Annotated in this window: 55 protein-coding genes (2 of these 55 running past the window's edge); 32 read left to right on the top strand and 23 right to left on the bottom strand. The window is 54.7% G+C overall.

The genetic code is table 11. The features are described 5' to 3' along the window. On the bottom strand, window positions 1-221 hold the beginning of the coding sequence (pdxH, locus tag BUC32_RS04425) for a pyridoxamine 5'-phosphate oxidase (RefSeq protein ID WP_073249814.1). Its footprint begins 385 nt before the window's first position; the window shows 221 of its 606 coding nt (coding positions 1-221); the start codon lies at window positions 219-221; its stop codon lies beyond the left edge, outside the window. Window positions 222-315: 94 nt separating this feature from the next. Here pdxH and fabI point away from each other — a divergent pair, with 94 nt between their 5' ends. From fabI to BUC32_RS04390, 7 genes are all read left to right on the top strand, one after another. Next, window positions 316-1,134, top strand: a complete 819-nt coding sequence (fabI, locus tag BUC32_RS04420) for an enoyl-ACP reductase FabI (RefSeq protein WP_073249812.1) — start codon at window positions 316-318, stop codon at window positions 1,132-1,134. Between the two features lie 60 nt (window positions 1,135-1,194). After that, window positions 1,195-1,758 (top strand): LysE family translocator, encoded by a 564-nt coding sequence (locus BUC32_RS04415; RefSeq protein ID WP_073249810.1) that lies wholly within the window; start codon window positions 1,195-1,197, stop codon window positions 1,756-1,758. A 22-nt stretch (window positions 1,759-1,780) separates the two neighbouring features. Further along, the gene (gene gpt, locus BUC32_RS04410; protein ID WP_073249808.1) at window positions 1,781-2,284 is read left to right on the top strand and encodes a xanthine phosphoribosyltransferase; all 504 of its coding nucleotides are present in this window, start codon (window positions 1,781-1,783) and stop codon (window positions 2,282-2,284) included. Window positions 2,285-2,414: 130 nt separating this feature from the next. Then, a complete protein-coding gene (locus BUC32_RS04405) occupies window positions 2,415-3,590 on the top strand; it encodes an aminotransferase (RefSeq protein ID WP_073249887.1) in 1,176 nt (391 codons plus the stop codon). A gap of 90 nt (window positions 3,591-3,680) precedes the next feature. Further along, the gene (locus tag BUC32_RS04400; protein ID WP_073249806.1) at window positions 3,681-5,525 is read left to right on the top strand and encodes a SurA N-terminal domain-containing protein; all 1,845 of its coding nucleotides are present in this window, start codon (window positions 3,681-3,683) and stop codon (window positions 5,523-5,525) included. A gap of 41 nt (window positions 5,526-5,566) precedes the next feature. Further along, window positions 5,567-7,078, top strand: a complete 1,512-nt coding sequence (gene trpE, locus BUC32_RS04395) for an anthranilate synthase component I (protein ID WP_073249804.1) — start codon at window positions 5,567-5,569, stop codon at window positions 7,076-7,078. Window positions 7,079-7,118: 40 nt separating this feature from the next. Further along, on the top strand, window positions 7,119-7,826 hold the full coding sequence (locus tag BUC32_RS04390) for a BUD32 family EKC/KEOPS complex subunit (RefSeq protein WP_073249802.1): 708 nt from the start codon (window positions 7,119-7,121) through the stop codon (window positions 7,824-7,826). Between the two features lie 24 nt (window positions 7,827-7,850). Here the strand turns inward: BUC32_RS04390 and BUC32_RS04385 are convergent, their stop codons facing one another. Beyond that, a complete protein-coding gene (locus tag BUC32_RS04385) occupies window positions 7,851-8,651 on the bottom strand; it encodes an alpha/beta fold hydrolase (RefSeq protein ID WP_073249884.1) in 801 nt (266 codons plus the stop codon). A gap of 28 nt (window positions 8,652-8,679) precedes the next feature. Continuing rightward, window positions 8,680-10,083 carry a divergent polysaccharide deacetylase family protein gene (locus BUC32_RS04380; RefSeq protein WP_139280629.1) on the bottom strand — a complete coding sequence of 468 codons (1,404 nt, stop codon included), beginning with the start codon at window positions 10,081-10,083 and terminating at the stop codon, window positions 8,680-8,682. Window positions 10,084-10,254: 171 nt separating this feature from the next. On the opposite strand from BUC32_RS04380, the gene BUC32_RS04375 reads away from it, so the two are divergent. From BUC32_RS04375 to lexA, 7 genes are all read left to right on the top strand, one after another. Then, window positions 10,255-10,848, top strand: coding sequence for an aminodeoxychorismate/anthranilate synthase component II (locus tag BUC32_RS04375; protein WP_073249800.1), 594 nt, complete (start codon window positions 10,255-10,257; stop codon window positions 10,846-10,848). Then, window positions 10,845-11,867 (top strand): anthranilate phosphoribosyltransferase, encoded by a 1,023-nt coding sequence (gene trpD, locus BUC32_RS04370; protein WP_073249798.1) that lies wholly within the window; start codon window positions 10,845-10,847, stop codon window positions 11,865-11,867. Before BUC32_RS04375 ends, trpD begins: the two co-directional genes overlap by 4 nt. 21 nt (window positions 11,868-11,888) lie before the next feature. After that, a complete protein-coding gene (locus tag BUC32_RS04365; protein ID WP_073249796.1) occupies window positions 11,889-12,554 on the top strand; it encodes a uracil-DNA glycosylase in 666 nt (221 codons plus the stop codon). Beyond that, complete coding sequence (trpC, locus tag BUC32_RS04360; protein ID WP_073249794.1) at window positions 12,551-13,363, top strand: indole-3-glycerol phosphate synthase TrpC; 813 nt, start codon at window positions 12,551-12,553, stop codon at window positions 13,361-13,363. The genes BUC32_RS04365 and trpC overlap by 4 nt, the downstream gene beginning before the upstream one ends. Beyond that, window positions 13,363-13,851 carry a cyclic pyranopterin monophosphate synthase MoaC gene (gene moaC / locus BUC32_RS04355; protein ID WP_073249792.1) on the top strand — a complete coding sequence of 163 codons (489 nt, stop codon included), beginning with the start codon at window positions 13,363-13,365 and terminating at the stop codon, window positions 13,849-13,851. Before trpC ends, moaC begins: the two co-directional genes overlap by 1 nt. Then, a complete protein-coding gene (locus BUC32_RS04350; protein ID WP_073249790.1) occupies window positions 13,848-15,023 on the top strand; it encodes a molybdopterin molybdotransferase MoeA in 1,176 nt (391 codons plus the stop codon). The genes moaC and BUC32_RS04350 overlap by 4 nt, the downstream gene beginning before the upstream one ends. A 110-nt stretch (window positions 15,024-15,133) precedes the next feature. Further along, window positions 15,134-15,862, top strand: coding sequence for a transcriptional repressor LexA (gene lexA, locus BUC32_RS04345; protein ID WP_073249788.1), 729 nt, complete (start codon window positions 15,134-15,136; stop codon window positions 15,860-15,862). Here the strand turns inward: lexA and BUC32_RS04340 are convergent. Further along, the gene (locus BUC32_RS04340; protein ID WP_073249786.1) at window positions 15,856-17,895 is read right to left on the bottom strand and encodes a ComEC/Rec2 family competence protein; all 2,040 of its coding nucleotides are present in this window, start codon (window positions 17,893-17,895) and stop codon (window positions 15,856-15,858) included. The two genes, lexA and BUC32_RS04340, sit on opposite strands and share 7 nt — an antisense overlap. Before the next feature lie 153 nt (window positions 17,896-18,048). Here BUC32_RS04340 and gltX point away from each other — a divergent pair, with 153 nt between their 5' ends. The 3 genes from gltX to BUC32_RS04325 all read left to right on the top strand — a co-directional run bounded on the left by gltX (window position 18,049) and on the right by BUC32_RS04325 (window position 21,841). Then, window positions 18,049-19,473 carry a glutamate--tRNA ligase gene (gene gltX / locus BUC32_RS04335; protein ID WP_073249784.1) on the top strand — a complete coding sequence of 475 codons (1,425 nt, stop codon included), beginning with the start codon at window positions 18,049-18,051 and terminating at the stop codon, window positions 19,471-19,473. Window positions 19,474-19,549: 76 nt separating this feature from the next. After that, window positions 19,550-20,845, top strand: a complete 1,296-nt coding sequence (gltA, locus tag BUC32_RS04330) for a citrate synthase (RefSeq protein WP_073249782.1) — start codon at window positions 19,550-19,552, stop codon at window positions 20,843-20,845. A gap of 195 nt (window positions 20,846-21,040) precedes the next feature. Then, the gene (locus BUC32_RS04325) at window positions 21,041-21,841 is read left to right on the top strand and encodes a calcium-binding protein (RefSeq protein ID WP_073249780.1); all 801 of its coding nucleotides are present in this window, start codon (window positions 21,041-21,043) and stop codon (window positions 21,839-21,841) included. A 10-nt stretch (window positions 21,842-21,851) separates the two neighbouring features. Here BUC32_RS04325 and BUC32_RS04320 read toward each other — a convergent pair whose 3' ends face one another. The 10 genes from BUC32_RS04320 to BUC32_RS04275 all read right to left on the bottom strand — a co-directional run bounded on the left by BUC32_RS04320 (window position 21,852) and on the right by BUC32_RS04275 (window position 33,296). After that, entirely contained in the window at window positions 21,852-22,628 is a 777-nt protein-coding gene (locus tag BUC32_RS04320; RefSeq protein ID WP_073249778.1) for an enoyl-CoA hydratase-related protein, read from the bottom strand. A 71-nt stretch (window positions 22,629-22,699) separates the two neighbouring features. After that, entirely contained in the window at window positions 22,700-23,152 is a 453-nt protein-coding gene (locus tag BUC32_RS04315) for a cytochrome c-type biogenesis protein (protein WP_175556896.1), read from the bottom strand. After that, a complete protein-coding gene (locus BUC32_RS04310; RefSeq protein ID WP_073249774.1) occupies window positions 23,152-25,125 on the bottom strand; it encodes a heme lyase CcmF/NrfE family subunit in 1,974 nt (657 codons plus the stop codon). The genes BUC32_RS04315 and BUC32_RS04310 overlap by 1 nt, the downstream gene beginning before the upstream one ends. Before the next feature lie 73 nt (window positions 25,126-25,198). Continuing rightward, window positions 25,199-25,714, bottom strand: a complete 516-nt coding sequence (locus BUC32_RS04305; protein WP_073249772.1) for a holin family protein — start codon at window positions 25,712-25,714, stop codon at window positions 25,199-25,201. Next, window positions 25,705-26,316, bottom strand: coding sequence for a holin-associated N-acetylmuramidase (locus BUC32_RS04300; RefSeq protein ID WP_073249770.1), 612 nt, complete (start codon window positions 26,314-26,316; stop codon window positions 25,705-25,707). Before BUC32_RS04300 ends, BUC32_RS04305 begins: the two co-directional genes overlap by 10 nt. Window positions 26,317-26,458: 142 nt before the next feature. After that, window positions 26,459-26,902, bottom strand: a complete 444-nt coding sequence (gene ccmE, locus BUC32_RS04295; RefSeq protein WP_073249768.1) for a cytochrome c maturation protein CcmE — start codon at window positions 26,900-26,902, stop codon at window positions 26,459-26,461. 20 nt (window positions 26,903-26,922) lie between these two features. Further along, window positions 26,923-27,957 (bottom strand): N-acetyl-gamma-glutamyl-phosphate reductase, encoded by a 1,035-nt coding sequence (argC, locus tag BUC32_RS04290; RefSeq protein ID WP_073249766.1) that lies wholly within the window; start codon window positions 27,955-27,957, stop codon window positions 26,923-26,925. A 107-nt stretch (window positions 27,958-28,064) separates the two neighbouring features. Then, entirely contained in the window at window positions 28,065-28,877 is an 813-nt protein-coding gene (murI, locus tag BUC32_RS04285) for a glutamate racemase (RefSeq protein ID WP_073249764.1), read from the bottom strand. A 21-nt stretch (window positions 28,878-28,898) separates the two neighbouring features. After that, window positions 28,899-29,777, bottom strand: a complete 879-nt coding sequence (locus BUC32_RS04280; protein WP_073249762.1) for a lysophospholipid acyltransferase family protein — start codon at window positions 29,775-29,777, stop codon at window positions 28,899-28,901. A gap of 99 nt (window positions 29,778-29,876) precedes the next feature. Beyond that, window positions 29,877-33,296: an indolepyruvate ferredoxin oxidoreductase family protein gene (locus BUC32_RS04275; RefSeq protein ID WP_073249760.1), complete on the bottom strand. Its 3,420-nt coding sequence runs from the start codon at window positions 33,294-33,296 to the stop codon at window positions 29,877-29,879. 170 nt (window positions 33,297-33,466) lie between these two features. Between BUC32_RS04275 and BUC32_RS04270 the strand changes: the two genes are divergently transcribed. The 8 genes from BUC32_RS04270 (at window position 33,467) to grxD (ending at window position 42,602) form a co-directional block, all read left to right on the top strand. After that, the gene (locus BUC32_RS04270) at window positions 33,467-34,384 is read left to right on the top strand and encodes a LysR family transcriptional regulator (protein ID WP_073249758.1); all 918 of its coding nucleotides are present in this window, start codon (window positions 33,467-33,469) and stop codon (window positions 34,382-34,384) included. Window positions 34,385-34,653: 269 nt separating this feature from the next. Beyond that, a complete protein-coding gene (locus BUC32_RS04265) occupies window positions 34,654-36,957 on the top strand; it encodes a mechanosensitive ion channel family protein (RefSeq protein WP_073249880.1) in 2,304 nt (767 codons plus the stop codon). Between the two features lie 13 nt (window positions 36,958-36,970). After that, on the top strand, window positions 36,971-38,176 hold the full coding sequence (locus tag BUC32_RS04260) for a BamA/TamA family outer membrane protein (RefSeq protein ID WP_139280628.1): 1,206 nt from the start codon (window positions 36,971-36,973) through the stop codon (window positions 38,174-38,176). An 83-nt stretch (window positions 38,177-38,259) separates the two neighbouring features. Beyond that, window positions 38,260-40,425 carry a phosphoribosylformylglycinamidine synthase subunit PurL gene (purL, locus tag BUC32_RS04255; RefSeq protein ID WP_073249756.1) on the top strand — a complete coding sequence of 722 codons (2,166 nt, stop codon included), beginning with the start codon at window positions 38,260-38,262 and terminating at the stop codon, window positions 40,423-40,425. Between the two features lie 145 nt (window positions 40,426-40,570). Continuing rightward, window positions 40,571-41,227: an ureidoglycolate lyase gene (locus tag BUC32_RS04250; protein WP_073249755.1), complete on the top strand. Its 657-nt coding sequence runs from the start codon at window positions 40,571-40,573 to the stop codon at window positions 41,225-41,227. Then, complete coding sequence (locus BUC32_RS04245) at window positions 41,224-41,718, top strand: GNAT family N-acetyltransferase (protein ID WP_073249754.1); 495 nt, start codon at window positions 41,224-41,226, stop codon at window positions 41,716-41,718. The genes BUC32_RS04250 and BUC32_RS04245 overlap by 4 nt, the downstream gene beginning before the upstream one ends. 64 nt (window positions 41,719-41,782) lie before the next feature. Next, the gene (locus BUC32_RS04240; protein WP_073249753.1) at window positions 41,783-42,013 is read left to right on the top strand and encodes a BolA/IbaG family iron-sulfur metabolism protein; all 231 of its coding nucleotides are present in this window, start codon (window positions 41,783-41,785) and stop codon (window positions 42,011-42,013) included. 226 nt (window positions 42,014-42,239) lie between these two features. Continuing rightward, window positions 42,240-42,602, top strand: a complete 363-nt coding sequence (grxD, locus tag BUC32_RS04230) for a Grx4 family monothiol glutaredoxin (RefSeq protein WP_073249749.1) — start codon at window positions 42,240-42,242, stop codon at window positions 42,600-42,602. An 82-nt stretch (window positions 42,603-42,684) separates the two neighbouring features. On the opposite strand, the gene BUC32_RS04225 is transcribed toward grxD, so the two are convergent. Both BUC32_RS04225 and BUC32_RS04220 read right to left on the bottom strand, forming a co-directional pair. Continuing rightward, the gene (locus tag BUC32_RS04225; RefSeq protein WP_073249747.1) at window positions 42,685-43,068 is read right to left on the bottom strand and encodes a cell division protein ZapA; all 384 of its coding nucleotides are present in this window, start codon (window positions 43,066-43,068) and stop codon (window positions 42,685-42,687) included. Beyond that, complete coding sequence (locus BUC32_RS04220; protein WP_073249745.1) at window positions 43,068-43,733, bottom strand: hypothetical protein; 666 nt, start codon at window positions 43,731-43,733, stop codon at window positions 43,068-43,070. The genes BUC32_RS04225 and BUC32_RS04220 overlap by 1 nt, the downstream gene beginning before the upstream one ends. Window positions 43,734-43,975: 242 nt before the next feature. On the opposite strand from BUC32_RS04220, the gene tkt reads away from it, so the two are divergent. Then, window positions 43,976-45,994 (top strand): transketolase, encoded by a 2,019-nt coding sequence (gene tkt, locus BUC32_RS04215; RefSeq protein ID WP_073249878.1) that lies wholly within the window; start codon window positions 43,976-43,978, stop codon window positions 45,992-45,994. Between the two features lie 77 nt (window positions 45,995-46,071). Here tkt and BUC32_RS04210 read toward each other — a convergent pair whose 3' ends face one another. The 6 genes from BUC32_RS04210 to BUC32_RS04185 all read right to left on the bottom strand — a co-directional run bounded on the left by BUC32_RS04210 (window position 46,072) and on the right by BUC32_RS04185 (window position 51,224). Then, window positions 46,072-46,893: an FkbM family methyltransferase gene (locus BUC32_RS04210; protein WP_073249743.1), complete on the bottom strand. Its 822-nt coding sequence runs from the start codon at window positions 46,891-46,893 to the stop codon at window positions 46,072-46,074. Between the two features lie 37 nt (window positions 46,894-46,930). Next, the gene (locus BUC32_RS04205; protein ID WP_073249741.1) at window positions 46,931-47,893 is read right to left on the bottom strand and encodes a DUF808 domain-containing protein; all 963 of its coding nucleotides are present in this window, start codon (window positions 47,891-47,893) and stop codon (window positions 46,931-46,933) included. A gap of 132 nt (window positions 47,894-48,025) precedes the next feature. Then, window positions 48,026-48,517, bottom strand: a complete 492-nt coding sequence (gene coaD / locus BUC32_RS04200; RefSeq protein ID WP_073249739.1) for a pantetheine-phosphate adenylyltransferase — start codon at window positions 48,515-48,517, stop codon at window positions 48,026-48,028. 129 nt (window positions 48,518-48,646) lie between these two features. Continuing rightward, window positions 48,647-49,687, bottom strand: a complete 1,041-nt coding sequence (locus BUC32_RS04195; protein ID WP_083599241.1) for an alpha/beta fold hydrolase — start codon at window positions 49,685-49,687, stop codon at window positions 48,647-48,649. A gap of 146 nt (window positions 49,688-49,833) precedes the next feature. Then, window positions 49,834-50,268: a CBS domain-containing protein gene (locus tag BUC32_RS04190; protein ID WP_073249737.1), complete on the bottom strand. Its 435-nt coding sequence runs from the start codon at window positions 50,266-50,268 to the stop codon at window positions 49,834-49,836. Window positions 50,269-50,327: 59 nt separating this feature from the next. Then, entirely contained in the window at window positions 50,328-51,224 is an 897-nt protein-coding gene (locus BUC32_RS04185; RefSeq protein ID WP_073249735.1) for a LysR family transcriptional regulator, read from the bottom strand. A gap of 105 nt (window positions 51,225-51,329) precedes the next feature. On the opposite strand from BUC32_RS04185, the gene BUC32_RS04180 reads away from it, so the two are divergent. Both BUC32_RS04180 and BUC32_RS04175 read left to right on the top strand, forming a co-directional pair. Beyond that, window positions 51,330-52,829 carry a CoA-acylating methylmalonate-semialdehyde dehydrogenase gene (locus BUC32_RS04180; protein WP_073249733.1) on the top strand — a complete coding sequence of 500 codons (1,500 nt, stop codon included), beginning with the start codon at window positions 51,330-51,332 and terminating at the stop codon, window positions 52,827-52,829. Between the two features lie 81 nt (window positions 52,830-52,910). Beyond that, complete coding sequence (locus BUC32_RS04175) at window positions 52,911-53,327, top strand: hypothetical protein (protein ID WP_073249731.1); 417 nt, start codon at window positions 52,911-52,913, stop codon at window positions 53,325-53,327. A gap of 84 nt (window positions 53,328-53,411) precedes the next feature. Here BUC32_RS04175 and BUC32_RS04170 read toward each other — a convergent pair whose 3' ends face one another. Then, window positions 53,412-53,858, bottom strand: coding sequence for a DsrE family protein (locus BUC32_RS04170; protein ID WP_073249874.1), 447 nt, complete (start codon window positions 53,856-53,858; stop codon window positions 53,412-53,414). A gap of 176 nt (window positions 53,859-54,034) precedes the next feature. Between BUC32_RS04170 and BUC32_RS04165 the strand changes: the two genes are divergently transcribed. The 4 genes from BUC32_RS04165 to mmsB all read left to right on the top strand — a co-directional run. After that, a complete protein-coding gene (locus BUC32_RS04165; RefSeq protein WP_073249729.1) occupies window positions 54,035-55,168 on the top strand; it encodes a carboxylate-amine ligase in 1,134 nt (377 codons plus the stop codon). A gap of 112 nt (window positions 55,169-55,280) precedes the next feature. After that, window positions 55,281-56,426, top strand: coding sequence for an acyl-CoA dehydrogenase family protein (locus tag BUC32_RS04160; RefSeq protein ID WP_073249727.1), 1,146 nt, complete (start codon window positions 55,281-55,283; stop codon window positions 56,424-56,426). A 19-nt stretch (window positions 56,427-56,445) separates the two neighbouring features. After that, window positions 56,446-57,486 carry an enoyl-CoA hydratase/isomerase family protein gene (locus BUC32_RS04155; protein ID WP_073249725.1) on the top strand — a complete coding sequence of 347 codons (1,041 nt, stop codon included), beginning with the start codon at window positions 56,446-56,448 and terminating at the stop codon, window positions 57,484-57,486. A gap of 3 nt (window positions 57,487-57,489) precedes the next feature. Then, window positions 57,490-57,671, top strand: the beginning of a protein-coding gene (mmsB, locus tag BUC32_RS04150) for a 3-hydroxyisobutyrate dehydrogenase (protein WP_073249722.1). 691 nt of this gene lie beyond the right edge of the window; only the first 182 of its 873 coding nucleotides appear in the window; the start codon lies at window positions 57,490-57,492; the stop codon falls past the right edge of the window.

Raw genomic sequence — 57,671 nt, 5'->3', positions numbered from 1 at the left:
TCCTGAGCCTTGGCGCTGCCGTAATTGGTGTAAAACACGAAAGCATCTGGCGCTATTTCCTTCAGTAAAACCATCCGCGCATTTGGCAGACCGTCTGCATCGACGGTCGACAAGGCAATCGCATTGGGATCATTGACTTCGCTTGCCTCAGCTTCGGTCAACCAGTTTTGTGCAATTTTGAATGGGTCATCACCCGCAAAGATTCCGGTTCTGTCTGACATGGCTCTCCCCTTCCGCAGCGGCAAGCTGCACTTGATGCGTCGTCTGGGATCGCCTAAACGTCCCTTTAATTGAATTGGGACGGAGTGGACGGGAATGTCAAACAATCTGATGGCGGGCAAGCGCGGCCTGATTATGGGTCTTGCCAACGATAAATCGATTGCCTGGGGAATTGCTAAGGCCTGCGCCGACGCGGGTGCGGAAATGGCGTTCTCATTTATGGGCGATGCCTTCAAGAAACGTGTTGAACCATTGGCCGCGCAGCTTGGGGTCGAAACCCTGTTTGATTGTGATGTGTCCGACCCGGCGTCGATTGATGCGGCATTTGCCGACATCGAGGCCAAATGGGGAAAGATTGACTTTTTGGTCCACGCCATTGGCTTCTCCGACAAAAACGAATTACGCGGTCGTTATGTGGATACGTCCAAAGACAACTTCCTGATGACCATGGATATTTCGGTTTATTCCTTCACCGCCGTGGCCGCACGTGCGGAGAAGATCATGAACGAAGGTGGCTCGATGCTGACGCTCACCTACTATGGCGCCGAACAAGTGATGCCGCATTACAATGTGATGGGTGTCGCCAAGGCAGCACTTGAAGCCTCCGTAAAGTATCTGGCCGAGGATCTGGGTAAGGACGGGATTCGCGTCAATGCAATTTCGGCAGGTCCGATCAAAACGCTGGCGGCCAGCGGCATCGGCGACTTCCGCTATATTTTGAAATGGAACGAGCTGAACTCTCCACTGCGCCGCAATGTGACGATTGATGATGTCGGCAAATCGGCACTGTACTTGTTGTCCGATCTTGGCAGCGGTGTGACCGGTGAGAACCTGCACGTCGACGCCGGGTATCACGTGGTTGGCATGAAGGCCGTCGACGCACCGGATATCGACGCCGCCACAGGCCGCAAATAGAGCTGCAATGACTTTCGCGCCGCCTTCCTGTCCATTCTGGCAATCCACCTGGCCGCCGCAATGAGCCCAGGACCGTCATTTGTTGTGTCGGTGCGCGTGGCCGCATCGGATGGTTTTCGGGCAGCGGCAGGTCTGGCTCTTGGCTTTGGTCTTGGGGCCGCGTTCTGGGCGGCAGCAGCCATCACCGGCCTTGCGTTGGTCTTCCAATTGCTGCCCAGCCTGCTTTTGGTCCTTAAGATTGCTGGCACCGGTTTTCTGTTCTGGATTGCGTTGCGGATGTGGCGTCAGGCCTCGCAACCTATTGTCACAACTGATGACAGCCGCGAGTCTATGGGATTTGTCGCGTCTTTGCGGTTGGGAGTTTTTACGGCAGCTTCCAATGCCAAAACAGCGGTATTCTTCGGCGCGATCTTTGCTGGTCTAATTCCGCAAGACACCTCAGCCTTGTGGATGTGCGCCATCGTTTCCGCGGTTTTCGTCAATGAAACTGTTTGGTATGTCTTTGTGGCCCGCGCGTTTTCCTTGCCGGGAGCCCGCGCCGGGTATATCCGGCTCAAATCAACGATCGACCGGGCCTTTGGCGGATTGATCGCGCTATTCGAATTGAAAATCGCTCTGAGCTGAGCGCCAGAGCAGGAGAAAAATAATGAGCGAACGTCTTCCACACGAAAAAGGGTTTCACATCAGCTGGGATCAAATCCACCGCGACAGCCGCGCTTTGGCCTGGCGTTTGGATGGTCAGGGTCCGGATGATGGGGCCTGGAAGGCCGTGGTTGCGATCACCCGAGGCGGCATGGCCCCTGCGATGATCCTGAGCCGTGAGTTGGATATTCGCACCGTCGATACAATCAGCGTCATGTCCTATCACCACCAAGATCGGGGTGAAGCTCAGGTGTTGAAATCTCCTGACAAAGAACTGATGGGCGATGGCGATGGCATTTTGATCATCGATGATCTGGTGGATTCGGGGAAAACGCTGGATCTGGTACGCAAACTGTACCCAAAAGCGCATTTCGCAACGGTTTATGCTAAACCCAAAGGTCGCCCGATGGTGGATACTTTCATTACCGAAGTGAGCCAGGACACCTGGATTTTCTTCCCATGGGATATGGCATTGCAATATGTTGAGCCCTACCGCGGCACTGACTAAGGCTTTTGCCTTTTGAAGGGCTGATGCCTCCGGCGGGAGTATTTTTGGCAAGATGAAGTCCTGGGTGGATTGCCCTATTCATGAGCGACCCCTAGGGTCGCTCATGTTGTACGACACATCGGAGATACCTATGTCCCTGCCCCGCACTGCCACGACCTTTGCTCCGCCAGTAATGGAGGCGTATCGCTGGCGGCAGGGTGTGGAATTTACAGACGAACACCCGCTGATCAATGTCAGTCAGGCAGCTCCGGTCGATCCCCCGCCTGAAGCCTTGCGCCAGCATATTGCAGAGGTCGCATTGCATGTGCCCGAAGCGCATCTTTATGGCCCGGTGTTTGGGATGTCTGAATTGCGGGCCGAAGTGGCCGCGCAGTTTTCTGCGGCGTATGGTGGAAAGATCTCGGATACTCAGGTTGCTATCACGTCCGGGTGTAATCAGGCGTTTTGCGCCGCCATGATGTCTCTGGCCGGTGAAGGAGATGAGGTTATTCTTCCAACGCCTTGGTATTTCAATCATAAAATGTGGCTTGATATGCAAGGTATTAAGACCGTTGCTTTGTCCACGGGGGCAGATTTGCTACCAGATCCCGAGATCGCCGAGGCGCTGATTACTGAAAAGACCCGGGCCGTTGTGTTGGTGACTCCAAACAATCCCGGCGGCGTTGAATATTCGGCAGAGCTGGTCAGGGCCTTTGCTGATCTGGCAGCGCGGCGCGACCTGCAATTGATTGTGGACGAAACCTATCGTGATTTCGATTCTCGAACCGGCGCGCCACATGCTCTGTTTGAAAACCCGGATTGGGCGGATCATCTGATCCAACTTTATTCGTTTTCCAAGGCCTATCGTCTGACTGGTCACAGGGTTGGCGCCATGATCGCCAGCGAGGCACGCCTCTCAGAGGTCGAAAAGTTTCTCGACACTGTCACTATTTGCCCCAACCAACTAGGCCAACACGCAGCCCTTTGGGGCATGCGCAATCTAGGTCAATGGCTGGCTGGAGAACGGGCAGAGATTCTGGATCGACGCGCAGCGATTACGGATCACATGCCCCTGATTGCAGATCAGGGATGGCAAGTGATGGGCGTTGGTGCCTATTTCGCCTATTTGCGGCATCCGTTTGATATGGCGTCAGATGATCTGGCGCGGGCTTTGGTGCAAAAGGCGCATGTGCTGACCCTGCCCGGCACGATGTTCAATCCTGAAAACAGCCAAGAAGGCCGGCAACAGATGCGCATTGCTTTTGCCAATGTGGACCGACAGGGCATAGAAGCGTTGTTTCATCGTCTGAAAAGCTTTGAAATATAGGCCTGTATCCGGCCGCCCCCTTGCCCCTCTGGGACTGGCATCGTAGACAACCAAAATCACCGGGAATGACCGCCAAGGCAGGGAGCCAACATGTCCAAAGGTAGCGCATCGAAAACACTGGTCTGGATTCTTATGGCCATGCTCATTTTTGGGCTGGGAGGCTTTGGTATTACCAATCTTTCCGGCGGCGCGGTGCGTAGCGTCGGCACTGTTGGTGACAAAGAAATAGACATCAACGAATACGCACGCGCGCTTCAGCAGGAAATGAATGCGCTGGATGCGCAAACGGGTCGCGCAGTCAGCTTTGGCGAAGCGCAAGCTGCTGGGATCGATCGCGGCGTTTTGAACCGGCTGATCGCGACCCGTGCAATGGACGCAGAGACCACCCGCATGGGGATTTCCATCGGGGATGAGAACCTGCGTGAAGAACTGCTGCAAATTCGGGAATTTCAAAACGCCGACGGTTCGTTTGACCGGGCGGCGTACAGCTATGCGCTGGAGCAAACCCGCATGTCTGAGGCCCAGTTTGAGGCGTCTATTCGAGAAGATGCTGCCCGGACATTGCTACAGGCGGCCATCGTATCCGGTGTGATCATGAACGAAACCTACGGCGATGTTTTGCTAAACTTCGTCGGAGAGCAGCGTACAATCGAGATTGCGCGTCTGGACGAAGACGTTTTGACCTTTCCGGTGACTGAGGCAACCGAAGCTGATCTCAAAGCGTTCTACGACGCCAATATTGATCAGTTTACAGTGCCTGCACAGCGTCAGATCACTTATGCATGGCTGTCGCCTGCCATGTTGATCGACAGTGTCGACGTAGACGAAGCTGCGCTGAAAGACCTGTATACCGAGCGTGACGCTGAGTTTAACCGCCCCGAACGCCGTCTTGTTGAGCGTCTGGCTTTTGCGGATATGGCAAGTGCTGAAGCGGCCAAAACCCGTCTGGACAACGAAGAAGTATCCTTTGAAACACTGGTCCTTGACCGGGGTCTGAACATGGTGGACGTGGATATGGGTGATGTCAGCGCAGCCGAACTTGGCGACGCTGGCCCAGCCGTATTTGCAGCCGTCGTCGGGTCTTTGACAGGTCCAGTACAGTCTGACCTTGGCCCGGCCCTATTTCGCATTAACGGAGTGTTGCCTGCGGCTTCGACCTCATTTGAAGATGCCTTGCCTCAGCTGCGCGAAGAGCTGGCCGCTGAACGTGCCCGCCGTGTGATTGACGCACAAGTGGGTGATGTGGATGATCTGTTGGCTGCGGGTGCGACGCTGGAAGAACTGGCAGATGAAACAGAAATGGAACTGGGCCAGGTTGGCTGGCATGCGGGCGTGAGCGATGGTATTTCCGGTTACGAAACCTTCCGCGCCCTTGCCGCGGTTGTGACCAAAGAGGATTTCCCACAGATCGACACGCTGGCAGATGGTGGCATGTTCGCGCTGCGCCTTGATGATGAGACGCCTGCCGCTCCGGCGCCATTTGCCGAAGTCAAAGACGACGTGGCAACCGCATGGCGCAGAGCTGAGGTGGTCGCGCGACTGCAGGAAATGGCTGACGGTTTGGTGCCTCTGCTTGAGGGCGAGGTAGAATTCGCAGCTTTCGGACTTGAGGCGACAGTCCAGCCCAACCTTTTGCGTAGTGGCTTTGTGGCCGACACTCCGGAAGGGTTTGTTCAAAGTGTTTTCGAAATGGAACTGGGTGCGGTCTCTTCTGCGGCGACAGAAAATGGTCTGCTTATTGTACGACTGATTGAAATCGTGAAACCTGATCCCAATGCGCCGGAAGTTTCCAATTTGCTGGCGTCGGTGTTGGATCAGGGGGCTGCTGGATTGTCACAGGATATCTTCGAAGCTTATGCGCAAAACATCCAGTTCGAACAGGGTGTCACGCTGAACCAACCGGCGCTGAACGCAGTTCACGCGCAGTTTCAATAAAGCCGGCCTACCTGCCGGCTGATAACGCAAGGGCCTGATCCGTGGAATTGACCCCGTCACTAGACGAATTTGCCAGCGCCTATGAGGGCGGACGCAATCAGGTTGTGTTTGCCCGACTGGCGGCCGATCTGGATACGCCCGTTTCCTTGATGCTCAAGCTGACTGGAGCCCAAAAAGACGCCTTTATGCTGGAATCGGTCACCGGTGGAGAAGTGCGCGGGCGCTATTCAATTATCGGAATGAAGCCGGACCTGATCTGGCAAACCCACGGTTCTACGGCACGCATCAACCGGGATGCCCGCTTTGATTCAGATGCCTTTGTCGATCAGGACGCCGACCCGCTGACCGCCCTGCGCGCCATCATTGAAGAAAGCCACATCGATCTGCCAGAAGATCTTCCTCAGGCATCAGCCGGGCTGTTTGGGTATCTCGGCTATGACATGATCCGTCTGGTCGAAAATCTTCCGAATGTGAACCCGGACCCATTGGGATTGCCGGACGCCTGTATGCTGCGTCCTTCGGTGGTGGCAGTGCTGGATGGTGTCAAAGGTGAAGTGACTGTTGTGAGCCCAGCGTGGGTCAGTGATGGTCAATCGGCGCGTGCCGCCTATGCACAGGCCGCAGAACGCGTCATGGACGCGGTGCGCGATTTGGAACGCGCGATGCCGCAAGCCGCTCGCGATCTGGGCGATGCGCATGAGATTGCACCACCGGTGTCGAACTTCACCAAAGATGGCTATATGGCCGCCGTCGAAAAGGCCAAAGACTATATTCGCGCGGGCGACATATTTCAGGTCGTGCCCGCACAACGCTGGACACAAGACTTTCGCCAGCCACCATTTGCGCTTTATCGTTCGCTACGACGTACCAACCCTTCGCCATTCATGTTCTATTTCAACTTTGGCGGCTTTCAGGTGGTTGGTGCCAGCCCGGAAATTCTGGTGCGTGTTTTTGGCGATGAAGTCACCATCCGTCCCATTGCGGGCACTCGCCCACGCGGTGCGACACCGGAAGAAGACAACGCGTTGGAAGCAGATCTGCTGGCCGACAAGAAAGAGTTGGCAGAACATCTGATGCTTCTGGATCTGGGACGCAACGATACCGGCCGTGTTTCAAAGATTGGCACTGTGCGGCCCACTGAAAAATTCATCATCGAGCGTTACAGTCACGTGATGCATATCGTGTCCAATGTTGTGGGTGAATTGCACGACGACAAAGACGCGCTGGATGCGTTTTTTGCGGGCATGCCCGCAGGCACCGTATCCGGGGCACCCAAGGTCCGCGCAATGGAAATCATTGACGAGCTGGAACCGGAAAAACGCGGGCTTTATGGCGGTGGTGTTGGGTATTTTAGCTCGGGCGGTGATATGGATATCTGTATCGCCCTGCGCACGGCCATTGTGAAAGACGAAAAGCTTTATATTCAGGCAGGAGGCGGTGTTGTCTATGACAGCGACCCCGAGGCCGAGTACATGGAAACCGTGCATAAATCCAACGCGATCCGTCGCGCAGCGGCCGATGCGGCGCGCTTTACAGGCAGCGGAAACTCTTAAATGCGCCTGCTCTCGTCGCGCCATATGTGAGCTGCTCAGGATGGATACCTCACATCACCCAGCGAAACCGCGTATTGAGCGCGTTGAGATTGATGGTCAGGCCGGTTGGCTGAAACGTCCGGAAACCCTGAGTCGACGGATGCGTCTACAAAAAGGCGACTCGACTGCGGCGTTTCAAAAGGAAAAGGAAGCTTACAGAAGGTTTAGTACGCTTGGCCTGCCGGTTCCCAGTCTGCTCGCCGAAGGCGAGGATTTTTTCGTCACGGCAGAGTCTGGTACCATTCTTGTCAGCATACTGCGAGACTTTGGCGCAGAGAGCACGCAATTTCAGACAGCCGTAGGATGCGCCGCCGAAGCGCTCGCTCAGTTTCATGTGATGGGGTTTTCGCACGGTCGCCCTGCCCTAAAGGATATCTGCTGGGATCAGACAAAAATCACATTCATCGACCTCGAGCGTGTTGATCCCAGCCGAGACAACAAAAAGGGTTACGCTCTGGATGTTTTGGTGTTTTTTTTCAGCCTGATCGCAGAAACCGGTGGTACTGGCCCCGTCGTTCAGGCGGCGAAACAACGATATCAGAACAAAGACACTCTCGGGATATGGCAGGAAGCCCAGCGGCAGACTGGAAAGTTGCGCGTACTGGCATTTGTCCTCGCGCCTTTGATCTGGCTGCTACGTGGCAAGCGGGAATTTGGGGCGATTGGCCCGTTTTTGAAATTCTTTTCGAAACAGCAGACACCCAGCTAAACCACTTGTTCTATCTGGTCAGCGTCAGACTTTTTGCAAAAACTCATCGATCGCAGTGTTCACTAGCACGGGTTGCTCGATCGTAGCACTGTGGCCGGCACGTGGCACATAAATCAGGCGGGACCCATTTATCGCCCTGTGGATCCGCTCGGCTTTGGCTGGCACCGTGGCCACGTCTTCTTCGCCGACGATTACCAAAGTAGGCAGTACGATCTCGTCCAGCTCATCATAAATAGGAAGACGATTGACCACCCCCATGACGGCACGGGTGATGCCGATCCTGTTGTTGCCCACGATCGCCTTTTTCCACTTCGCTTTTTCCGCATCGCGTGTGGCGTCATTCAAAAACGACTGACTGAACATGATCGGCATCACCTGATTGATCACTGCCCAAAGCCCGATCCAGCGGGCGACAAAATTCAGTTTCTTGTATTTGCCATGGTTTTCCTCGGGTTCCGGATCCGCCGAGGTTTCCAAAAGGATTAGCGATTTCAACAGATCAGGGCGACGTGCCGCAAGGCGCATGCCAACGAAACCACCCATAGACAGGCCCACAAAATGACAAGGACCAACACCCAGTTTCTCGATCAAGGCGCTGGCATCATCTGTCAGGGTGTCTATGTCATAACCGCTGTCTGTGACTTCACTTTGGCCCTGTCCACGGTGATCAAAGGTGATGCAGCGATAGGTTTTGCTGAAATGTTCCACCTGCGCTTCGAACATTGCCCCGCTGAACAATAGTCCATGGGAAAACACGATGGTCTCTGTCCCTTCACCGGTATCGGTGTAGTGCATCCGGGTTCCGTTCACGTCGATACGTGGCATCATATACTCCGTTATGGGCAGCTCTGCATCAGGGTTGCTTAGCCGCGATCACTGTCGAAACAGGCGCCAAGGCAACTGATCCCGCGCGATCCTGCAATCCCCAAACCAACAACGCCGAAAGGGTCTCTTCGCGCAAGCGACCCACCATGACAACGCCACCCTCTTGGTCGGCCTTGAATGCCGCCTGATCTAGGAACCGACGAATAACGTTGGCGTTCTGACCTTTTTGGTCAAAGTCGCGGAAGGCGCTCGCAGCAGGAACACCTTCTCGGCTGGCAAGCTTTTGGGCCGTGTTCAAACCTTTTGGAAAAAGCAACAAACCATGGCCGCTGTCTTTTAGCACTGCCGTAACCTGATCCGACAAAGCTTTGCTGCCTTGCAGCCCATCGCCTGTGCCTTCCATGATGGCCACAGCCTCAGGCATGACCGACAGATGGGCGTCTAAAGCGACCTCAACATCAGCCGGAGACGCGGCCCCTGGCAGGTCGACCATCGCCATAACTTCGAACCCCATTCCCTGATACATTTTCACCCGTTCAGCGACGTCTGGCACCAATGTGCCAATCGCAATACTGAGAGGGTACGGAAAGTTTTGCAAAGCTTCGGGGTCAATTTCCGGTGCGCCGTCGTCCATAAGAACAATGGCCATCAGCGGTTTGCCTTCGGCAGCATCATAGGGCACCGCATTTCGCACAAACGGCGCTTCGTTTTGCACCGGTGCTTGAGCCGAATCTGTCTCGGCAGTCTCTGCTTGCGTTCCTACGGTAGGCAGGCGCGACGAGCTGTGCTGGTCGACTTTTTGTGTCAGATCTTTGGTTGGTTTTAACAGGCTTTCTGTTTTTTTCTGTTCTTCCTGCGATTCCGCCTGCGGTGAGACATCTGCACTTTCGGGAGTTTTCACAGGATCCGTGCTCGCGGAGTCTGGTTCGCCAAAAGCCCCTTCTTCTGTCACAGCCGGCGGCATCGGTTGCTCCGGGTTGTTGGTGATCGATCCTTGCGGCACCTCTTGCGACACCTCAGGGCTCATTTCGGGGGCCTCCGGCGCGTCTGGTGTGGGAGTGGAGGTTCCAACGGGCGCGTCTGTCTGAGATGACACGCCTTCAGGGGCTTCTTCTGCGCTCGGCGCGTTCATTGATGTTTCAGAAGCCTCCGGGTTGGGTTGTGGCGCGGATTGCGTGTCCGCCAATGGGGCCGCATCCTCGGTTCCTGGCGCCGACACAGCCGGGCTGTCACTCTCATCCACCGCTTCATCAGTCTGGGATACCTCACCGATATCTCCGCTACCTTCTTCGCCAGACCCGGCCGAGGTTTCAGCTGTACTCAGCTGAGGAGCGACTGTGGCCGGCAATGGCGCCAGAAGTGACACAAACCCCATGACGGCGACAATCAGCACCCCACCCCAGAAAATTCCGGAAAGAAACCCTCGCAACATCTGCTTTGCCCCTTTGTTAACCTCATGCAGCAATCATGTGCTGCGAAATGTAATTCATAGGGCGTTCCTGCACTCGCCCCCTTGACCACACGGGCCAAGCCTGAACATGTATACCGCGACCATGGGCAGGGTCTCTACCCTGTTTCTCACCTTTGGACAAAGAAGTGCAAAATGCTGCTCCTGATCGACAATTATGACAGCTTTACCTACAATCTCGTGCATTATCTGGGCGAGCTGGGCGCAGATGTGAGCGTTTATCGCAACGATGCGCTCACGGTGCAGGACGCGATGGGCCTAAATCCACAAGGGATTCTCTTGTCTCCAGGTCCTTGTGATCCCGATCAGGCGGGCATTTGTCTGGCCTTGGTCGAAGCGGCAGCCGAAACCAAAACACCGCTGATGGGTGTGTGCCTTGGGCATCAGACCATTGGTCAGGCCTTTGGCGGCAAAGTTGTGCGCTGTCACGAGATCGTACACGGCAAAATGGGTACGATGCATCACAACAACAAAGGCGTCTTTTCCGGCCTGCCTACACCGTTTGAGGCCACGCGCTACCATTCGCTGGTGGTGGAATCCGTAAGCCTGCCTGAATGCCTTGAAACCACCGCGTGGTTGGATGATGGCACAATCATGGGGCTGCAACACAAGGAACTGCCCATTCAAGGCGTTCAGTTCCACCCTGAATCCATTGCTTCGGAACACGGCCATTCTTTGTTGCAAAACTTCGTGAACATGATGCCAAATGCGCAAAGGGAACCCGCATGAGCGACGACATCAAACCACTGATCCATGCCGCAGCCGAGGGCCCATTGAGCCGCGCGCAGGCCGAAAACGCGTTCCAGATTCTATTTGATGGCGAAGCCACGCCCAGCCAGATCGGCGGGCTGCTTATGGCGCTGCGGACGCGCGGCGAAACTGTGGATGAATATGCCGCCGCCGCCGCTGTGATGCGGTCAAAATGTAATGCCGTTAAGGCCCCCGAGGGCGCGATGGACATCGTTGGCACTGGTGGTGACGGCAAAGGTACGCTCAATATTTCAACCGCAACTGCCTTTGTTGTGGCCGGCGCCGGAGTACCTGTGGCCAAACACGGCAACCGGAACCTTTCGTCAAAATCGGGTGCCGCTGACGCATTGGGGCAGATGGGAATCAACGTGATGGTTGGTCCGGATGTTGTCGAACAGGCTCTGGAAACCTGCGGTATCGCCTTCATGATGGCGCCAATGCACCACCCGGCAATCGCTCATGTGATGCCCACTCGCCAAGAGCTGGGCACGCGCACGATTTTCAACATCCTTGGACCTTTGACCAACCCGGCTGGCGCCAAACGCCAACTGACAGGTGCGTTCTCCCGCGATTTGATCCGCCCTATGGCTGAAACTCTCGGGCAACTGGGCAGCGAACGCGCTTGGTTGGTTCATGGGTCGGACGGCACCGACGAGTTGACCATCACTGGTATAAGCTGGGTATCTGCGCTTGAAGCTGATGGCTCCGTAAAAGACGTAGAGTTGCACCCGGAAGACGCAGGCCTGCCAGAACACCCCTTTGAGGCGATCATCGGTGGTACGCCCGCGGAAAACGCTGTGGCATTTCGAGACCTTCTGGCTGGCAAACCGAGCGCATATCGAGATGCTGTGTTGCTGAACTCAGCCGCCGCACTGGTTGTAGCAGATGCGGCAGCGGATTTGCGTGAAGGCGTTGAAAAGGCGCGTGAAAGCATCGACAGCGGTGCGGCAAAGGCCAAGATCGAAGCTTTGGCCAAAATCACATCCGAAGCCGGTTAATCGAAATAGGAGACCACAGGCTTGGACACTCTTACGCCTCCAACCAAGTGGTCGCATCTTTCGTTTTTCGCCGACCACTTACCAGCGATCAATTCGGCTCTAGAGGCTGATGGCCGCAACATTTTGCCCCCCCACGGTCAGGTGTTTGCAGCGTTAGATAGCTGTGGGCCGGAGGGCATCCGCGTGGTTATCCTGGGTCAGGATCCCTACCCGACTCCCGGCCACGCCCATGGGCTATCCTTTTCGGTCGCCCCCGAAGTGCGCCCGCTGCCGCGCTCGCTGAACAATATCTACAAGGAGATGGTCAGTGATCTTGGCGCAGCCCCGCTGACTGGCGATCTGCGATTTTGGGCGGAACAGGGAGTTTTGTTGTTGAACACAGTTTTGACCGTGCCTGCTGGCGAAGCCAACGGCCACGCCAAATTGGGCTGGCAGTCTTTGGCGGAACAGGTTCTTCACGAGGTTTCAAAAAGGCCCACGGCGTTTGTTCTCTGGGGCAAACAGGCACAGGCCCTTGCACGTCACATTTCAGAGCCTAAAACTGGCGGCGCACATTTGCTGATCGAATCTGCGCATCCGTCGCCCCTGTCGGCGCGGCGCGGTTTTTTTGGCTCCCGCCCGTTTTCACGGATCAACACCTGGCTGGCCGATCAGGGCCAACCACAAATCGACTGGACTGACACATGACCCCAACGGTTCTGGACAAGATCAAGGCCTATAAGCTCGACGAGGTGGCCGCAGACAAAGCCGTCAAACCGCTTGCTGACATTGAGGCCGAGGCCCGCGCCGCCGACGCGCCGCGTGGCTTTGCCGAGGCTCTTCAGATGAAAAGCCGTGAAGGGTATGGATTGATCGCAGAGGTCAAAAAAGCCTCACCTTCCAAGGGCTTGATCCGCCCGGACTTTAATCCTCCCGCTTTGGCGCAAGCCTATGAGGCCGGAGGAGCAACTTGCCTATCTGTGTTGACGGATACGCCCAGCTTTCATGGCGCCAAAGAGTTCTTGGTAGCCGCCCGCGAAGCCACCACTCTGCCAGTTCTGCGCAAGGATTTCATGTATGACACTTATCAGGTAGCCGAAGCCCGTGCCTTGGGCGCCGACTGCATCTTGATTATCATGGCCTCGGTCAGCGATGCCCAGGCTCAGGAGTTGGAAGACGCCGCCTTTGGCTGGGACATGGATGTGTTGATCGAAGTACACGACGCCGAAGAGTTGGAACGCGCTACGTTGCTGAAATCTCCTTTGATGGGCATCAACAACCGCAATCTCAAAACCTTTGAAACCTCGCTTGACACGACCCGCACCCTATCCAAACAAGTGCCGGTCGACCGCATGCTGGTGTCAGAGAGCGGGTTGAACACCCCCGAAGATCTGGCTGATATGGCGCGTTATGGCGCACGTTGTTTTCTGATAGGCGAAAGCCTGATGCGCCAGGAAGATGTTGAAACAGCAACCCGAGCTTTGCTGGCTAACCCTTTGAGATCAGGGGGCTTCTGATGACTGGGACTCCAACGGGCCTAACCCATTTCGACGGCAAGGGCGACGCCCATATGGTCGATGTGTCCGAAAAAGAATTTACGTCACGTGTGGCTGTGGCCGAAGGCTGGGTGCAGATGGCCCAGACCACCTATGACATCATCTCCGAGGGACGCGCCAAAAAGGGCGATGTGCTGGGAGTTGCGCGCTTGGCGGGTATCATGGGCGCCAAGCAATGTTCGACACTGATACCACTGTGTCACCCGCTGCCTATAACCAAAGTGGCCGTTGAATTGACCACGGACCCGGACCTTCCCGGTGTGCGCATTGAGGCCACGGTCAAGACAACCGGACAGACCGGTGTTGAAATGGAAGCGTTGACGGCGGTGAATGTTGCGGCGCTGACGGTCTATGACATGTCTAAGGCCGTGGATAAGGGTATGGTGATTGGTGGCATCCGGGTTGTGCTGAAAGATGGTGGAAAATCAGGAAGGTATGAAGCTAAATGATTTCTGTTTCCGAAGCTCTTGAGCATCTGTTTTCTTTGGCGTCCCCACTGAACACTGAAATTGTTCCCTTGGCGCAAGCCAACGGCCGCGTATTGGCGAAATCCGTCACAGCCCGGCGTGATCAGCCCCCTTTTGCCGGATCAGCCATGGATGGATACGCCATGGTCGCCGAAGAGGTTGTGCCGGGTGCTCATTTCCAAGTGATTGGAGAAGCAGCAGCTGGTCATGGTTTTGATGGCCAACTGGCCGCGGGTCAATGCATCCGGATCTTTACCGGTGCGCCGGTTCCCTCAACGGCTACACGTGTGGTCATCCAAGAGGATGTCACCCGCGACGGCGACTGCATCACTTTGGGAGACTCAATCGACAAAGGCTTTCATATCCGCCCTGCAGGGGCAGATTTTACCGATGGTCAGATTTTTTCCGCCCCTCGTCTTTTGCGCCCTTCCGATATTGCGCTTTTGGCTGCCATGAACATCGACGAAGTCCCTGTAACGCGCCGCCCAGTTGTGGCCATCATGTCCACAGGGGACGAACTGGTTATGCCCGGTGAATCGCCCGGCCCGGATCAAATTATTGCCTCTAATTCCTTTGGTCTGCAGGCCATGTTACGCGACCTAGGTGCCGAAGCCCGTCTGTTGCCCATTGCCCGCGACACACGCGACTCGCTGGAAACAGCCTTTTCGCTGACCGATGACGCTGATCTAGTGTTGACCATCGGCGGGGCCTCGGTTGGAGATCATGACCTGGTGGGGGATGTCGCCGCCGATCTTGGAATGGAACGCAGTTTTTACAAAATCGCAATGCGCCCCGGCAAACCTTTGATGGCAGGGCGACTGGCATCCGGGGCCATGATGATGGGGCTTCCTGGCAACTCGGTGTCTGCGATGGTGTGCGGGCATGTGTTTGTGACTCCTGTTATCCGCGCCATGCTGGGTCTTGGGGATGCACCAGCACAAGAACATACTGCCACGCTTGCAGCACCTGCAGGTGCAAACGGTCCACGCCAACACTATATGCGCGCACGCGTTGAAAACGGCGAGATCACGATTTTTTGCGATCAGGACAGTTCACTATTGACGGTTTTGTCGGACTCCAACGCGCTTGCGGTTCGCCCCCCAAGCGACGGTGCCCGCGACGTCGGAGACACCTTGTCCTACTTGCCGATTTGATCGAGGAAATATTTACCTCCACTCGCATGTTCCCGTCTTGTTCCCAAATTTGTTGACACAAAACAGGAACATGGATAGAACAAAGGGAAATCCAAGTCGGAGTCCCGCTTATGCTGACCAAAAAACAACTGGACCTTCTTGAGTTCATTCACACACGTCTTCAACGCGACGGGGTCCCACCCAGTTTTGATGAAATGAAAGATGCGCTGGATTTGCGCTCAAAATCCGGCATTCACCGTTTGATAACTGCCCTGGAGGAACGCGGGTTTATCAGGCGTCTTGCCCATCGGGCCCGTGCGATTGAGATTGTGAAGTTGCCTGAATCTCTGGGTGGCGCACCCAGTGCACCAACAGGTGCCTCGTCCGGAACAGGTTTTAAACCACGGGTTATCAACGGACCGCACCCGTCGCCGTCGCAACCGGCCAATGTGACTGCAGATGAAGTTATGCTGCATACACGCGAATTGCCTGTGATGGGCAAGATTGCCGCCGGTGTTCCAATAGAAGCGATCAGCCATGTGGATCACCACGTGGCCGTGCCCGGCGCAATGTTGCGCAATGCTGGCAGCCACTATGCTCTTGAAGTCAAAGGAGATTCTATGATTGATGCTGGAATCAACAATGGCGACGTTGTGATCATCCGAGAAACCCAGACCGCCGACAACGGAGAAATTGTTGTTGCCCTTGTCGAAGATCAGGAAGCGACCCTGAAACGGTTCCATCATAATGGCACTTCTATCGCGCTTGAGGCCGCCAACCCGGCTTATGAAACTCGGGTTTACCCCGAAGATCAGGTCAAGGTGCAGGGCTGTCTTGTGGGGCTGATCCGAACCTACTGATCCCAGAAATGCGAATTCCACAAACGCAGCCCGCTGATCTGGCGGGCTGTTGTCATTTCAAGCCTGCCATTTTTTTGTGAGAAAGCCACGGAACCAGAGTGGCGCAGGTTTTGCGGTGTCAAAGCCATACAAGGCATATCAGCCTCGGGCACATGGGTGAATACAACGATTTCGTTTGCAACACAGGTATCAAACGCCAGCGATGCCTTTTTTCCTTGGACGTGAAGCAGGCGTTTTTCGCCAACTTTGACCTCGAACAGATGCCCGGCTTCCACACCTGATCGCTCTGCGGCTTTTGTCTGATCAACGGGGTCACCGTCATTTTCAAGCCAGTTCAACGCTACAAACCCCTGCCCTCGGGGTTTGCTCAGGACGCGGCCGTTTTCGGTCATTACCCCTACCAATCCACCAGTGTCCGACACCAAAATTTTGGGCCGTTCCGATTGCACCCAAAGCGTGGCAGCGAACCCGACTGCAACCAGCCCCACTGCCCGTGCCTTTCCCTGCCACAAGATGAGCACCAGCATGCCCAGCGAAAACACCGGAATCACCATCGCTGGCGGTCCTGGAACAAACCCGCGCGCGTTTGGACGCTCCGCAAAAAAATGCGCCACGCTCAATATCCACTCAAGCCCGGCTCCCATCGCCCAAAGCCCGATCCCCTCCAAGCCCACAGGTGCAAGGCAAACGGCCAGCACAGCCGCAGGCACCACAATAATCCCCATGACAGGCACAGCCAACAGATTGGCAGGCAATCCATAGTGGGCCACCACGTTGAAATGTGCGGCAGCAATGGGCGCCGTCGCGAGCCCTGCAACCAGAGACGAAATAACCACTGACGCGACCGGCCTTGCCCACCTCGGCAATCCAAACCCGTCATGGTCCCGCATGAGCCCAAACACCGCAACCAGGGCCGTTGTAGCCGCAAAGGACATCTGAAAACCGGGACCCAAGATGGCCTCGGGGCGCATCACCATCACAATTATGGCTGCAAGTGCGACGGCCCGTAAACTAAGAGCGCGACGGTCCAGCATCACCGCGATCAGAGCGACTGCCGCCATGATGAAAGCACGTTGCGTGGCCACATTTCCCCCAGATAAGGCCAAATAACCCGCTGAGGCCGCGAGCGCGACTGCTGCGGCTGCCTTTTTTGAGGGCACACGTAAAACCAATGGCGGCACCAGCGCCAGACCAAAGCGAACCACGGCAAATACAAACCCTGCCAACAGGCCAAGATGCAAACCTGAGATTGCCAAAAGATGCGCGAGATTGGACGCTCTCAAAGCTTCAACAGTGCTCTTGTGAATGCCACTCCGGTCTCCGGTCGATACGGCAGCGGCAAACCCACCGACTTCCCCCCCAAGATGAGACTGAATATGTCTGGACATCGCCATGCGCAGGCCAAACAAGCTTAGCGTTTCAGGTGGCGGTTCGATGGCCAGAACAGGCGTGCGGCTGTAGCCGACCCCACCGATTTCACGAAACCAGGCATGACGCTGGAAATCAAACCCGCCTGGCTCGACAGCACCGGACGGAGGCGACAAATGCGCTGTCAGAACAACCCGTAAACCGGGAACAGGATCGACAAACTCCTGATCTCCATGCAAAGATACACGAACGTAGCGTGGTGTTTTGGCTTGGGATGTTCTTTCGAGAAGGACATCTTTGAGAGTCAGGCGCAGTTTGTCTGACCCCGACCGATCCATTCCAACAATCGTGCCCTCGACAGCGCCATAGTAACGGTACCCAAGCACCGGAGCCGCAACCTGATGCGCGCGGAAAGCCCCAAGAAGAATGCCCAAAAGCACCACAGAAATTGCTAGTATGACTGGCGTGAACTCTTCAATCGCCCGTGACGCGAAGACCAACAACAGCGCCGTGCTCGCGCCACATACCACCAACTGTCCACCTGTGGGTTCAAACCGCAGCAAAAAATAGAGACCAATACCCGTTGCAAGACACACAGGAACCCAAGGGAACAGGTGCCCTCTTTGGCGCTGAACAGCACCTGCGATCCAGGCAAATCTGCGCAAGCCTTGTCCTCTCTCGGGCAGATCGCTAAAACGCAGGCAACACTGCTATCATGTGCCGCGTTTCGAATATTGCCGCCTTTTGGTATATGCCGAAACACTCTAGATAGGCGCCAACGCTATTCCATTCTTGGTTACGAAAAGGTTAAGCCAACCATGTCAGGTCAGGTCGTTACTCGCTTTGCTCCATCACCGACGGGGTTTCTTCATATCGGCGGCGCACGCACTGCGCTGTTTAACTGGTTGTTTGCCCGCGGACGTGGCGGCAAATTCCTGTTGCGCATCGAAGATACTGACCGTGAACGTTCGTCTCCGGAAGCCACGGATGCCATCCTGCAAGGGTTGGCATGGTTAGGTCTGGACCACGACGGCGACGTTACCAGCCAGTTTGAAGGGGCTGAACGCCACGCACAGGTTGCCAAACAGCTGCTGTCAGAAGGCAAAGCCTACAAATGTTTCGCGTCTCAAGATGAGATTGCCGCCTTTCGCGAACAGGCCCGTTCTGAAGGTAAATCAACGCTTTATCGCTCGCCTTGGCGTGATGTGGCAGTCGAAAGCCACCCGGACGAGCCCTATGTGATCCGCATCAAGGCCCCGCAAGACGGTACAACCGTGATCCGCGATCAGGTGCAAGGCGATGTCACAATCCGTAACGATCAGCTGGACGACATGATTCTGTTACGTTCGGATGGTACACCTGTCTACATGCTCGCTGTGGTGGTGGATGATCATGACATGGGCGTGACCCATGTGATCCGTGGGGATGATCATTTGAACAATGCCGCGCGCCAGATGATGATCTATCAGGCGATGGGCTGGGACGTGCCGGTCTGGGCCCATATTCCGCTGATCCATGGCGCCGACGGAAAGAAGCTGTCGAAACGCCATGGCGCGCTTGGGGCCGAAGAGTACCAAAAAATGGGCTACCCGGCCGCTGGCATGCGCAATTACCTTGCGCGCCTAGGCTGGAGTCATGGCGACGATGAGTTCTTTTCGGATGCACAAGCGCTGGAATGGTTTGACTTAGACGGAATTGGCAAAAGTCCGGCCCGGTTCGACACCAAAAAGCTCGAAAATCTCAGCGGCCAGCATATCGCTGTTAGCGATGACGCTGCACTGCTGCAAGAATTGCAGGATTTTCTCTCTGCAACCGGAGAAGACTGTCTGGGATCGAAAAAGTCTGCCCTGATGAGCACTGCGATGTATTGCCTCAAAGAACGGGCCAAAACCTTCCCGGAACTTCTTGAAAAGGCAACATTTGTTATAGCTGACCGGCCGTTGATTCCCGATCAAAAAGCGGCCAAAAACCTTGATGCGGTATCCCGTTGTATACTGAAGGAATTGACGCCGCAGCTGCAAAATGCTAGCTGGTCCCGAGACGGATTGGAGGCTGTTACAGGCACTTTTGCTGAGGCAAAAGAAATTAAGTTTGGTAAGATGGCTGGACCCCTTCGGGCAGCACTTGCAGGACGAGCAGTAACACCCAGCGTATTCGATATGATGCTTGTTCTGGGGCGTGAGGAAACTCTCGCCAGACTGAATGAAGCAGCAGACAAGGAGCCAGAAGTTCAGGACGGGTAACACCCTGATCTGCTAATTGGCTCTCACAACAGAGCCCCGGCGGTCCGCGCATGGGGCATCAGAGGAAAGGAACAGTATGTCTGACACACAAAAATCCGCGACATTGGCCATTGACGGCCAGTCATTTGAACTGCCCATCTATTCACCAACCGCGGGGCCAGATGTACTGGATATTCGCAAACTTTACGCTCAGGCGGGTGTATTCACTTACGATCCCGGCTTTACGTCAACAGCATCGTGCGATTCGACCATTACATTTATTGATGGCGACAAAGGTGTTCTTTTGCACCGTGGCTATCCGATCGACCAACTGGCTGGTAAATCGCACTACCTCGAGGTTTGCTTTCTACTTCTTTATGGTTATTTGCCGACTGCAGCCGAGCTTGAAGACTTTGAAAACACGATCACGCGCCATACCATGGTGCATGAGCAAATGAACAACTTCTTCCGTGGCTTCCGCCGTGATGCGCATCCAATGGCGATCATTGTGGGTGTGGTTGGCGCAATGTCCGCCTTCTATCACGACTCAACAGATATCAACGATCCTTTGCAGCGCGAAATCGCGTCACATCGCCTGATTGCCAAGATGCCGACAATCGCGGCAATGGCTTACAAATATACTGTGGGTCAGCCGTTTGTGTACCCGCGCAATGATCTGGATTATGCGTCGAACTTTCTGCGCATGTGTTTTGCAGTGCCTTGCGAAGAATACGAAGTGAACCCAATCCTCAGCCGCGCAATGGACCGTATCTTTACGCTGCACGCCGATCACGAGCAAAATGCTTCAACCTCGACTGTGCGCTTGGCCTCATCTTCTGGTGCCAACCCATTTGCCTGCATCGCCGCAGGTATTGCCTGTCTCTGGGGTCCGGCCCACGGTGGCGCAAACCAGGCCTGCCTTGAGATGTTGAAAGAAATCGGCTCGGTGGATCGTATCCCTGAATACATCGCACGCGCCAAAGACAAAAACGACCCGTTCCGCCTGATGGGCTTTGGACACCGTGTGTATAAGAACACCGACCCTCGTGCGACGGTGCTGAAACAATCAGCTGACGAAGTGCTGGAGTTGTTGGGCGTTGAAAACAATCCTCTGTTGGCGGTTGCCAAAGAGCTGGAGCAGGTTGCGCTTAACGATCCCTATTTCGTTGAAAAGAAACTGTTCCCGAATGTGGATTTCTATTCCGGCATCATTTTGGAAGCGATGGGTTTCCCGACATCGATGTTCACTCCGATCTTTGCGCTCTCACGCACGGTCGGTTGGATTTCTCAATGGAAAGAGCAATTCTCGGATCCGGCGCATAAAATTGGCCGTCCTCGTCAGCTTTACCTTGGTGAAACTCTTCGCAACTACGCGGATATTGAAGACCGGTAATTTCGGTCGGCACACAAAAGACACATTACAACGCGCCCTGATTCGATCAGGGCGTGTTTTTTCGTGCCAATTCGTCACCAGTCCGACGGAAGAAGGGCAATTGTTAACGGGTCATGAACAATATGCTGAAATTATTGACTTTTTGACCAATTCCCAGCAGCTTTGTGGCAATATTTAGGCAAAAGGGGTTTTGTCATGATTGCTGCTCTTAGTATTTTGGGTGTCGTATTCTGGGTATGGGTCATTGATGAGGTAATCAATGACGACGACGACGACGACAAAAGTTCATCGGCGGAAGAAGAAGTTGTAACCGAAGAGGTTGCCTTGGGTGAAGGCGCAATAGATCTGCTTCAAGGTCTTGAAGGCGATGACAGCCTGTCTGGTGGCGAGGGCGTTGACATCCTGATCGGTGAAGAAGGCAACGATAGCTTGCGTGGCGGTGACGACGACGATCTTTTGCTCGGCAATGAAGATAACGACCTTCTGATCGGTGGTGACGGTGATGACGCGCTATTTGGTGGCGACGGTCAGGATACCATTGAAGGCCGCAGTGGCGACGACATTATCGACGGAACATCGCAGTTGAACGAGGACGTTTTGATTGCCTCGGCTCAGACGGCCGAATCTGTGGGTGATATCGTGTTTGAATTCAACGACGCGGAAGACACGGACCAAGGTGACGACATCGACGCTGGTGCTGGTGATGATCTTATCACCATGGGCAGCGAAGACTCGGTCACTGGAGGGGATGGCGCAGATCTCTTTGCCGGCGGTTGGTGGATTCGAGATGGCGAACCAGCCATTGTTGAAGATTATGACGAAGCAGAAGACCTTCTGACCTACACATACCAAGGTTCAACCGAGCCCGCGATCACTACTGATGTGAACGCGACTACGGGTGACGCGACTGTCTACGCTGATGGCAATGAGGTGATCGTGGTTATCAATGCCGGTCCAAGTCTCAATGCCAACAACATCGTGTTGCTTCAGGCATAAACGTGCCGGTTCAGCGCCCCTCGAATGTCGCGGGGCGCTTGTCCAGAAACGCGACTACACCTTCTTGAAAGTCGCGGGTTTTACCGCATTTCCCCTGCAGCTTGGCTTCCAGAGTCAACTGGGTGTCCAGTTCATTTGCGGTTGAGGCTTGCAGTGCTTGCTTGATCCGGCGGTAGGCTTGGGTGGGTCCTTCCGCCAGATGGCGCGCACGGGCTTTCCAGGTGTCCTCAAAGGCGTCATCTGCCGCCGCTTCCCAAATCATGCCCCAGCGCTCAGCCGTACGGGCGTCGATCTTTTCGGCAAACAATGAGGCCCCCATCGCACGAGCTGTTCCCACAAGGCGCGGCAACACATAAGTGCCGCCCGCATCCGGGATCAGGCCAATTTTAGAAAACGCCTGCATGAAAAAGGCGCTCTCGGCGGCTATCACCACATCCGCGGCCAGTGCAAGGTTGGCCCCTGCCCCCGCAGCCGCACCGTTGACGGCGGCAATCACCGGTACACGGCAATCCGTTATGGCGCGGATCATCGGCGTGTACTCATCACGCAGCCCACGTTCCAGGTCCATCGTGGCCGCACTACCATTGTCACCCAGATCCTGACCCGAGCAAAATGCCCGGCCAGCACCGGTCAGAACGACCACCCGGGCAGACTTCCCAGCCTCAAGCACCGAATGGGTAATCTCAGCGCGCATCTGCGCGGTCAGAGCATTCATCACGTCGGGCCTGTTCAGCGTGATAACTGCCATGCCGTCAGTAACGTCGTAAGTGATTGTCTGATAATCCATGGGGCTCTCCGCGATCCTGTATTCGACGCAAGTTAAGCACTGTTAACGCCTCAGAAAAACGCAACGGCGCGTCATTCGTCGAGAATCTTACTCAGGCGCGTCTTTTCTTCGTCGCTGAGGCCTTGTTCAACTGCCACCGGGGCGACGGATCGGCGCCTCAGATAGACCAGCGCCATGGCCAGAGCGATTAGCAACATGACCGGCCCAGCCAGCCACAGCAAAAGGTTCGATCCCGTACGTTGAGGTCGCAGCAACACATACTCGCCATAACGGTCCACGATATAGGCGATCGCCTCGGAATTGCTGTCTCCAGCTACCAGTCGTTCACGCACCAATATGCGCAGCTCCCGGGCCAAATCCGCGTTAGATTCGTCGATGCTTTCGTTCCGACAAACCAGACACCGCAGGTCTTTAGAGACCTCACGCGCACGTTCTTCCAAAACAGGGTCGTCCAGGACTTCGTCTGGTTGCACCGCCCAAACCGGCGCAGCAACCAGCAACAAGATCATCAACAGGCGTTTAATCATTCTGCAGGTACTCCGGATACCGGTGCCTTGCGGGCCCCGGCAGCGACGCGATACCGCCGATCACTCAGCGAGAATACCCCACCAATGGCCATCAGCAACGTGCCAAACCAGATCCAGTTTGTGAACGGTTTAATGTATACACGCATGGTGAAACCACCGTCTGCCTGAGGATCGCCAATCACCACATAGACGTCACGCATGATACGATAATCAATCGCGGCCTCAGTTGTTGGCATGGACGCCACCGGGTAAACGCGTTTCTCGGGATGCAGCGACGTAACCACGTTGCCATCTTTGCGCAAGGTCACATCCGCCATGGTGGTCAGATAGTTCGGCCCTTGGGTTTCACGAACATCGTCCAGGGTCAACTCATAGGCCCCAACGGTAAAGGGCTGGCCTTTATAGGCAACACGGATGTCTTCCTGCTCCCAGGCTGTCAATCCAGCAATCCCAAACATGGTGATCCCAAATCCGGCATGCGCCAGCGTTTTGCCCCAGTCGGCACGCGGCAACCGGCCCAGACGTCCAAGACGTTTACCCCAGCTTCCGCGCCCTGTGCGGCTCATCAAATCGACAATCGCGCCAAACACCAGCCATGCGCCAAGGAACAGGCCAACGGGACCCAAAAGGCTCCGCTCGGTTTGCATCGCCCAAACCAGCCCGGCCAAAGCCAGGGCCAGGATAAAAGCAGGCACCAAAGGTTTGATCGTGCGCACCAGTTTGGCGCGTTTCCAGGGCAGCATGGCCCCAACTGGCAAGATGACCCCAAGGGCCACCATAAAGGGCGTGAAGGCCATGTTGAAAAACGGCGCGCCCACGCTCAGCTTGCGAGTAAAGAATATCTCAGACACCAGCGGCCAGATGGTACCAATGAAGACAACAAAACAGGCCACGGCCAGCAGAATGTTGTTCAACACCAGAGCGCTTTCGCGGCTGACCATGCCAAAGATACCCTTGGCCTCCATCGCGCTGGCACGCGCTGCAAAAAGCATCAACGCGCCACCCATAAAGATCGCCAGAATGGCCAGAATGAACACCCCGCGTTCGGGATCGTTGGCAAATGCGTGCACAGACGTAATGACGCCCGAACGCACAATGAATGTTCCGATCAGCGAGAAACCGAACGCTAGAATGGCCAATAAGACAGTCCAGCTTTTCAACGCTTCGCGTTTTTCAACCACAATTGCCGAATGCACCAACGCTGCCGCCAAAAGCCACGGCATGAAGGATGCGTTTTCAACCGGGTCCCAGAACCAGAATCCACCCCAGCCGAGCTCGTAATAGGCCCACCATGAGCCCAGAGCGATGCCCAAGGTCAAAAAGACCCAAGCCGCCAGCGTCCATGGTCGCACCCAACGCCCCCAAGCGGCATCAATGCGCCCTTCGATCAATGCCGCAACAGCGAAGGAAAACGCCATCGAAAGACCAACGTAGCCAAGGTACAAAAACGGCGGGTGAAAGGCCAAACCGGGATCCTGCAACAACGGATTCAGACCTTCGCCATTAAATGGCGCGGTGCCCAATCGCGTGAACGGGTTTGATGTCAGAAGAATAAAGCCGAAGAAGGCCACCGCAACAGCCGCCTGAACCGACAGAACCCGCGCGCGCAACGTCGGCGGTAGGTTGCCTCCGAACCAAGCTGCGCAAGCCCCAAACAGCGTCAGGATCAGCACCCACAACAGCATCGATCCCTCGTGGTTGCCCCATACCCCGCTGATTTTATACAACATCGGCTTCATCGTATGGCTATTCATCGTGACCAGACGTACGGAAAAGTCCGATACCACAAAGGCATAGGTCAATGCCGCAAAGGAAAAGGCTGTCAGAAGGAATTGAATACCCGCCGCCGGTTCCGCCACGGCCATCCAGCCGGGCCAGCGTTTATAGGCACCAATAAGAGGAACGACTGCCTGCACCAATGCGGTGAAAGCAGCGAGGATCAGGGCAAAGTGGCCAAGTTCAGTAATCATGGTCGGATATATAGAGCGCCTGCCCCCCGGGGCCAATGACTTTCGTTAGGTCGCGGCGATCACATTGTCGCGTTTAGCCACGTGTTTTGCGCCAGTCCAAAAGAGCCGGGTTGCCTTCACGGGGTCTCAGGCTTTGTAAGCGATGCAGATTTTCAACCACAGTCGGCACCTGCCCCATGGTATGTGCGATGGAGCGTTGGAATTCCTGGCCCTTGACCTGATGACGCGCGCCGAAATAGAAACTGACAATGCCCCCCAAAAGCCACCAAAGCGGCTCGGGCACCAAGGCAATGCCCGCCATGCGTTCGGCAAACCACACCGGGTTCACCATGGCCGAGATTACCAGCCCCAGACAACCCAACGCCATCATCGGACGTGGCAGGCGGTTCACGCCATCCATTGCGCGATCAAACCAGCCACGCTGGGCGGGATAAAACTCGGCGCTGTGCGCTGCCATGGCCGCCAGTTGCACGTTTTTGCCACGCTCAGCACCTGCCTCGGCATTTTCAAGAAACGCACCTGCTGTTTCGACCACCACATTGCGGCCGCCACCAAAAATCAGGTTTAATAGGTTCCCAATTATCCCCATGCTGCCACCCTTTCGGAAAATGCCGCGTTGCTCAGGTGGTAGCGCGGCGAGATAAACTCTTCGGCGCGTTTGATCCAGCCACCTTTGCCCCCGGCCCGGGTGCGCGCGTATTTTCGGCTTGCCGGGCGTTTGTCTGCCAATCGGAAATAGTAATTACGCCGTGCAATCCCATATGCATCCGCCAGATGACTCGGCGCATCTTCAGCAGCACTTTGACAGGCCGCCAGCGTTTGCGGTCCCAAAGCACTGTCCACATCCACTGCATAGCTCATGTCGCACAAAAGCTGTTGCAGGATGCGGATCGCATTACTGCCTGCATTGACATACATATCAAACACTGACGCCTGCAGCATCTCTGGCAATTCAGCCAGGCCCGGGGTTTCGAAGTAGTGTTTAAGGTAGATATCAACCGCCTGATCCCGGCTAAGACGGCGCACATCGCGTGCGTCAATCTTGCCATTGCCATCCAGATCAAGCCCCAAGCGGCGCATCGTGTGAATCGTCACACCGTGGTTTGTCACCCCCCCGGGATCATCCGGATCGTTCACATATCCACCTTCACGATCGATGATCTCTTGCGCAATTGCCCGTACGTCTTTCATGGCTCACCTCATTCACGAATTCACGTTGGAACACTGGGGTGGAATGGTTAACGGACCGCGATGGCACCGTTCTGTGGGCCAAACGGAAAAGGCCCGCAGCCATGCTACGGGTCTTTAACTCAGTCGGTTGGCGCCTTGGGTTTTAGGATTCAGGCTCTTGATACACGCCTTGTTCCTTCAGCGCATCGACCACTTCTTTGGGCATATAGGTCTCATCGTGTTTTGCCAGAATTTCGTCGGCCTCAAACACGCCATTCACGTAGCTTCCGGTGCCAATCATGCCCTGATTTTCCTCGAACAGGTCTGGCAACACACCCTTAAAAGTCACTGGAATAGACGCGCCACCATCGGTCACGTTGAACTTGATCGTGTCACCCTCACCCCGCACCAATGTGCCCTCTTCGACCAGTCCGCCAATGCGGAATGTTTCGTTGGGCGCAGGTGGGGCTTCGGCCACTTCACTGGGTGAGCGGAAAAAGTTGATCCCGTCCTGCATGGCATAGCCAATCAAAGCTGTTGAAACAGCCAGCGCCACAAAGGCCAGCACAATCACTTGTATCCGGCGACGTTTCTTGAGGTTTTTCATCCTCGTTCCCTTTCTCGGCTTTAGGGGAAGACCGGCGCCAACATCAGGCCCTCTGTTTCCTCTTCCCCAAGCATCAGGTTTGCATTCTGCAACGCCTGCCCGCTTGAGCCCTTGGTCAAATTGTCCAGTGCCGCGATCACGATCACGCGGCCCTCGATCCGGTCGGCCACCACGCCCACATGGCAAAAGTTCGACGCCCGGATATGTTTCGTGCTGGGTACCTCGCCAAACGGCAGAACCTTAACGAAAGGCTCATCGTGATAGGCTGTAACCAGCGTGTCATGTACTTCTTGTGCATTTCCATGCACATAGGCCGTGCCTAGAATACCCCGGTTTGCAGGCACCAGATGTGGGGTGAACTGAATGCGCACCTCACGCCCGGCTAACTTACTGAACTCCTGGTCAAATTCGCCCAGATGCCGGTGTTTTCCACCCACCGCATAGGCGTGATAACCTTCGCTCAGCTCAGCATGCAAAAGGTTCTCCTTAAGCGACCGACCCGCGCCCGATACAGCACATTTGAGATCGAGGATGATATGATCAAAGTCAATTACCCCGGCTTTGATCAATGGCGACAACATGTACTGACCCGTGGCCGCATTGCAGCCTGTGCCCGCCACCAGCCGCGCAGATCTGATATCTTCGCGGTAAAATTCGGTTAGGCCATAAACGGCCTCGGCCTGACACTCGAGAGCATCGTGTTCACCACCGTACCATTTGACGTATTCTTCGGGGTCGCGCAGCCGGAAATCTGCTGATAAATCAACCACTTTTAACGTCTTTGGCAGAACCTTGATCACCCGTTGACTGGTGGCATGGGGCAACGCGCAAAAGCACAGGTCAACATCCGAGAAATCAATCTCATCAATCTTGCACAACGTCGGCAATGCCAGATGGCGCAGATGCGGGAAAACTTCGGACATTTCCATGCCGGCCTTACGGTCCGCCGACAACGCAACCACCTCCATTTTTGGGTGGGTTGCAATCAGCCGAACCAATTCGGCTCCGGTATAGCCAGACGCCCCTAAAATGGCGATTTTGTGCGTTTTGTACATTTTTCTGGACCCCTTTGTCCGTTTTGTACAAACCCTAAACGGGTCTGCCGCCCCACATTTAAGCGGAACTTAATCTTTGATTTGGAAAATTGCGAGAGGCGTCTTTATCACGCCGACTGAAAGGTGATCTTTCGTCGGAGAAACTGGGTCGCACGATCAGACACCCGGCCCGCGTCACCAGTTGTCAGGAACAGAGACTCAGCCCCCGAGCCGATCATATTGGGATGACGCGTTAAGTAATCCGCAAGGGATTCAGCGACCAGATTGGCTTGTGAATAGACTTTCACATCCTCGCCCAACGCCGTTTGAAACGTTTCGTGCATCAATGGGTAATGCGTGCAGCCCAAAATAGCCGCCTGTGGGTCCGGCATTTTGCGTTTTAACGCGTCTACGTGGCTGCGCACCAAGGCCTCGGCCAAAATCAAGTCACCCTCTTCGATGGCATCCACAACGCCACCACAGGCCTGGGCCTCAACATCGACACCAATGGCACGAAACGCCAATTCACGTTGAAAAGCCCGGCTGGCGACGGTTGCGGGGGTGGCAAACAATGCCACATGCTTGACCTCAACTTCACGGGGAGGAGAATTGTCACCCCAGTTACGTTCGGTCAGGGCTTCGATCAACGGGACAAACACACCGAGCACACGCTTGTCAGTGGGAAGCCAGCTTTCCTGCATCCGCCGCAGTGCTGCTGCGCTCGCCGTATTGCAGGCCAAAATGATGAGATCACAGCCAGCATCCCACATCTTTTCGATCGCTGAAGTGGTCAGGTTGTAAACATCATCCGCATCTCGCACGCCGTAGGGCGCGTTTGCGTTATCGCCAAAATAGACAAACGGCACATCCGGCAACCTCTTGGTCACCGCGTCCAGAACTGTCAGTCCACCTAAACCGCTATCAAATATGCCAACTGCCATCTCATTGCCCACCCAAAGGCTTTATGTCCGGTGTTTCTCTTCAAATTCAAACCCATAGCCGTCTACCGGGACCGGCTTTGGTGACAATTCATACGTCCGTTGTCGCAGGAAGTCCATGAGACCTTTGGAATCCGCAGAGAACACTTGTAGTTCGGCCTGCCCAATCGGTTTTCCAATCGAAACCCGCACCGGTGTGTCCACCCGTTTGCCAAATTCCTTGATCAGCAACCCCAACCGCAAGGTACTGTGCAAATGGCTGGCGATCTGGAACAGCCTGCTGGTATGGCCATCAAAAAATACCGGCACCACTTGCGCGTTGGACTTGGTAATCATGCGCGCCGTAAAGCTGCGCCAACCGGGATCGAGCGGGCGGCCAAAGGGCTTGGCAGCGGTGCTGACGGTTCCGCCAGGGAAAATCCCGATGGCCCCGCCCTGATTTAGATAGTCCAGCGCCACCTTGCGCGTGTTCAGGTTAAGCTTCACCGCGGCTTTGTCTTCCGCAAACGAGATCGGCAGGACAATCCGATTCAGCTCTTCGGCCTTTTGGAAAACGTTGTTGGCCAGAATGCGAAAATCGCCGCGCACTTCGCTCAAAATATGGCCCATCATCATCCCGTCGAGAATGCCAAAAGGATGGTTGGCCACTAACAAAAGCGGACCGTCGCGGGGGACATTTTCCAGCGATCCGGCGACCACCTCAAGGCTAAGACCATAGCGTTCCATCATCACACGCCAGAAATCGCGCCCTTCGGCGATTTCACTTTCGTAGCCCTCGGCCCGTTTGATCAGGCCCAGACGCCCTGTTGCGTTTTCCAGCACACGGATCAAAGTGCGCCCGCCGCGTGTGGCGGCGGAATGCGCATAGCTGATCTCGCGAGTCACATCGCTTTGCATCGTCATGGCTGGCCATCCGTATCTGTCGCCTGCCGTATAAGAAGGATCAACGTCACTGAACAGAGTTTAAAATGCCGCTGTGACGTTTTCATTACGCTAGGGCAACTACTCGGCTGCGGCGGCCACTTTTCCACTTCCCTGCAAAGCCGCAAGCAGTTCTTCACGGCGCTTGGCAGCTTTGGCTTCGTTGGCCAGTTTCACAGGACCAAATCCGCGAATTTGACTTGGCAATTCGGCCAAAGCGATGGCCGCATCCGGCACTTCATCACCATGATCGCGCAGCACCATTTTCATGTCACCTTCATATTGGCGGATCAGAGCGCGTTCCATTTTGCGTTCTTCTGTGCGGCCAAAGATGTCAAATGGCGTGCCACGCAGGGATTTCATGCGCGCCAGCACGCGGAACCAGCGCTCCATACCCGCCCCGTATTCCTTTTTGCGGGGCCGACCGTTAGGGCCATCGCTGGTTAGCATTGGCGGTGCCAAATGGTATTTGATTTCGAAATCACCCTCGAACACTTCAATCGCCTTGGCGCGACTTTCAAGATGGAGGCGCGCGACCTCATATTCATCCTTGTAAGACAGCAACTTATGATACCCAACGGCAACCGCTTCTTTGAGAGTTTCGTCCTGAATGCTGTCCACCATTTTGCGATACCGTTTGGCCAATCCTTTGCCTTGGTATTTCGTCAGATGGTTCGCTCGAAAGGCGACTTTTTCGTCCAATGTTTTGGGCAACTTGATCACAATTGGCTCAATCAAGTTTGCGGCCTCAGTTGGGTGCAACACAGCCCAACGACCGATTTCAAAGGCCCGCAGGTTCCGCTCGACGGCCGCGCCATTGACCGTGATCGCGTGCCGCAGCGCTTCGCCGCTGACTGGGATCAGGCCTTTTTGCCATGCCGCCCCAAAGATCATCATATTGGAAAAGATGCTGTCACCCAGCACGACCCGCGCCAGATCCGATGCGTCAAACAAAGACAGCCCATCACGCAGACGCGCCTCAAGAGCAATCTCTAAGCGACTGATAGGAAGTGAAAACTCTGTATCACGCGTAAAGTCTCCGGTGATGATCTCGTGACTGTTGACCACGGCTCCCGTGCGTCCTGTGCTGGTGAGGCCCAGTGTTTTAGCCCCAGCGCTGACCACCAGATCCCCGCCAATAAGCGCGTCACATTCGCCAGTGGCGACGCGGATCGCGCTGATGTCTTCAGGCGTTTCAGCGAGACGACAGTGAATGTGCACCGCGCCACCCTTTTGGGCGAGCCCCGCCATTTCCATCATACCGGCCGCTTTGCCATCAATCTGCGCAGCCTGCGCCAACACAGCCCCGATGGTTACAACGCCTGTGCCTCCGACCCCTGTGATGACCACATTATGGGTGCCGTCTATGGGCTTGATTTCCGGCTCCGGCATATTGGGCAAGTCCAGATCAGCCGTGGCTTCCTTGCGAATTTTGGCCCCTTCGACAGTCACAAAGGACGGGCAGAAGCCATTCACACATGAGAAATCTTTGTTGCAAGAAGATTGATTGATCGCCCGTTTGCGGCCCAGTTCGGTTTCGACGGGTTCGATTGAAATACAGTTCGATTGCACGCCGCAATCACCACAGCCTTCGCAGATATCGGTGTTAATGAAGACCCGCTTGTCCGGGTCCGGGAACAAACCGCGCTTGCGGCGACGCCGTTTCTCGGACGCGCAGGTCTGAACATAAACAATAACAGATACACCTTTGATTTTGATCATTTCCTCCTGAACGGGCATCAGGTATTCCCGCTCTTTGAATTCCACCCCTTGAGGGAACTCAGCCCTGTCCAGATCTTCCTTATCGTCGTAAACCACAGTCAGCTTTTCAACGCCCATTGCCATCACTTCTGACGCTATACGCTGCGGAGACAGATCGCCGTCATTGGCCTGCCCGCCGGTCATCGCCACGGCATCATTGAACAGGATTTTGTAAGTGATGTTGGTGCCCGCCGCCAAGGCCGCCCGGATCGCCTGAACGCCCGAATGATTATATGTGCCGTCACCAAGGTTCTGAAAGACGTGATCGCGGGTCGAAAATGGCGCTTCGCCGACCCAGTTGGCGCCTTCGCCACCCATATGGGTAAAGCCGGTGGTTTCGCGGTCCATCCACTGCACCATATAGTGACACCCGATCCCGGCATAGGCGCGACTGCCCTCTGGCAGCTTGGTGGATGAGTTGTGCGGGCAACCCGAACAAAAGTAAGGAATACGTGCTGCGATATCTTCGGCATTGTCCGCGCGGCGCGCATCATCCAGCGCCTGCATGCCAGCCTTGACACCTTCTGTGCCACGACCTTCTTCTATCAATATATCGCCCAGTTTTTGCGCAATCATAATCGGATCCAGCGCACCGCGCGTCGGGAACAGCTCCTCTCCGTGCATAGAGCCCGCACCGCCGCCTTTGTGCCAGCCATAGACACGGCGCCCTCGTCGGTCATCAAAGATGGCTTCTTTGACTTGAACTTCGATCAGCTTGCGCTTTTCTTCAACAATTACAATCAATTCAAGGCCTTCAGCCCATTCACTGAAACTATGCATGTCCAGCGGGAAAGTTTGCCCGATTTTGTAAGTGGTGATACCAAGCCGCTCGGCTTCGGCTTCATCGATCCCCAGCAAATCCAGAGAGTGCTCCAAATCCAGCCAGTTCTTACCGGCGGCGGCAAAGCCAATTTTCGCGCCCGGTTTGCCCCAAACACGTTTGTCCATCTTGTTGGCTCGCGAAAATGCCTCGGCTGCAAAGCGCTTGTAATCGATCATCCGCGCTTCCTGAGCGTGCGGCGTATCAATCAGGCGAATATTTAATCCACCCTCGGGCATGTCAAATTCGGGTGTCACAAAACTCAGGCGATGTGGATCACCATTCACCACCGATGTCGCCTCAATCGTGTCTTTCATAGTCTTCAGACCAACCCAGACACCCGCAAATCGCGACAGGGCAATGCCATAAAGCCCGAAATCCATGACCTCTTGCACACCCGCCGGGGAAACGATCGGCATATAGGCATCCACCAAAGCCCATTCCGATTGGTGCAGTACTGTTGAGCTTTCACCCGTGTGGTCGTCCCCCATAGCCATCAACACGCCACCGTTCGTCGATGTACCGGCCATATTGGCGTGGCGCATGACATCGCCGGTGCGATCTACCCCCGGGCCTTTGCCGTACCACAGCCCGAAAACACCGTCGAACTTGCCCTCGCCACGCAGCTCGGCCTGTTGGGCACCCCAAAGATGGGTGGCGGCCAGGTCTTCGTTCAACCCAGACTGAAACCGCACATTTGCAGCCGTCAGCTCTTTTTCGGCGCGCATCATCTGGCTATCCACAGCCCCAAGCGGTGAGCCACGATACCCGGTGACAAACCCAGCCGTGTTCAATCCCGCTTTGGCGTCCCGTGCATTTTGCATCAACATCAAACGAACAAGCGCCTGAGTCCCGCTCAGCAGGACATTGCGTTTACTCAGGTCAAACCTGTCATTCAGCGACACTGTTTGGATACTCATCGGACGCCTCCCCTCGTTTGATGGTGTTGATATAATATAGAGGAACAATAGGTCATAATTTCTGACCCATCAACAAATTTCTGCGAATTCCCCGTGACAATCCGTGGCTAGCGGTTACGTTTTCATTCTGTTTCGCCTAGACAGGAAACGGGTTAACGAAAGTTGCGAACATGGATTGGGATAAGCTTAGAATCTTTCACGCGGTCGCGGATGCAGGGAGCCTCACCCATGCAGGCGACTCGCTGCATTTGTCGCAATCAGCAGTTTCGCGTCAAATTCGCGCATTGGAAGAAAGCCTGAACACCACACTTTTTCATCGCCACGCCCGTGGATTGATTCTCACCGAACAGGGCGAGTTGTTGTTTGACGCGACCAAATCGATGAACAAGCGTCTGGATGCTGCAGCTGCGCGCATACGCGACAGCGAAGAAGAGGTCTTTGGTGAACTGCGAGTCACAACCACAATCGGATTCGGAACTCTTTGGTTGGCCCCGCGCTTGCCGAAGCTTTACGAAAAATACCCGGACCTCAACATTGACCTGATGCTGGAAGAGCGTGTTCTGGACCTGCCGATGCGCGAAGCAGACGTGGCCATTCGGATGAAAGAGCCCTCTCAGGCGGACCTGATCCGCAAACGCCTGATGAGCGTTCACATGCGCCTTTATGCGACACCTGAGTACATTGCTCAAAAGGGCAATCCTGACTCCGAGAAGCAACTCGGAAATCACCGACTGATTTGCCAGAACATCAGTTCTGCGCAGGTTGGTGCGGGCGCGAACCTTGTTCAGACCTTGCTCAGTAACGAAATTCCATCGGTTCTTTACGTCAACAACTACTTTGGCGTTTTACAAGCCGTGCTGCACAATCTCGGAATCGGCGTATTGCCTGACTATGTGACCCAGGATTTCCCGAATCTGGTGCGCGTTTTGCCCGATGTCGACTCGGGCGAAATCCCTGTGTTTTTGGCCTACCCAGAAGAATTACGTCAATCCAAACGGATTTCGGCCTTTCGCGACTTTGTACAGGAAGAGATTATTTCACATCGCAAGCAATTGAGGGCAAAGGAAAATCCCCAAGCCATGCGCTGAACGCATAACGGCAATGCTGCAATTGCTGCATGGTTTCTCTTGATCGTTTCAGAACTGATGCCTAATTCATCTCTTGAAGGCGATGATTGCTTAAAAGCGCATCATCTTCACCTCCCTGTTGGACTTCGGCCGAGCTTATTTGCTCGGCCTTTTTTTTTGGTGTCTCGCTGGGGCAGCCTGATGACCATATGTCAATCTGCCAGAAACTCAGTGATTTTGTCCGTAGCTGCGCTATGGTTGTCTCAAAGGGACAAATTTCGGATTTTCTTATGTTACGCATTCTCAGAACCATTGCTTTTTCGACGCTACTCTCCGTTTTCATTGCGCCTCTTGCGCTGGCACAGTCCGTCGCTGCTCTGACAGGATCAGGATCGACTGATGAGACGGCACCTGTCATAACACCCGAAGACATGACCCCTGAGGCCATTGACGCGATGGTTGCCCGCATGTCGGACGACCAGGTTCGCGCATTGCTGCTGGAACGGTTGGATTCTGTTGCCGCAAAAGCTGATGACGTGGCCCCCAAAGCAACCTTGGGGCAACGCGTCACAAACCTTTGGAACGCCTTTATCTCTCCGCCGATCGAAGTGGTGCAGAAATTTCCTCGCCTGATCGAAATGGAGAGGCTGGCTTTTGGCAACCTGCTTGGCCACACAGGCGGGTTTGGAGGATTGCTTGTCCTTCTTGGTCTGATCGCTTTGGTCTTGGTCATCGGTTTTGCCGCCGAATATATTGTGCGGACATTTCTGGCCCGCCGTGTCCGTCAGAATGCTGACCTCTCAGGCGAGCAAACTTTACGGGATGCGCTGGGCTTTTTGATGCGGCGCTTTCTGCGCGAGATCTTTGGTCTTGTTGTGTTCTACATCGCGTTGCGTATTGCGGGACGGGCCATCTTGTCCCCGGCCATGCTAACCTTTGCGGCCCCTCTTGTGACCTATCTGATCTGGATGCCAAGACTTGCCGCCGCGATGTCACGGTTTATGCTGGCCCCGCATCGCCCGGATCTGCGGCTTGTAACAATTGATGATCATTGGGCCCGTTTTTTGCACCGCAATCTCGTCGGGCTTGTTTTTCTGGCAGGTTTCACGATGTACATCGTCGGCTTTAACGCAGCGATGGGTGTACCGCCGGGTGCGACACGCCTTGGATACATGCTGGATACCATGGTCTATGTCTTTGTCGCGGTCATCGCTTTGACTGCACGCGAAGGTCTGCAAGCAATGATGCTGGGCTCTGATCCGGACCCCACATCGTTTGATCAGCGGGTGGCGCATGGATATCCGTATTTTGCAGTCGCAGTCGCGGCCGGAACCTGGGTTCTGGTAACTATTCTGCTCGGCATGGGCAAAGTCGATGCGCTTTTGAATGGCGCGCATTACTATACCATGGGTCTGTTGCTGGCGATGCCTATCATCGATACGGCCATTCGAGGTGTCGTGCGTCATGTGGTGCCGCCAATGCAAGGCGAAGGTCCTGTGGCCGAAGCCGCGTATAAGGAAACCAAGCGCAGTTTTGTTCGTATTGGCCGGGTGATTGCAGCTGGTGTTGTCCTGCTACTGATCGCCCACGCATGGGATACCAATTATCTGGAACTGTTCCGTCAACAAGCTGGCATCGCAGACAATTTGTTCAGCTTTGCCATGACTTGTGTGTTTGGCTACATCGCCTACGAAGCAGCATCGCTATGGATTAACCGCCGTCTGGCAGCTGAACAGACAGCACTTGGCTTGTCTCAGGAGGACGCTGATGCGGAAATGGGTGGGGCCAGCGGGTCGCGGCTTTCCACGGTTTTGCCGTTGATGTTGTTGACCGCACGTTCGGCGATCATTGTTGTCTTCGGGCTCTTGGCGATTGGCAATTTGGGAATAGACATCACACCGCTTCTGGCAGGTGCTGGTGTCATTGGCCTCGCTATTGGTTTTGGCGCGCAAAAACTGGTCACAGACGTGGTTTCGGGCGTCTTCTTCCTGATTGACGACGCCTTCCGTGTCGGCGAATACGTCGAAATGGACGGCACCATGGGTGCGGTGGAGAAAATATCGATCCGCTCTATGCAGTTGCGCCATCACAGGGGGCCTGTGCATACCATTCCTTATGGTGAAATCCCCAAGCTGACCAACTACAGTCGTGACTGGGTTATTATGAAGCTCAAATTCACAGTGCCGTTTGATACTGACCCCAACAAGGTCAAAAAGATCTTCAAAAAGATCGGTCAGGACATGCTGGTAGATCCCTTGTTCGCAGATGATTTCCTGCAGCCATTTAAGTCACAAGGCGTCTTCGATATCGACGACGTCGGCATGGTGATCCGGGGCAAATTTATGGCCAAGCCTGGCAAACAGTTCATGATCCGCAAAGAGATCTATAACAAGGTCAAGGCCGCATTTGCTGAGGCTGGTATCGATTTTGCCCGCCGTGAAGTGCGTGTGGCGATCCCCGGTTTGGAGCACCATGACGAGATGACAGACGAAGAAAAAGCTCAAGTGGCGGCAGCTGGCGCAGCAGCAGCGGCTGCATCCCAGCAAACAGAAGAGGTGCCGGGATCTGGTGAGGGCTCTAAACCCGGTGACTAGGGTGATGCGGCGATTGAAACCATTGACAAAACACACATGCCTGCGCGAAATCGCGGGCATGTATTCTATCTTGCAACCATTCAGCACCCGTGCATCCATTGCTGGTGTCCGCAGGGGATTGCAGGTTCTTTTGATCTCGGCTGTCGTTGGTCTGAGTTTCCCTGACGCAAGTCAGGCAGAAGGTCCGATAGACAATACATCAAACACCATCAATGACACGACCGACGACCATGAAACCTATGGCTTTCGCTCGGGGTCCTTCTTGGTTGCACCTATTCCCTTTAAAAACCCAACAATCGGCGCCGGCTTGGCCTTGGGTGCTGGGTATTTGTTCAAGTTTGACGAAGCCAGTAAGACCTCCCACGTCGCATTGGGCGCCATGTTAAGTGACAATGGCACCAACGGAATTGGTGCTGCTACCTCTCTTGCGTGGAATAACAACCGCTGGATCCTTGACGCGACGGTGGCAGAAGCCGAGGCGTTTTATGACCTTTACGTCGGCGGCGTGCCTGTAGCGTTGCGTCAAGAAGGGTCTCTTTTCAAAGCCAGTTTGCTCTATGGTGTGACCCCGCATTTCTTCTTTGGGCCCGAAGTTCGATATCTCGATACAACGGTCGGGCTTGATGGGCCGGGCTTTCTTCCGCCTGGACTGGTTCCTGACAGCAAACTCACCCTAGGCAACTTTGGCCTGGTAACCCGCTATGACACACGTGACGATTCACTGTACCCGCGTTTGGGGGTTTATCTGGATTCAGCCATTTTGGGGGGGTGGACCATTGAAGGTATCGCTAAGGAGTACGCCAGAGGGTTCATAAACTTTGCACTGTATCGCTCAATTGGCGACAGAACTGTCTTTGCCTCACAATTGTCCACTTGTGCCGCTTCAAGCGACACGCCGTTTTTCGATCAGTGTGCGCTAGGCAAAGAGGATTCATTTCGAGGGTTTTCAACAACGCAATACTATGATGACCGCAGCTTGTCTCTGCAGTTAGAAATTCGTCGGAAACTTGGCACAAGGCTTGGCCTTGTGGCCTTTGCAGGCGCAGGTATGACCGGTCCGGACTATGCTTCGCTTGATTTGGGTGGCGTTCATGCGGCTGGCGGTTTGGGTGTGCGGTTCCAATTGACCAAAAAATTCGAAACCGATTTTTCAATAGATGTCTCATATAACGATGAAGACGAAGAAATTGTGTACATCTATGTTGGCCAACGCTTCTGACTGCGACCTGTTAGCCCTTTCCCTTATGGCCTGACTGACCTAAAAGCCCTGTTAAACGCGTCTTTAATGGGAATCTCACGACCATGCAGGAACCGGCCATCACACCCGATCTCATCGCAGCTCACGGCCTTAAGCCGGATGAATACGAGCGTATTCTCGAGATTATCGGGCGCGAGCCGAGCTTTACCGAGTTGGGGATTTTCTCGGCGATGTGGAACGAACACTGTTCGTATAAGTCGTCGAAACTCTGGTTGCGCACCCTGCCCACCGACGGCCCTCAGGTGATCTGTGGTCCCGGTGAAAACGCCGGTATTGTCGACATTGGCGACGGAGACGCCGTGGTTTTCAAAATGGAAAGCCACAACCACCCCTCATACATCGAACCCTATCAGGGGGCTGCCACAGGGGTTGGCGGCATTCTGCGCGACGTCTTTACGATGGGTGCCCGTCCCATCGCTGCGATGAACTCATTGTCGTTTGGCGAAACCAGCCACCATAAGACCCGCCAGTTGGTCAACGGCGTCGTCGAAGGCGTTGGCGGATATGGCAACTGCTTTGGCGTGCCCACAGTTGGTGGCGAAGTCCGCTTCCACCCGGCCTATAACGGCAACTGTCTGGTAAACGCCTTTGCTGCTGGCCTGGCCAAGACTGACAGTATTTTCTACTCGGCCGCGTCTGGCATTGGCATGCCGGTTGTGTACCTTGGCGCGAAAACCGGTCGCGACGGCGTTGGCGGTGCCACAATGGCATCCGCCGAATTTGACGACACCATCGAAGAGAAACGCCCCACCGTTCAGGTTGGTGATCCTTTCACCGAAAAACGTCTGATGGAAGCCACACTGGAACTGATGCAAACCGGCGCCGTGATCTCAATCCAGGATATGGGGGCCGCGGGTCTGACCTGTTCTGCGGTCGAAATGGGTGACAAGGGCAAGTTGGGCGTGAAGCTGAACCTCGAGGATGTGCCACAGCGCGAAGACAACATGACAGCCTATGAGATGATGCTGTCTGAGAGCCAGGAACGCATGCTGATGGTTCTCAAGCCGGAGCTCGAATCTGAGGCCCGCGCCGTGTTCGAAAAATGGGACCTCGATTTTGCAATCGTTGGCGAAACCATTGCCGAAGACCGGTTCCTTGTGTTGCACAATGGTGAGGTCAAAGCTGATCTGACACTGTCCAAACTGTCTTCAACAGCGCCTGAATATGACCGCCCTTGGGTGCCCACTCCAGCCGCCGAAGAACTTGACGCCGACAGCGTGCCGCAGATCGATCCTATTGACGGTCTCAAGGGCCTGATTTCGTCGCCAAACTATGCCGGTAAGCAATGGGTGTATGAGCAATATGACACGATGGTCATGGCCGACAGCGCCCGCCTGCCCGGCCAAGGGGCTGGCATTGTGCGTGTGCACGGCACGGACAAGAAACTGGCGTTCACTTCAGACGTGACACCGCGTTATGTCAAAGCCAACCCAACCGAGGGCGGCAAACAGGCTGTAGCCGAAGCCTACCGCAATTTGTGTGCTGTGGGCGCCCTGCCCTTGGCGACGACCGACAACCTTAACTTTGGCAACCCGGAAAAGCCCGAGATCATGGGTCAGTTCGTGGGCGCGATCAAAGGTATTGGCGAAGCAGTTGCAGCGCTGGACATGCCAATCGTGTCGGGCAACGTGTCTTTGTACAATGAAACCGACGGCAGCGCGATTTTGCCGACGCCAACTATTGGTGCCGTGGGTCTTATCGCAGCCGGAGAAGAACCCATCGTCGGCGACGCCCGTGACGGTCATGTTTTGTTGATGGTTGGCGAAAGCGCCGGGCATTTGGGGCAGTCTGCATTGCTGGCTGAAGTGTTCAACCGGGAAGACGGGGACGCGCCCCATGTCGATCTGGCTGTCGAGAAAGCCAACGGCGAGTTCATTCGCGCCAACCGCGATTTTATCAAAGCGTGCACGGATATTGCAGACGGTGGTCTGGCACTGGCCGCTTTTGAAATGGCCGAAGCCGCAGGTGTCGGAGTGCAGTTGGACAGTGATGACACTGCGACGTTGTTTGGCGAAGATCAGGGCCGTTATCTGGTGGCCTGTAACTTTGATCAGGCCGAAGCCCTGATGATTGCAGCCGGTCCGTCCGGTGTAAGTGTCACCTCTGTGGGCAAATTCACCGGTGATCACGTGTGGTTTGGCAATTCAGGTGCGCCGCTGGCGGAAATGGCCGTTCTGTTCCGTAGCAGTTTTGCCGAAGCGATCGGATAAAACGGGTTAAGGGCAACGGCCGCTTACCCCGCATAGTGTGAAAAGACAAAGGCAAGCGTCCAGCGTTTGCCTTTTTTCTTTTCCTGCCTTTCGACCGCTCGTAGGGTCAAACCAACGAGTCCCTTTTACGGTGAGGTGCCTACTGATGTCCGCCCCAGTTTACATGTTTGATGCAGCCAGCAAGCCCTCGTTGCCGCTGTATGAAGTGCCATTGGTGGTGGCCACGGATCACGCATTGCAAGGCTATGGCTGTCTTGTCGATGACCCCGAAGGGTTTCAGATTGATATAACGCGTTGGCCAGCTCAAGGGTGGCGACAGATAGACGAAGGCACCGGGGATGAGGGTGGTTTTGTAGAGGGGACATTCACATGCGACTGGCGGGGGGACGTGTTGTTTGGCGAAAATGACGCCGTCAAAGGCAAATATGTGCTCGGTTGGGCGGCGGACCCACAAACCGCCAGCACAGAGCGTCAAACCACACCCCGCGATCAAATCCTGCTTTGGCATATGAATTATCACCCTGACGGGGGACAATTGTTCTTTCCACTTGAGAAAAAACCTTTTGTTGTGCCCCTGGCGCTGCCCGGAGATGATCTCAGCCCGGACAAGGTCGTGGCCTTTTGGTGTGACGGGACCCAAGGTTTACATATCCACGCAAATATCTGGCACGAAGGGATTTTTCCGGTTCGTGACCAGCAGAGATTTCTGGATCGGCAGGGCGCCGTGCATGCGCGGGTCAGTGCAGACATTGGCCAGGAATTCGGTGTGTATCTGTCCGTCCCCCTAAGAGAGCACCCATGACCGTTTCAACCCTACGACCTGCGCAAGCCTCTGATTTTCCCTTTATTCACAGAAACGCCGGGCGAAAAGAAAACCTCACCTTTATTGAGGATTCACCAGACGATGTTTTGCAGGCTTATATAGAAGACGTTGATGCCGCACTTTTGATCTGGATCTATGACGGGTCCCCCGCCGGATTTGCATTGTTCAACGAATTGACACACCCCGATCAGCAAACCGAGCTGCGACGTCTGGCGTTGGATCAAACTGACACGGGACTTGGCCAATTGTTTTTAAAGGATTTAGTGCACTTTGGTCTGATGACTCTTGGAAAAGATCGGGTTTGGTTGGATGTTGCACCCGAAAACGCCCGCGCCATCCGCTCATATAACAAAGCTGGTTTCTGTCAGGATCATAACGCCACAAAGATTTGGCATCGCCGAGATGGTGTCTCCGTGGATCTTCTTGTATTCAATTATGATCGCAGCGACGGGCCAAGAGGCAGGCCATGACCTGCTTGAAGCTCGCGGCTGACATGACTAAATTCACTCAAACACATCATTTAGGATTCCGCCCATGGCCATTCTTGCTTCTGAAATCGAAACCCTGATCCGCGCGGGGTTCCCGGATGCCAAAATCACAGTTTTGGGCGACGACGGCGCGCATTTCTCTGCCGAGGTTATTGACGAAAGTTTTCGTGGTGTGAGCCGCGTTCAACAACAACGCGCCGTGAACGCCACCGTGAAATCCGCCATCGACAGTGGGGCGCTGCATGCTCTTGCTTTGACAACCAAGGCACCTGAATGAACACAGCCCTTCTGATTATAGGCGTTATTGTGCTTTTGGTGGTTGCCGCCGCCATAGCAGAGGCCTATCTCAGAGGACAAAGATACAAGCCCCTTTCCAGTGTTCAGCCGCAAAACGTGGCCAGACGTGCACTCGGCCAGGACGCAACCACCACCAGCATTCTTCAGGATATGCTTGCAGACAGACAGCGCCTCAAGTCGGCGCAGAGCCAAAAGGAAACGCGCCAATGAGCGATGCAAATACCCGGATCACCGAGACCGTCAAAGCCAATGACGTTGTGCTTTTCATGAAAGGTACAAAAGAAATGCCGCAGTGTGGGTTCTCCAGCCGCGTGGCTGGCGTTCTGAATTACATGGGCGTGGATTTCGCCGACGTAAACGTTCTGGCTGACGAAGACATTCGCCAGGGCATCAAGGACTATTCGGATTGGCCGACCATCCCGCAGCTTTACATCAAAGGTGAATTTGTTGGTGGCTGTGACATCATCACCGAAATGACGCTTTCGGGTGAATTGGACACTATGTTTGAAACCAACGGTGTGGGCTTTGACAAAGATGCAGCCGACAAAATCCGCGAAGCCAACGGCTAAAACTAACAGACAACAAATGGAAAAGGCCGCTCATCATCGAGCGGCCTTTTCCATTAAAACACAGTGTTTTGGCAGGGTACAATCAGCCCGCTTTTTCCTCGACCGTGGCGGCCAGAGCTTCTGCCCGAGCGGCAAGTTCAGCCAATGTATCCGTAACTTCGGTCGGAATAACCGCGATCTTGACCTGTTCGGGATCGGCGTTTTTCAATGCTGTCAACTGGGCTTCGGTTTCAGCCAACTTGCCTTCAAGTTCGCGCAAACGATCTTCGACACCAGCCGTTTTGTCGGCCAGCATAAGGCCCGCCATCAACAGCATCCGGTTTTCAGGAATGCGGCCGATTTGGTTTGCCAGAACCTGAGCTTCGTCATCCAGCATCTTTGCGGCAGCTTGGAGGTAATGTTGTTCGCCTTCCTGACATGCCACTTCAAAGGCGCGACCACCGATTAGGATTTCCACTTCGGCCATCAACCGTCTCCTTTTTGACTTGCCGCATCAGCGGGCTCACCATCGTTGTGCTCCAGCATAGGCCGAAGTGCTCCGATAATGAGATCCATTTCGGCCTGTTCAGAGGCCCGCAATGCCTTGAGGTTTTCAAGTTCTGTCACCATCGCCTGATTGATCAAAGACGGATCAGAAAGACCTTTTTCGGCGGCCTCACGCAGCACCACACTTGCGCCACGCACCTGACGGCTGGTGCGTCGCATCCGATTGAGTCGCTTCGAAAGCTTTAAAATAGGATCGCGGTTTATATCCAAATTCACGGCAGGCTCATTGTTTTTTGCCTCTTGCGCACTCTCTTTGGCGGCATCCGCTTCTGCCCGGGCAGACTCGGCCTCAACGCGTGCAGACGCGAGGTCTTTTTCCGCGGACTCGCGCGCTTCGACTGCTTTTTCGACCGCATCACTGGAAGCCGCCAGCGCGGTTTCCATGTCTTCTACTTTAGCATGCAGCGCTTTGTTGCGTTCTTCGAGCTGGGCATTGGCGATTTTTTCACCATCCAGCTCATTTTGCAAAGCCTCAGATTGTGCACCGCCATCGTCGATAGCAGGCTTGTCGAGCGCTTCTAACCCGCGACCAATCCGGTCCATCGCAGCGCTGATCCTGCTTTCCAGATCGCTGATATCACTCATTCGCCTCTTCCCTTCCGTGCGGGTCTTTTTTGCAGAGCTTGTGCCCTACCGCAGATTTTATCTGTGCGGTGCTGTCCCGACAACGCACGAATCGGCATTTTTTTCCACTTAGGCCGATATTAGCCAATGAAAATGCAAATTGCTCGCCTTTTGACATCAACCACTTGGACGCCGCGCTTGATCTTCACCCCCAGCCTGATATTCAACGTCAAACTTTAAGCGACCAGTCAAAGGAAATGCCCGTGGATATCGCTGCTCTTCGCAAAAAGAACCCCGAACACTGGATGAAAGCTGCTGCCATCCGCGCCCTAACGCTGGATGCGGTAGCTGCCGCCAATTCCGGCCACTCAGGCATGCCGATGGGCATGGCTGACGTTGCCACTGTGCTGTTTGAAAAGCACCTGAAATTTGATGCGGCCAACCCGCAATGGCCAGACCGTGATCGGTTCATCCTGTCAGCGGGTCATGGATCAATGCTGATCTATTCGCTGTTGCATCTGTGTGGCGACGCCCAAGTGACGCTGGATCAGGTCAAAAACTTCCGCCAAATGGGTGCGTTGACTGCCGGCCATCCGGAAAACTTCCTTTTGGACGCTGTAGAAACCACGACCGGACCTTTGGGTCAGGGTATTGCAAACGCGGTTGGCTTTGCCATGGCCGAAGAAATGCAACGCGCGCAATACGGTAAAAAGATCGTCGATCACTATACCTATGTGATGGCAGGCGATGGGTGTCTCATGGAGGGCATCAGCCACGAGGCCATTGGCCTTGCCGGACGCCACCAATTGGGAAAACTGATCCTGATGTGGGACAACAACAACATCACCATTGATGGCACTGTTGAGCTTTCAGATCGCACCAACCAGATCCAGCGCTTTAAGGCCTCTGGCTGGCACGTACAGGAAATCGACGGTCACGACCCCGAGGCGATTGATGCCGCTCTGACAGCCGCCAAGAAAACCAAAAAACCATCGATGATTGCCTGCAAAACCCACATTGCACTGGGCCACGCGGCGCAAGACACGTCCAAAGGTCACGGCGCATTGACCGATGCCGACCAGATGAAAGCCGCAAAAGAGGCTTATGGCTGGACCACTGGGCCTTTCGAAGTGCCCGCTGACGTCAAAGCACAGTGGGAAGCCATCGGGTCACGAGGTGCGGCAGATCGCGTTGCATGGGAAGGCCGTTTTGCTGAAGTTTCCACGCAAAAGCAAAACCGCTTTAACCGTGCTTATACGCTGGATGTGCCCAACAAACTGTCTGCGGTCATTAAAGCCCTGAAAAAGCAAATCTCCGAAGACAAACCTTCGGTCGCGACACGCAAATCCTCGGAATTGGCGTTGGCCGTCATCAACCCAATCATGCCGGAAACAGTCGGTGGCTCTGCTGACCTTACAGGCTCAAACAACACCAAAACGGCTGATCTGGGCGTGTTTGACACGGACAACCGCAAGGGCCGTTATGTTTATTGGGGTATCCGCGAACACGGCATGGCCGCCGCAATGAACGGCATGGCGTTGCATGGCGGCATGCGCCCCTACTCGGGCACGTTCTTTTGCTTCACGGATTACGCCCGCCCATCCATGCGTCTGGCCGCATTGATGAAAATCCCCACCGTGTTCGTCATGACACACGATTCCATCGGCGTCGGTGAAGATGGACCGACACACCAGCCGGTCGAGCATTTGGCGATTTGCCGCGCAACACCAAACACTTATGTTTTCCGCCCCGCCGACACTGTGGAAACGGCAGAAGCCTGGGAAATCGCGATCTCTTCCAAAGAAACGCCTTCAGTGATGGCGCTGACCCGCCAGAACCTGCCAACGGTACGTACCGAACATAAGTTAAAAAACCTGTCCGCCCAGGGCGCCTATGTGCTGGCCGAAGCGGAAGGCAAACGTCAGGTGATCCTGATTGCCACGGGGTCTGAAGTGGCCACTGCGATGGACGCCAAAGCCAAGCTGGAAGAGATGGGCATCGGCACACGTGTGGTATCCATGCCGTGTATGGAACTGTTCGCTCAGCAAGACGAAGCCTATCGTCGCAAAGTTCTTCCGGCAGGGTCCGCTGTACGTATCGGTATCGAAGCCGGGGTGCGTCAGGGCTGGGATCAGTGGTTGTTGGGAGAACGCGCCAAACCGGGCAAATCCGATTTTGTCGGGATGGACCGCTTTGGGGCTTCGGCGCCTGCTGGCGAATTGTTTGAGAAATTCGGCATCACGGCTCAGAATGTCGCGGACAAAGCCAAGGCTCTGCTCTGAACCACTTGGATCGAAATCCAATAGAAAAGGGGCGCTTCTTTGCGCCCCTTTTTTGAAGTCGAAAAATGCCCCTGATCTCACGCGGGGAAAAGATGGCCAACTGGGTGCCCAACCGGCACCAGCAAAAAGTTGATGCCCCCGATAAGGTCGACGCCACGCTCTAGGCTTTCTTGGATAATGTCCCGCGTCACCGGCTTATCCGGCTGTTCTACGCAATAAAATTCATACCCGTATTGCGAAACACGCGTGAACACTTCCTCGAATTGCGGGTTCAGACCACCTTCACTGCGATGATCCGTCAGGCCAGTTTCCATCAGCCAAATGGGCTTGTCTTCGCGCGACAAGATACCATCCGCCCCTTTGATCACCTCCAGCTCGAAACCTTCCACATCAACCAGAAAGACTGTGCGGGACGTGACCGAGGCTGCGGGCACCATGTCGTCCAAGCGTCGGATCGGTACCTTATGCGCAAGGCTTTCCGGGTTGCGCGCCCAGCCTTTGACCAAAGAGGCGCCAGTTCCGACCCCAAAAATCTCGGCTTCGCCTTCGGCCTCTCCGCAAGCATTGGGAAAGACAGTCACGTTGTCCCCGTACCCGTTGCGGGCGATGTTGCCATGCAATATCTCGAGATTGACAGGAACAGGCTCAACCGCGACTGAAGGCACCCCAAGACTTTGCGCCAAACAGACGTAATAGCCAAAGTTTGCACCCACATTCACAAACTTGTCCGCATCCGACAAAAGTGCAGTCAGGATGGCCGTTTCCTTGGGCTCAAAAACACCGCTGGTCATAGCTTCAGGGCCCGCAAACAAGAAACCAAGGTCAGTTTGAACAGCTTCTTTTTGCAGCAAACGGTTGGCTCTGCGCGCCCGCAGCTTTCCTCTGATCCAATCCTTCATAGTGTCCAATCTCATTGTTTTGAGCGCGAAACCCGGCTCAGTCCGCAGCTTTGCTGCCCCCCGAAAATATCCGGGTAATTAAAGTAACACAGGGAATGATACACAAGCCCAAGGCCAAACCAAAGACCCCATCCAAAGCAGCCTTTGTGCCCCAGGACACAAAACCACTTATTCCCTCAGGGACATTGTGCGACACAGAATGTGCTAAATCATGCACATGATGCCCGATCCAACCGAACCCAAGTTCTTCCAGTCCATGCACGATGATAGACCCGCCAACCCACAGCATTGCTCCGGTCCCAACAATGGTCAGGAGCTTCATAAATCCCGGCATGACCCGCACCAGGCGGCGGCCTAAGGCCCGTGTCATTGCAAGGCGGCCATTGGCATAAAGATACAACCCCAGATCGTCCGCCTTTACGATCAGCGCCACGCTGCCATAGACGGCGACAGTGATGCCAATCCCGACCAGCGCAAGGGTCGCTGCTTCCATCCAGATATTGGTATCCGGGATTGCCGCCAGCGCGATTGTCATAATCTCCGCTGACAGAATAAAATCTGTCTTGATCGCGCCAGCTGCTTTTTTTTCTTCCAAATGCGCGGGATCGTCTATTTCTTCATCGGGATCATGATGACCTTCTGGATGCGGCACCAACACATGCCAGATTTTTTCCGCTCCCTCAAAACACAGGTACCCGCCGCCCAGCATCAACAATGGCGCAATCAGCCAGGGCGCAAAATTAGCCAGCAGCAATCCCACCGGCAACAAATACAGTAGTTTGTTTTTGAACGACCCTTTTGCGATCCTCCAAATGATCGGCAATTCCCGCTCAGCGCGAAACCCCTGCACATATTTTGGAGTGACAGCGGCATCGTCTATCACCGCACCGGCGGCCTTCGCGCCCGCTTTTGCTGCCTGTGCGGCAACATCGTCAACAGAGGCCGCGGCCACTTTGGCAATCCCCGCGACATCATCCAACAGTGCCAGTAATCCGCTCATTTTCCGCCCTTTCAGCCCAAACACATCAAAGAATGCACTTCGCACACTTCCAAATGGAGACAACTATCCCCGCTAGAGGACTCTGACAGGGCTAAAGGTAAAGGCGCGGCCATTTCGGCTTTGGTGCGACCCCTAGCCAAATCTTTCCTTCAGCGCGTCATTGACCATCGGGGTGACAAACTTTGACACGTCTCCGCCGAGGCGGGAAATCTCTTTTACAAGTTTGGATGCGATGGCCTGATGCCTGGCTTCGGCCATCAGGAACACAGTCTCGACAGAACTGTCCAGCGCACGGTTCATGCCAACCATCTGAAATTCATATTCAAAATCCGCAACCGCCCGCAAACCACGCACGATGACTTGTGCCCCTACGTCCTTGGCACAATCGATCAGAAGGTTCTCAAACGGATGAGCAACGATTTCTGTACCGGTTTCCGCAGACAATTTGGCACATTCGGCCTCGATCATCTCAACGCGTTCTTCCAGGCTAAACAGCGGTCCCTTGTCGCGATTGATCGCAACACCAATCACCAGTTTGTCGACCAATAACGATGCCCGACGAATGATGTCGATGTGACCCATCGTAATCGGGTCAAAGGTTCCTGGGTACAATCCAACGCGCATGGCACTTCTCCGTTGTCAGTTCCTTGTGCGCACGCAACAATATTGCGTCAAGAAATGCAAGAGCTTCTGTGTCTCATGAGTAGTCTTACGGACAGGGAGTTCAGTTTCAGACGCCCTGCCCCCTTTTGGTTAGTCAGCCCAAGCGCAGATGCCGGCGCTTGCACCTTGTGAGATTTGCACAGCGGCCTCCTCGGCTGGTAACAGTGTAGATTGCCCATCAAGACAAACCACTGATTTGTCAGCCATCCCGGCCACGTCCAGCAAAACCTGATCCCAGTGACGGTATTGAACCGTATGCCCCACGTTTTCATAGGTTCGACGTGCGGCAATGTTGGAATAGTGACCCGCCCAGAAATCACCATGTACCGATTTAACGGTTTCATCGGCAGTCCCTTCGTAGATGTAAACAGGAGCCTTCACCTCATCGCCATTGACAGCAGGCATCGTGCAATACCGGTTAAACTCAGCCAGGAGAGCCGCACCGCTTGCCGCCTGACCACCCATCGTAAAGGTACGCGCGCCGTCATTCTGCGCAACTGTCTGAAAGCCATGTATCCGGGCCGTGGGCGGGTTTTCCCCCAGATCCCACCAAGCCGCAGGATTGGCCGCATAATATGCGGCGGCGCCTGCAATCCGTTCTTCACCTAGCCCACAAATGCCGCTGGTATTCGGGTTTTCAGGGTCATATTGTGAAAAGGCCGCCAAAAAGTGCAGCGATTTCAATCGGTCACTATGAGCTGCCGCAACCGCCGAGGCATATGGACCTCCTCCAGATATGGCTACAACCGAAAATTCCGAGACGTCTACATGGCTCAGAATCTCGTTCACTTCGTCGGCGTACATGTCGTAGGTATAGCCCTCGGTCAGGCCAGTTTGACCATATCCATCACGCTCAACGCCAATAAAGCGCAATCCCAGATCGTTACTCATACTGCGCAGGAAACCCGTTAGCGCATAGGCGTAGGCCGATGTTCCAGAGCCTCCAATAAACAGGACTGGCTGACCATCTTTTGGCCCTTCGTCAAAATATCCCACGGTTTTTCCTGACTCTAGCACCACCGTGCGCACTTCAGGCCCCATTGAGTCAAAGGCTTCCTGAATGTCGAGATCTGCAAACGCTGCTTGTCCAAAAACCGCGAAGAGACCGCTCATCAACAGAGTTTTTTTCATAACAATTCCTCTAATACACAAACTGTGAAGATAGCATGCGAGAGCAAACCCACGTCTGTCACTCGTTACCTGACGTTCAAAACATAAACGCGGCCCGAAGCGGACCGCGTTAAAAGCATCATTTTTGGCTTGATCCAGGGTGACGCTCAGTGCCCCATAATCATGCCTTCAAGGGCATCTTTTTCCATTGCCAGCTCGCTAAGGCGCGCTTTCACAGCATCCCCAAGCGTGATCAGCCCGATCATGTCACCTCCGTCAACAACAGGCATGTGACGAAACCGACCTTCGGTCATTTTTTCAAGAATGACGACCGCATCATCGCCCAAATTACAAGTCACCAATTCCGTGGTCATATAGTCGTCGACCTTATCGCTCATGCAACCCGCGCCGCGGTTTCCCAATTCACGCACAATATCGCGTTCGGACAAAATCCCTTCCAGGCTTTTACCGGTGGCCGAAATAACCACGGTTCCGATACGCTTTTCAGCGAGAATTTTGGCTGCATCAGACACTGAGGTGCCCGGCTTGACTGTTACGACGCCCTGATCGCCTTTGGACTTGAGAATCTGACTGACCAGCATTTGCGAAGCTCCTTAAGATTATTGCTTAAATCCAAGCGTCGCCGCAAGAAACGCTATTGTCAAGTTCGCGCTTCCAACCGCGACACCTCTTCGCGGATTCCATCGCATAATGCCTGAGAAAATCGATTTAACCGCTCCAATCGCTTGTCGTCTTCATGCCGCACCAGATAAAATCCGCGTGTCAGGCTGATCTCGTCTTCCAGAACTTTGTGCACTCCTCGAAAAAACGGCAATGAAAAGTCATGCACGATACCAACGCCGCCGCCAATGCGTACACAATTGATCTGAACGGCCACAGAGTTTGAGGATATCGTCGGCTTTTCAATTCCAACTTCACTCAGATAATCGAGTTCCTTGTCAAAAATCATGTCCGGAATATAGCCGACAATCTGGTGGTTTTTCAGGTCGTCCAAGGTCTTAAGTGGTGGGGCCGTTTTAAGGTACCATCGCGCAGCTGCCAGGTGCAGTTTATAGTCGGTAATCTTCTGCACCATCAGGCGACCGGCTGTGGGCGGGCTGACGGCGACCACCATGTCCGCTTCTCTCTTTGACATGCTGAACACCCTTGGCAAGGCCACAATCTGGATTTCCAAATCAGGGTTTTCCTGCGCAATTTTGTTGCACACCTGCGGTAGCAAGAAATTCGCGGATCCGTCCGGAGCCCCGATGCGAATTTGGCCGGAAAGCCCCCCTGCCTCGCCGCTCAGTTCTTCGGACGCCAGTTGCATGGTTTGTTCAATCCGCTCTGCATGTCCCATAAGCCGTTGTCCGGCATCAGTTAACGCATATCCGGTAGGTGACTTCACAAACAGCGGCGACTCAAGTGCCTCTTCAAGACGCCCGATCCGACGACCTACCGTGGCTGGGTCCACCCCAAGGCGCCGTCCAGCTGCAGACAGGCTTTCTTCACGCGCAACAGCCAGAAAGACCCTCAGGTCGTCCCAATGAGGTTCCAATGCGCACCCTCCTCCTGAAAAAATGCAAAACGGTTTTGAAATCTTGCCTCTTTTCCAATCATTTTTGCAAGCCTATTGTTTGCGCAGAATCTGGAGGACTCAATTATGCAAGAACTTACTCACTTCCTGAACGGCGAATATGTCAAAGGCACATCCGGCCGTTTTGATGACGTTTTCAATCCCGCCACAGGCGAAGTTCAGTCGCAATGCCCAATGGCAAGTGTTGCTGAAACTGAAAAAGCCATCGCTGATGCCGCTGCTGCACAGCCTGCATGGGGTGCGATGAACCCTCAGCGCCGCGCCCGTGTGATGATGGCCATGGTTGGTCTGATGAACCGTGACATGGACAAGCTGGCCGAAGCGCTGAGCAAGGAGCACGGCAAAACATTCCCCGACGCCAAAGGTGATCTGCAACGCGGACTTGAAGTTATTGAGTACTGCATCGCGGCCCCGCAAATGCTGAAAGGGGAATTCACCGACAGCGCCGGCCCCGGCATTGACATGTACTCCATGCGCCAGCCTTTGGGTGTTGTGGCCTCAATCATGCCATTCAACTTTCCTGCGATGATGCCGTTGTGGCATGTTGGTCCGGCTTTGGCCTGTGGCAACGCCGTGGTTCTGAAACCATCCGAGCGTGACCCATCTGTGCCTTTGATGCTGGCAGAACTGTTTGTCGAAGCCGGGCTGCCCGCCGGGTGTTTCCAGGTTGTGAACGGCGACAAAGAAGCCGTTGACACACTGCTGGACAGCGAAACCATTCAAGGTGTGTCCTTTGTGGGTTCGACTCCAGTCGCGCAATATATTTACTCGCGCGCCACTGCGAACGGCAAACGCGCGCAGTGCTTTGGCGGCGCCAAAAACCACATGATTATCATGCCGGATGCGGATATCGAGCAAGCGGCTGACGCTATCGTGGGCGCCGGTTTTGGTGCGGCTGGCGAACGCTGCATGGCGATTTCGGTGGCAGTACCAGTGGGCGAAGAAACCGCTGATCGTTTGATCGAAGCGTTGATTCCACGCGTTGAGAACCTGAAAATCGGTCCTTGGACTGCAGGCAACGACGTCGACATGGGACCAGTAGTGACCGCAGCGGCCAAAGAACGCATTCTGGGTCTGATCCAGTCCGGTGTTGACCAAGGCGCCAAGCTGGTTGTCGACAACCGTGACTTCTCGCTTCAGGGCTATGAGGACGGTTTCTTTGTAGGCCCACACCTTTTTGACAACGTCACTCCAGACATGGACATCTATCGTCAGGAAATCTTTGGTCCGGTTGTCTCCACTATCCGCGCTGCCTCATACGAAGAAGCGCTGAAGCTGGCGATGGACCACGAATATGGAAACGGCACCGCGATCTATACACGCGACGGTGACACAGCTCGTGATTTCGCCCACCGGATCAACATCGGCATGGTTGGTATTAACGTGCCTGTTCCAGTTCCATTGGCCTATCACACCTTTGGTGGTTGGAAGAAATCCATGTTCGGCGATCTGAACCAGCATGGCCCAGATTCGTTCAAGTTCTACTCGCGCACCAAGACCGTGACCTCGCGTTGGCCGTCAGGCATCAAAGAGGGCGGCGAGTTTAACTTTAAAGCCATGGATTGACCCTTTGGTCACATTCTGATTGTCTATGTGGGCGGCCTTCGGGTCGCCCACTGTTCTTTAAGTCTGGCAGTATCAGTATCAATGCCCGTATCGTTTCGAATTTTAAAATCCCGTGGTCTGGTCTTTGTAAAATACGAAGGCGAAGCCCGGTTTGATGACACTGCCCAGGCTTTCGCAGAATATGCACAGCATCCCGATTGCCGACCGGGCCAGAAGCAATTGGTCGATTTGTCCGGCATCACCAGCATGGAAAAGAATTTCACCAAACTGATGCAATTGCAGGCGCAAAAAGCGGACGTTTTCGCGGGAAACAACGCCGAGACGCTGATCGTCTACTACGCCCCAAATCCAGAAGGTCTCGGCATTGCCCAAATGATCCTGAAATCCTGGGAGCCCTTTGACAGTGTGGTGCCGATCGTTCTGGATGACGAAGCCGAATCCTTGGCAATCCTTGGTCTCAAGGAAGCCAGCCTTTCTGAATTGCTGACGTCGGCATAGCACGTGACTGCGGTTCAAATGCGTCAAAGGGATTAAAACTCCGGCACGTAACCGGAGTTTTAGTTATTTTAGGCGACCGCGATCTCACCACCCCAGAGTCTGAGTGTTGGGATCAAACAGCCAGCTTTCGATCAGTTCAAAATTGCCCATAGTAACCCCATCAATGTAGTCAGCTTTGGTCAGACCGGCGGCTTTCGAGCAGGCACCACACATGATGACTGTGCCTCCATCATTGATGAAAGCCACAAGCATATCCTGAACAGAAGCGCCTTTTTCGACCATCAATCCGTGTACATGGCTTGGCCGTTTTTTGTCCGCCAGATATACGGCGCGCACATTCAACCAGATTGCGGCATCATAGCCATTCTTCTGAGCTTTTTGATGGGCGAACATGATGGCCTTTGTCGCAGCCCAGGTGTCATCGGTCGTGAGATTTACAAACAAGCGCGGCTTTGCCTCTTCTGCCAAGGCAATCATAGGACTCAAAATAAGGACCAGAGCCAAAAGACCCCTTCTTAGAATCAATCGCATTTTTTTCTCCATATCAGCGCGGTTCCGCAGGCATCATATTTCACATTCCGCATACGTAATATGACAAACCCTACCATACAGGAAGGTTATGTTGACGCAGGTTCGAAAAAACCCGTCCCTTGAAATCTTTGAACTTTCCTGTTGAACTTGCCCTGCAACCGTTTGGGAGGACGGCCATGTCCCTGAAGGAACCTAGTTTTACCATTGGCGTTGAAGAGGAATATCTTCTTGTCGACAAGGACAGCCTGGACTTGGCCCCTGCCCCGGATGGGCTCATGGATGCGTGCAAGGCAGAGCTGGAAGGTCAGGTCAGCCCGGAATTTCTGAGCTGTCAGATCGAGATCGGCACTGGCGTTTGTCGCACCGTTGGCGAAGCCCGTGAAGACCTCAAGCGTTTGCGCTCGACCGTGGCCCGCGTCGCCGGGCAGTATAATCTCGCCCCCATTGCGGCCTCTTGCCATCCGTTCTCGGACTGGCGGGATCAGCATCATACCGACAAAGATCGCTACAACGCCCTGCGTGATGATTTGGCCGGGGTGGTACGGCGCATGTTGATTTGCGGCATGCATGTGCATGTGGGCATCGACAATGCAGATCGCCGCATCGATCTTATGGGGCAACTTCGGTACTTTCTGCCACACCTTCTTGCCCTGAGCTGCTCTTCGCCATTTTGGCAGGGCGAGGACACAGGGTTAAGCTGTTATCGCCTGACGGTGTTTGACAACCTCCCCCGCACGGGTCTGCCGCCCAACATGGACAGTTGGTCAACCTATGAACGTTCGGTTCAGGCAATGACGGATGTCGGTGTGATCGAAGACGCATCCAAGGTCTGGTGGGATCTGCGCCCCTCATCAAGGTTTCCGACATTGGAAACCCGTATTTGTGATGTCACCCCGCGATTAGAGGACACGTTGACCCTGGCGGCTTTGATCCAGGCGCTGACACGGATGTTGTGGCGCCTTTCGACCAAAAACCAACGTTGGCGCCTGTATGATCGGTTCCTGATCGAGGAAAATCGATGGCGCGCGCAACGCTATGGCATGTCTGCCGGATTGATTGATTGGGGGCGCCGCGAGATCGTGCCCTTTGCCGATCTGATGGAAGAACTTTTAGGCCTGCTACAGGAAGATGCAGAAGCTTTGTCTTCTGCCCAGGAGATCGAAAACGTCATGAATATTCTGAAATCCGGGAACAGTTCGGACCGCCAGAGGGCGGTCTACAACGACGCACTTCAAGCCGAATACAGCCAATCCGAAGCCCTGCGCGCTGTGGTTCGGCATCTGACGGAAGAATTTCATGTCGATTTGTAAATTACTGCCCTGAATATTGCAGATTGGGTTGGCGTTTTTTTCGCACTGACACATTGGTGTAAGAGTTGTATAATTTAACAAACGTTCAATTGTACGTGCCGGGAGACCTTAAATGGACTTTGCTCTGACCGAAGAACAAACCCTGATTTTTGACATGGCCAAAAGTTTTGGCGAAGACAATATCGCGCCAAACGCCCAAGCTTGGGAGGCCGAAGGGCTTATTCCAAAACAGCTTTGGCCGCAGTTGGCCGAGCTGGGGTTCGGTGGGCTTTATGTCTCTGAAGAATATGGTGGCTCTGGCCTGTCGCGACTGGATGGCACATTGGTTTTCGAAGCCCTGGCCATGTCCTGCCCTTCGGTTGGCGCGTTTTTGTCGATCCACAATATGTGTGGCGGCATGATCGACAAATTTGGCAGTGAAGACACCAAACAAAAGTGGTTACCCGACCTGTGCTCTATGGAAAAAGTGTTTTCCTATTGCCTGACCGAGCCCGGCTCAGGGTCGGACGCGGCGGCCCTGCGCACACGCGCTGATAAATCCAACACTGGCTACAACATGAACGGCACCAAGGCGTTCATCTCTGGCGGCAATTACTCCGATGTCTACGTCACCATGTGCCGGACCGGGGATGATGGACCCAAAGGCATTTCCACTGTGATTGTCGAGACCGGCACCGAGGGTCTGAGTTTCGGTGCCAATGAGTCCAAGATGGGCTGGAAATCACAACCAACTTCACAGGTGCAATTTGACGATTGTCTGGTGCCCCTGGAAAACCTGTTGGGCGAAGAGGGCAAAGGGTTCTCTTATGCTATGGCAGGTCTGGATGGTGGGCGTTTGAACATCTCGGCTTCGGCTTTGGGTGGGGCGCAAAACGCGCTGGATTTGACTATGCAGTACATGTCCGAACGCAAGGCTTTCGGAAAATCTATCAATCAATTCCAAGCCTTACAGTTCCGGCTCGCGGAATATGAGACCAAGCTTCAAGCCGCGCGTACCTTCCTGCGTCAGGCAGCGTGGAAATTGGACAACAGCACGCATGACGCCAGCAAATTCTGTGCGATGGCCAAACTGATGGTCACCGATGCAGCCTTTGAGGTGGCCAATGGCTGTCTGCAACTGCACGGCGGTTACGGATACCTTGCGGACTATGGCATCGAGAAAATCGTACGCGATCTTCGGGTGCACCAGATTTTGGAAGGCACCAACGAGATCATGCGTCTTATCGTGTCACGTCAGATGATCGCAGACGCAAGCTAAGCAAGGCAGACTTGACCAGATGAGCGATATCAACATCCGCAAGGTCGGAAAAACCGGCCGCATCACATTCACACGCCCCAAAGCGCTGAATGCGATGTCTTATAAAATGTGCACAGCGATTGAAGACGCGCTGGACGCTTGGGAAAACGACGACGATGTCGCAATGATCGTCGTCGACGCCGAAGGTGAAAAGGCGTTCTGTGCAGGCGGAGACATCGCCGAACTCTATGAAACCGGAACAGCAAATAATTTCGCATTTGGACAAACTTTCTGGGCCGATGAGTACCGAATGAACGCTAAAATGTTCGAATTTGGCAAACCTGTCGCGAGCTTCATGCAAGGTTTCACCATGGGCGGCGGGGTCGGTGTGGGCTGTCATTGCAGCCACCGGGTTGTCGGCAACAGCAGTCAAATCGCCATGCCAGAGTGCGGCATTGGATTGGTTCCAGATGTGGGCGGGTCTCATATTTTGGCCACCGCACCTGGACGTCTGGGTGAGTATCTGGGCCTGACAGCTGCCCGGCTTGGCGCCGCAGATGCAATCCTTGCCGGATTTGCCGATTACTTTCTGCCCGAAGGAAACTGGCCCGATCTGATCACTCAATTGGAAGCCACGGGCGACTGGACACTGATCGACACTGCCGCGCAAACCGCACCAAATGGGACATTGGAGACACAACAGACTGAGATTGACGCCAACTTTGGTGGCGAAAGCCTCACCGATATCGTCAATGCGCTAAAAGCATCCGATAGCGACTTTGCCCGCGACGCGTTGAAAAAACTATCGCGTAATTCGCCATTGGCGATGGGCTGCGCCTTGGAGATCATTCACCGGGTGCGAGCCACCGAGAGCATTCGGGCCGCACTCGAGCAGGAATACCGTTTTACGTATCGCGCGATGGAGCACGGCGATTTCCTTGAAGGAATTCGTGCTCAGATCATTGACAAAGACCGCAATCCGCAATGGAAACATGACCTAAACGCCCTACCCGCCGTGGCAGTCAGCCAGATGCTCATGCCCCTTGGCGACGCGACACTGACATTTGAAAAGGGAGACTAACCCATGAAGATCGGCTTTATCGGACTAGGTAATATGGGCGGCCCAATGGCGACAAACCTTGCCAAGGCAGGTCACGACGTGACCGGGTTTGACATGGCAGATGTCGCCATTGACGGCGTGACACTGGCCGCAACCGGAATTGAGGCTGCAACCGGTGCTGATGTGGTGATCACCATGTTGCCAAA

The sequence above is a fragment of the Shimia gijangensis genome (genome assembly GCF_900142085.1).
GTDB lineage: Bacteria > Pseudomonadota > Alphaproteobacteria > Rhodobacterales > Rhodobacteraceae > Shimia > Shimia gijangensis.
This window is presented reverse-complemented; position numbering and strand designations above follow the sequence as displayed.

What these genes read in the sequence shown, in the direction of transcription:
- fabI (WP_073249812.1), top strand. Translation starts at nt 316, where the DNA reads ATGTCAAACAATCTGATGGCGGGCAAGCGCGGCCTGATTATGGGTCTT.
- BUC32_RS04415 (WP_073249810.1), top strand. Translation starts at nt 1,195, where the DNA reads ATGAGCCCAGGACCGTCATTTGTTGTGTCGGTGCGCGTGGCCGCATCG.
- gpt (WP_073249808.1), top strand. Translation starts at nt 1,781, where the DNA reads ATGAGCGAACGTCTTCCACACGAAAAAGGGTTTCACATCAGCTGGGAT.
- BUC32_RS04405 (WP_073249887.1), top strand. Translation starts at nt 2,415, where the DNA reads ATGTCCCTGCCCCGCACTGCCACGACCTTTGCTCCGCCAGTAATGGAG.
- BUC32_RS04400 (WP_073249806.1), top strand. Translation starts at nt 3,681, where the DNA reads ATGTCCAAAGGTAGCGCATCGAAAACACTGGTCTGGATTCTTATGGCC.
- BUC32_RS04390 (WP_073249802.1), top strand. Translation starts at nt 7,119, where the DNA reads ATGGATACCTCACATCACCCAGCGAAACCGCGTATTGAGCGCGTTGAG.
- BUC32_RS04385 (WP_073249884.1), bottom strand. Translation starts at nt 8,651, where the DNA reads ATGCCACGTATCGACGTGAACGGAACCCGGATGCACTACACCGATACC.
- BUC32_RS04380 (WP_139280629.1), bottom strand. Translation starts at nt 10,083, where the DNA reads ATGTTGCGAGGGTTTCTTTCCGGAATTTTCTGGGGTGGGGTGCTGATT.
- BUC32_RS04375 (WP_073249800.1), top strand. Translation starts at nt 10,255, where the DNA reads ATGCTGCTCCTGATCGACAATTATGACAGCTTTACCTACAATCTCGTG.
- trpD (WP_073249798.1), top strand. Translation starts at nt 10,845, where the DNA reads ATGAGCGACGACATCAAACCACTGATCCATGCCGCAGCCGAGGGCCCA.
- trpC (WP_073249794.1), top strand. Translation starts at nt 12,551, where the DNA reads ATGACCCCAACGGTTCTGGACAAGATCAAGGCCTATAAGCTCGACGAG.
- moaC (WP_073249792.1), top strand. Translation starts at nt 13,363, where the DNA reads ATGACTGGGACTCCAACGGGCCTAACCCATTTCGACGGCAAGGGCGAC.
- BUC32_RS04350 (WP_073249790.1), top strand. Translation starts at nt 13,848, where the DNA reads ATGATTTCTGTTTCCGAAGCTCTTGAGCATCTGTTTTCTTTGGCGTCC.
- lexA (WP_073249788.1), top strand. Translation starts at nt 15,134, where the DNA reads ATGCTGACCAAAAAACAACTGGACCTTCTTGAGTTCATTCACACACGT.
- gltX (WP_073249784.1), top strand. Translation starts at nt 18,049, where the DNA reads ATGTCAGGTCAGGTCGTTACTCGCTTTGCTCCATCACCGACGGGGTTT.
- gltA (WP_073249782.1), top strand. Translation starts at nt 19,550, where the DNA reads ATGTCTGACACACAAAAATCCGCGACATTGGCCATTGACGGCCAGTCA.
- BUC32_RS04325 (WP_073249780.1), top strand. Translation starts at nt 21,041, where the DNA reads ATGATTGCTGCTCTTAGTATTTTGGGTGTCGTATTCTGGGTATGGGTC.
- BUC32_RS04320 (WP_073249778.1), bottom strand. Translation starts at nt 22,628, where the DNA reads ATGGATTATCAGACAATCACTTACGACGTTACTGACGGCATGGCAGTT.
- BUC32_RS04310 (WP_073249774.1), bottom strand. Translation starts at nt 25,125, where the DNA reads ATGATTACTGAACTTGGCCACTTTGCCCTGATCCTCGCTGCTTTCACC.
- BUC32_RS04305 (WP_073249772.1), bottom strand. Translation starts at nt 25,714, where the DNA reads ATGGGGATAATTGGGAACCTATTAAACCTGATTTTTGGTGGCGGCCGC.
- BUC32_RS04300 (WP_073249770.1), bottom strand. Translation starts at nt 26,316, where the DNA reads ATGAAAGACGTACGGGCAATTGCGCAAGAGATCATCGATCGTGAAGGT.
- ccmE (WP_073249768.1), bottom strand. Translation starts at nt 26,902, where the DNA reads ATGAAAAACCTCAAGAAACGTCGCCGGATACAAGTGATTGTGCTGGCC.
- argC (WP_073249766.1), bottom strand. Translation starts at nt 27,957, where the DNA reads ATGTACAAAACGCACAAAATCGCCATTTTAGGGGCGTCTGGCTATACC.
- murI (WP_073249764.1), bottom strand. Translation starts at nt 28,877, where the DNA reads ATGGCAGTTGGCATATTTGATAGCGGTTTAGGTGGACTGACAGTTCTG.
- BUC32_RS04280 (WP_073249762.1), bottom strand. Translation starts at nt 29,777, where the DNA reads ATGACGATGCAAAGCGATGTGACTCGCGAGATCAGCTATGCGCATTCC.
- BUC32_RS04275 (WP_073249760.1), bottom strand. Translation starts at nt 33,296, where the DNA reads ATGAGTATCCAAACAGTGTCGCTGAATGACAGGTTTGACCTGAGTAAA.
- BUC32_RS04270 (WP_073249758.1), top strand. Translation starts at nt 33,467, where the DNA reads ATGGATTGGGATAAGCTTAGAATCTTTCACGCGGTCGCGGATGCAGGG.
- BUC32_RS04265 (WP_073249880.1), top strand. Translation starts at nt 34,654, where the DNA reads ATGTTACGCATTCTCAGAACCATTGCTTTTTCGACGCTACTCTCCGTT.
- purL (WP_073249756.1), top strand. Translation starts at nt 38,260, where the DNA reads ATGCAGGAACCGGCCATCACACCCGATCTCATCGCAGCTCACGGCCTT.
- BUC32_RS04250 (WP_073249755.1), top strand. Translation starts at nt 40,571, where the DNA reads ATGTCCGCCCCAGTTTACATGTTTGATGCAGCCAGCAAGCCCTCGTTG.
- BUC32_RS04245 (WP_073249754.1), top strand. Translation starts at nt 41,224, where the DNA reads ATGACCGTTTCAACCCTACGACCTGCGCAAGCCTCTGATTTTCCCTTT.
- BUC32_RS04240 (WP_073249753.1), top strand. Translation starts at nt 41,783, where the DNA reads ATGGCCATTCTTGCTTCTGAAATCGAAACCCTGATCCGCGCGGGGTTC.
- grxD (WP_073249749.1), top strand. Translation starts at nt 42,240, where the DNA reads ATGAGCGATGCAAATACCCGGATCACCGAGACCGTCAAAGCCAATGAC.
- BUC32_RS04225 (WP_073249747.1), bottom strand. Translation starts at nt 43,068, where the DNA reads ATGGCCGAAGTGGAAATCCTAATCGGTGGTCGCGCCTTTGAAGTGGCA.
- BUC32_RS04220 (WP_073249745.1), bottom strand. Translation starts at nt 43,733, where the DNA reads ATGAGTGATATCAGCGATCTGGAAAGCAGGATCAGCGCTGCGATGGAC.
- BUC32_RS04210 (WP_073249743.1), bottom strand. Translation starts at nt 46,893, where the DNA reads ATGAAGGATTGGATCAGAGGAAAGCTGCGGGCGCGCAGAGCCAACCGT.
- BUC32_RS04205 (WP_073249741.1), bottom strand. Translation starts at nt 47,893, where the DNA reads ATGAGCGGATTACTGGCACTGTTGGATGATGTCGCGGGGATTGCCAAA.
- coaD (WP_073249739.1), bottom strand. Translation starts at nt 48,517, where the DNA reads ATGCGCGTTGGATTGTACCCAGGAACCTTTGACCCGATTACGATGGGT.
- BUC32_RS04195 (WP_083599241.1), bottom strand. Translation starts at nt 49,687, where the DNA reads ATGAAAAAAACTCTGTTGATGAGCGGTCTCTTCGCGGTTTTTGGACAA.
- BUC32_RS04190 (WP_073249737.1), bottom strand. Translation starts at nt 50,268, where the DNA reads ATGCTGGTCAGTCAGATTCTCAAGTCCAAAGGCGATCAGGGCGTCGTA.
- BUC32_RS04180 (WP_073249733.1), top strand. Translation starts at nt 51,330, where the DNA reads ATGCAAGAACTTACTCACTTCCTGAACGGCGAATATGTCAAAGGCACA.
- BUC32_RS04175 (WP_073249731.1), top strand. Translation starts at nt 52,911, where the DNA reads ATGCCCGTATCGTTTCGAATTTTAAAATCCCGTGGTCTGGTCTTTGTA.
- BUC32_RS04170 (WP_073249874.1), bottom strand. Translation starts at nt 53,858, where the DNA reads ATGCGATTGATTCTAAGAAGGGGTCTTTTGGCTCTGGTCCTTATTTTG.
- BUC32_RS04165 (WP_073249729.1), top strand. Translation starts at nt 54,035, where the DNA reads ATGTCCCTGAAGGAACCTAGTTTTACCATTGGCGTTGAAGAGGAATAT.
- BUC32_RS04160 (WP_073249727.1), top strand. Translation starts at nt 55,281, where the DNA reads ATGGACTTTGCTCTGACCGAAGAACAAACCCTGATTTTTGACATGGCC.
- BUC32_RS04155 (WP_073249725.1), top strand. Translation starts at nt 56,446, where the DNA reads ATGAGCGATATCAACATCCGCAAGGTCGGAAAAACCGGCCGCATCACA.